General features: G+C 44.1%; 55 protein-coding genes and 2 pseudogenes (1 of these 57 only partly in view). 41 read left to right on the top strand and 16 right to left on the bottom strand.

Annotated features, from left to right (window positions below):
* Positions 1-200: 200 nt before the first annotated feature.
* The 17 genes from M0696_RS18675 to M0696_RS18595 all read left to right on the top strand — a co-directional run bounded on the left by M0696_RS18675 (position 201) and on the right by M0696_RS18595 (position 13,941).
* Positions 201-872: a vWA domain-containing protein gene (locus M0696_RS18675; protein WP_166847287.1), complete on the top strand. Its 672-nt coding sequence runs from the start codon at positions 201-203 to the stop codon at positions 870-872.
* Positions 873-967: 95 nt separating this feature from the next.
* Positions 968-1,129: a hypothetical protein gene (locus tag M0696_RS18670; RefSeq protein WP_019259723.1), complete on the top strand. Its 162-nt coding sequence runs from the start codon at positions 968-970 to the stop codon at positions 1,127-1,129.
* Between the two features lie 100 nt (positions 1,130-1,229).
* Positions 1,230-2,018, top strand: a complete 789-nt coding sequence (gene fdhD, locus M0696_RS18665; protein WP_248602269.1) for a formate dehydrogenase accessory sulfurtransferase FdhD — start codon at positions 1,230-1,232, stop codon at positions 2,016-2,018.
* A gap of 15 nt (positions 2,019-2,033) precedes the next feature.
* Positions 2,034-3,059: a GTP 3',8-cyclase MoaA gene (gene moaA, locus M0696_RS18660; RefSeq protein WP_248602268.1), complete on the top strand. Its 1,026-nt coding sequence runs from the start codon at positions 2,034-2,036 to the stop codon at positions 3,057-3,059.
* A 196-nt stretch (positions 3,060-3,255) separates the two neighbouring features.
* Positions 3,256-4,389 carry a response regulator aspartate phosphatase RapB gene (gene rapB / locus M0696_RS18655; RefSeq protein ID WP_222142198.1) on the top strand — a complete coding sequence of 378 codons (1,134 nt, stop codon included), beginning with the start codon at positions 3,256-3,258 and terminating at the stop codon, positions 4,387-4,389.
* A gap of 162 nt (positions 4,390-4,551) precedes the next feature.
* Positions 4,552-5,031: a hypothetical protein gene (locus M0696_RS18650; RefSeq protein WP_166847298.1), complete on the top strand. Its 480-nt coding sequence runs from the start codon at positions 4,552-4,554 to the stop codon at positions 5,029-5,031.
* Positions 5,032-5,103: 72 nt separating this feature from the next.
* The gene (gene csbD / locus M0696_RS18645; protein ID WP_166847301.1) at positions 5,104-5,292 is read left to right on the top strand and encodes a stress response protein CsbD; all 189 of its coding nucleotides are present in this window, start codon (positions 5,104-5,106) and stop codon (positions 5,290-5,292) included.
* Positions 5,293-5,507: 215 nt separating this feature from the next.
* Positions 5,508-6,764: an urea ABC transporter substrate-binding protein gene (urtA, locus tag M0696_RS18640; protein ID WP_166847304.1), complete on the top strand. Its 1,257-nt coding sequence runs from the start codon at positions 5,508-5,510 to the stop codon at positions 6,762-6,764.
* 32 nt (positions 6,765-6,796) lie between these two features.
* Positions 6,797-7,699, top strand: a complete 903-nt coding sequence (urtB, locus tag M0696_RS18635) for an urea ABC transporter permease subunit UrtB (protein WP_166847307.1) — start codon at positions 6,797-6,799, stop codon at positions 7,697-7,699.
* A gap of 11 nt (positions 7,700-7,710) precedes the next feature.
* Positions 7,711-8,781 (top strand): urea ABC transporter permease subunit UrtC, encoded by a 1,071-nt coding sequence (gene urtC, locus M0696_RS18630; protein ID WP_166847310.1) that lies wholly within the window; start codon positions 7,711-7,713, stop codon positions 8,779-8,781.
* Positions 8,756-9,505, top strand: coding sequence for an urea ABC transporter ATP-binding protein UrtD (gene urtD, locus M0696_RS18625; protein WP_166847313.1), 750 nt, complete (start codon positions 8,756-8,758; stop codon positions 9,503-9,505). The genes urtC and urtD overlap by 26 nt, the downstream gene beginning before the upstream one ends.
* Positions 9,502-10,203 (top strand): urea ABC transporter ATP-binding subunit UrtE, encoded by a 702-nt coding sequence (urtE, locus tag M0696_RS18620; RefSeq protein WP_248602267.1) that lies wholly within the window; start codon positions 9,502-9,504, stop codon positions 10,201-10,203. Before urtD ends, urtE begins: the two co-directional genes overlap by 4 nt.
* A 99-nt stretch (positions 10,204-10,302) precedes the next feature.
* Entirely contained in the window at positions 10,303-10,620 is a 318-nt protein-coding gene (gene ureA / locus M0696_RS18615; protein WP_003227724.1) for an urease subunit gamma, read from the top strand.
* On the top strand, positions 10,617-10,991 hold the full coding sequence (gene ureB, locus M0696_RS18610) for an urease subunit beta (protein WP_248602266.1): 375 nt from the start codon (positions 10,617-10,619) through the stop codon (positions 10,989-10,991). The genes ureA and ureB overlap by 4 nt, the downstream gene beginning before the upstream one ends.
* A complete protein-coding gene (gene ureC, locus M0696_RS18605; protein WP_222142195.1) occupies positions 10,988-12,697 on the top strand; it encodes an urease subunit alpha in 1,710 nt (569 codons plus the stop codon). The genes ureB and ureC overlap by 4 nt, the downstream gene beginning before the upstream one ends.
* Before the next feature lie 133 nt (positions 12,698-12,830).
* Positions 12,831-13,232, top strand: coding sequence for an Rrf2 family transcriptional regulator (locus M0696_RS18600; protein ID WP_166847328.1), 402 nt, complete (start codon positions 12,831-12,833; stop codon positions 13,230-13,232).
* A 67-nt stretch (positions 13,233-13,299) separates the two neighbouring features.
* Positions 13,300-13,941 carry an NAD(P)-dependent oxidoreductase gene (locus tag M0696_RS18595; protein ID WP_248602265.1) on the top strand — a complete coding sequence of 214 codons (642 nt, stop codon included), beginning with the start codon at positions 13,300-13,302 and terminating at the stop codon, positions 13,939-13,941.
* 34 nt (positions 13,942-13,975) lie between these two features.
* Here M0696_RS18595 and M0696_RS18590 read toward each other — a convergent pair whose 3' ends face one another.
* Positions 13,976-14,365, bottom strand: coding sequence for a DUF5362 family protein (locus M0696_RS18590; protein ID WP_014115475.1), 390 nt, complete (start codon positions 14,363-14,365; stop codon positions 13,976-13,978).
* A 144-nt stretch (positions 14,366-14,509) separates the two neighbouring features.
* Here M0696_RS18590 and M0696_RS18585 point away from each other — a divergent pair, with 144 nt between their 5' ends.
* A complete protein-coding gene (locus tag M0696_RS18585; RefSeq protein WP_222142193.1) occupies positions 14,510-15,283 on the top strand; it encodes a MerR family transcriptional regulator in 774 nt (257 codons plus the stop codon).
* 21 nt (positions 15,284-15,304) lie between these two features.
* Here M0696_RS18585 and cls read toward each other — a convergent pair whose 3' ends face one another.
* Positions 15,305-16,753, bottom strand: a complete 1,449-nt coding sequence (gene cls / locus M0696_RS18580; RefSeq protein WP_166847340.1) for a cardiolipin synthase — start codon at positions 16,751-16,753, stop codon at positions 15,305-15,307.
* Between the two features lie 243 nt (positions 16,754-16,996).
* Here cls and M0696_RS18575 point away from each other — a divergent pair, with 243 nt between their 5' ends.
* Complete coding sequence (locus M0696_RS18575) at positions 16,997-17,431, top strand: DUF5392 family protein (protein WP_014115472.1); 435 nt, start codon at positions 16,997-16,999, stop codon at positions 17,429-17,431.
* A 142-nt stretch (positions 17,432-17,573) separates the two neighbouring features.
* Here the strand turns inward: M0696_RS18575 and M0696_RS18570 are convergent, their stop codons facing one another.
* The 3 genes from M0696_RS18570 to M0696_RS18560 form a co-directional block, all read right to left on the bottom strand.
* Positions 17,574-19,364 carry an N-acetylneuraminate synthase family protein gene (locus M0696_RS18570; protein ID WP_248602264.1) on the bottom strand — a complete coding sequence of 597 codons (1,791 nt, stop codon included), beginning with the start codon at positions 19,362-19,364 and terminating at the stop codon, positions 17,574-17,576.
* A 261-nt stretch (positions 19,365-19,625) separates the two neighbouring features.
* A complete protein-coding gene (locus tag M0696_RS18565; RefSeq protein ID WP_166847345.1) occupies positions 19,626-20,144 on the bottom strand; it encodes a DUF5362 family protein in 519 nt (172 codons plus the stop codon).
* Positions 20,141-20,632, bottom strand: a complete 492-nt coding sequence (locus M0696_RS18560; protein ID WP_222142461.1) for a GNAT family N-acetyltransferase — start codon at positions 20,630-20,632, stop codon at positions 20,141-20,143. Before M0696_RS18560 ends, M0696_RS18565 begins: the two co-directional genes overlap by 4 nt.
* A 141-nt stretch (positions 20,633-20,773) precedes the next feature.
* On the opposite strand from M0696_RS18560, the gene spoIIQ reads away from it, so the two are divergent.
* Positions 20,774-21,646, top strand: a complete 873-nt coding sequence (gene spoIIQ / locus M0696_RS18555) for a stage II sporulation protein SpoIIQ (protein WP_166847364.1) — start codon at positions 20,774-20,776, stop codon at positions 21,644-21,646.
* Between the two features lie 110 nt (positions 21,647-21,756).
* On the top strand, positions 21,757-22,179 hold the full coding sequence (locus tag M0696_RS18550; protein WP_222142191.1) for a VanZ family protein: 423 nt from the start codon (positions 21,757-21,759) through the stop codon (positions 22,177-22,179).
* A 38-nt stretch (positions 22,180-22,217) separates the two neighbouring features.
* On the opposite strand, the gene M0696_RS18545 is transcribed toward M0696_RS18550, so the two are convergent.
* The 3 genes from M0696_RS18545 to amtB form a co-directional block, all read right to left on the bottom strand.
* A complete protein-coding gene (locus M0696_RS18545; protein ID WP_222142190.1) occupies positions 22,218-22,799 on the bottom strand; it encodes an undecaprenyl-diphosphatase in 582 nt (193 codons plus the stop codon).
* A 179-nt stretch (positions 22,800-22,978) separates the two neighbouring features.
* Positions 22,979-23,329 (bottom strand): P-II family nitrogen regulator, encoded by a 351-nt coding sequence (locus M0696_RS18540; RefSeq protein WP_222142189.1) that lies wholly within the window; start codon positions 23,327-23,329, stop codon positions 22,979-22,981.
* Between the two features lie 11 nt (positions 23,330-23,340).
* Entirely contained in the window at positions 23,341-24,555 is a 1,215-nt protein-coding gene (amtB, locus tag M0696_RS18535; protein WP_003235687.1) for an ammonium transporter AmtB, read from the bottom strand.
* Positions 24,556-24,830: 275 nt separating this feature from the next.
* Between amtB and M0696_RS18530 the strand changes: the two genes are divergently transcribed.
* The 5 genes and pseudogenes from M0696_RS18530 to M0696_RS18510 all read left to right on the top strand — a co-directional run bounded on the left by M0696_RS18530 (position 24,831) and on the right by M0696_RS18510 (position 30,568).
* Positions 24,831-25,292, top strand: a complete 462-nt coding sequence (locus M0696_RS18530; protein ID WP_248602263.1) for a hypothetical protein — start codon at positions 24,831-24,833, stop codon at positions 25,290-25,292.
* Between the two features lie 184 nt (positions 25,293-25,476).
* A pseudogene (locus M0696_RS18525) lies at positions 25,477-26,045 on the top strand (isochorismatase family protein).
* Entirely contained in the window at positions 26,045-27,403 is a 1,359-nt protein-coding gene (locus M0696_RS18520) for an MFS transporter (RefSeq protein ID WP_222142460.1), read from the top strand. Before M0696_RS18525 ends, M0696_RS18520 begins: the two are co-directional and overlap by 1 nt.
* 181 nt (positions 27,404-27,584) lie before the next feature.
* Positions 27,585-29,057 (top strand): allantoin permease, encoded by a 1,473-nt coding sequence (gene pucI / locus M0696_RS18515; RefSeq protein WP_248602262.1) that lies wholly within the window; start codon positions 27,585-27,587, stop codon positions 29,055-29,057.
* Positions 29,058-29,161: 104 nt separating this feature from the next.
* Entirely contained in the window at positions 29,162-30,568 is a 1,407-nt protein-coding gene (locus tag M0696_RS18510) for a right-handed parallel beta-helix repeat-containing protein (RefSeq protein WP_248602261.1), read from the top strand.
* Between the two features lie 94 nt (positions 30,569-30,662).
* Here the strand turns inward: M0696_RS18510 and M0696_RS18505 are convergent, their stop codons facing one another.
* Positions 30,663-31,853 carry an MFS transporter gene (locus tag M0696_RS18505; RefSeq protein WP_248602260.1) on the bottom strand — a complete coding sequence of 397 codons (1,191 nt, stop codon included), beginning with the start codon at positions 31,851-31,853 and terminating at the stop codon, positions 30,663-30,665.
* A 21-nt stretch (positions 31,854-31,874) separates the two neighbouring features.
* Positions 31,875-32,288 carry a MarR family winged helix-turn-helix transcriptional regulator gene (locus M0696_RS18500; protein WP_003235672.1) on the bottom strand — a complete coding sequence of 138 codons (414 nt, stop codon included), beginning with the start codon at positions 32,286-32,288 and terminating at the stop codon, positions 31,875-31,877.
* Positions 32,289-32,512: 224 nt separating this feature from the next.
* On the opposite strand from M0696_RS18500, the gene M0696_RS18495 reads away from it, so the two are divergent.
* From M0696_RS18495 to flhP, 5 genes are all read left to right on the top strand, one after another.
* On the top strand, positions 32,513-32,623 hold the full coding sequence (locus M0696_RS18495; RefSeq protein WP_010886628.1) for a protein usd: 111 nt from the start codon (positions 32,513-32,515) through the stop codon (positions 32,621-32,623).
* A 14-nt stretch (positions 32,624-32,637) separates the two neighbouring features.
* On the top strand, positions 32,638-32,919 hold the full coding sequence (gene spoIIID, locus M0696_RS18490; RefSeq protein WP_003221804.1) for a sporulation transcriptional regulator SpoIIID: 282 nt from the start codon (positions 32,638-32,640) through the stop codon (positions 32,917-32,919).
* Positions 32,920-33,097: 178 nt separating this feature from the next.
* The gene (gene mbl / locus M0696_RS18485; protein ID WP_003227776.1) at positions 33,098-34,099 is read left to right on the top strand and encodes a cell shape-determining protein Mbl; all 1,002 of its coding nucleotides are present in this window, start codon (positions 33,098-33,100) and stop codon (positions 34,097-34,099) included.
* A gap of 160 nt (positions 34,100-34,259) precedes the next feature.
* Positions 34,260-35,072 carry a flagellar hook-basal body complex protein FlhO gene (flhO, locus tag M0696_RS18480; RefSeq protein ID WP_248602259.1) on the top strand — a complete coding sequence of 271 codons (813 nt, stop codon included), beginning with the start codon at positions 34,260-34,262 and terminating at the stop codon, positions 35,070-35,072.
* A 32-nt stretch (positions 35,073-35,104) separates the two neighbouring features.
* Positions 35,105-35,914, top strand: a complete 810-nt coding sequence (gene flhP, locus M0696_RS18475) for a flagellar hook-basal body complex protein FlhP (protein ID WP_166847391.1) — start codon at positions 35,105-35,107, stop codon at positions 35,912-35,914.
* A 20-nt stretch (positions 35,915-35,934) separates the two neighbouring features.
* Here the strand turns inward: flhP and rapD are convergent, their stop codons facing one another.
* The gene (gene rapD / locus M0696_RS18470; RefSeq protein ID WP_166847394.1) at positions 35,935-36,999 is read right to left on the bottom strand and encodes an aspartate phosphatase RapD; all 1,065 of its coding nucleotides are present in this window, start codon (positions 36,997-36,999) and stop codon (positions 35,935-35,937) included.
* Positions 37,000-37,190: 191 nt separating this feature from the next.
* On the opposite strand from rapD, the gene fabZ reads away from it, so the two are divergent.
* A complete protein-coding gene (gene fabZ, locus M0696_RS18465) occupies positions 37,191-37,616 on the top strand; it encodes a 3-hydroxyacyl-ACP dehydratase FabZ (RefSeq protein ID WP_166847398.1) in 426 nt (141 codons plus the stop codon).
* A gap of 73 nt (positions 37,617-37,689) precedes the next feature.
* Positions 37,690-38,082, top strand: coding sequence for a large conductance mechanosensitive channel protein MscL (mscL, locus tag M0696_RS18460; protein WP_222142184.1), 393 nt, complete (start codon positions 37,690-37,692; stop codon positions 38,080-38,082).
* Positions 38,083-38,120: 38 nt separating this feature from the next.
* Here the strand turns inward: mscL and M0696_RS18455 are convergent, their stop codons facing one another.
* Positions 38,121-39,086 carry a histidine kinase gene (locus M0696_RS18455; protein WP_248602787.1) on the bottom strand — a complete coding sequence of 322 codons (966 nt, stop codon included), beginning with the start codon at positions 39,084-39,086 and terminating at the stop codon, positions 38,121-38,123.
* Positions 39,087-39,311: 225 nt separating this feature from the next.
* A pseudogene (locus tag M0696_RS21175) lies at positions 39,312-39,992 on the bottom strand (sensor histidine kinase); the annotation flags it as partial.
* A 1,386-nt stretch (positions 39,993-41,378) separates the two neighbouring features.
* Between M0696_RS21175 and M0696_RS18445 the strand changes: the two are divergent.
* The 3 genes from M0696_RS18445 to M0696_RS18435 all read left to right on the top strand — a co-directional run bounded on the left by M0696_RS18445 (position 41,379) and on the right by M0696_RS18435 (position 49,475).
* Positions 41,379-42,455, top strand: coding sequence for a response regulator (locus M0696_RS18445; protein ID WP_166847407.1), 1,077 nt, complete (start codon positions 41,379-41,381; stop codon positions 42,453-42,455).
* Between the two features lie 320 nt (positions 42,456-42,775).
* Positions 42,776-48,739: a SpaA isopeptide-forming pilin-related protein gene (locus tag M0696_RS18440; RefSeq protein ID WP_248602258.1), complete on the top strand. Its 5,964-nt coding sequence runs from the start codon at positions 42,776-42,778 to the stop codon at positions 48,737-48,739.
* Positions 48,740-48,836: 97 nt separating this feature from the next.
* Positions 48,837-49,475, top strand: a complete 639-nt coding sequence (locus M0696_RS18435) for a class A sortase (RefSeq protein WP_222142181.1) — start codon at positions 48,837-48,839, stop codon at positions 49,473-49,475.
* 136 nt (positions 49,476-49,611) lie between these two features.
* Here the strand turns inward: M0696_RS18435 and M0696_RS18430 are convergent, their stop codons facing one another.
* Positions 49,612-50,022 carry a YwpF-like family protein gene (locus M0696_RS18430; protein ID WP_248602257.1) on the bottom strand — a complete coding sequence of 137 codons (411 nt, stop codon included), beginning with the start codon at positions 50,020-50,022 and terminating at the stop codon, positions 49,612-49,614.
* A gap of 176 nt (positions 50,023-50,198) precedes the next feature.
* Between M0696_RS18430 and ywpG the strand changes: the two genes are divergently transcribed.
* The 4 genes from ywpG (at position 50,199) to M0696_RS18410 (ending at position 52,856) form a co-directional block, all read left to right on the top strand.
* Positions 50,199-50,582: a DynA interaction protein YwpG gene (gene ywpG, locus M0696_RS18425; protein ID WP_166847419.1), complete on the top strand. Its 384-nt coding sequence runs from the start codon at positions 50,199-50,201 to the stop codon at positions 50,580-50,582.
* A gap of 76 nt (positions 50,583-50,658) precedes the next feature.
* Positions 50,659-51,000: a single-stranded DNA-binding protein SsbB gene (gene ssbB, locus M0696_RS18420; protein ID WP_248602256.1), complete on the top strand. Its 342-nt coding sequence runs from the start codon at positions 50,659-50,661 to the stop codon at positions 50,998-51,000.
* Between the two features lie 216 nt (positions 51,001-51,216).
* The gene (gene glcR / locus M0696_RS18415; protein WP_248602255.1) at positions 51,217-51,993 is read left to right on the top strand and encodes a transcriptional regulator GlcR; all 777 of its coding nucleotides are present in this window, start codon (positions 51,217-51,219) and stop codon (positions 51,991-51,993) included.
* Positions 51,994-51,998: 5 nt separating this feature from the next.
* Entirely contained in the window at positions 51,999-52,856 is an 858-nt protein-coding gene (locus tag M0696_RS18410; RefSeq protein WP_248602254.1) for a Cof-type HAD-IIB family hydrolase, read from the top strand.
* Positions 52,857-52,984: 128 nt separating this feature from the next.
* Here the strand turns inward: M0696_RS18410 and M0696_RS18405 are convergent, their stop codons facing one another.
* The gene (locus tag M0696_RS18405; protein WP_248602253.1) at positions 52,985-55,753 is read right to left on the bottom strand and encodes a DEAD/DEAH box helicase; all 2,769 of its coding nucleotides are present in this window, start codon (positions 55,751-55,753) and stop codon (positions 52,985-52,987) included.
* Positions 55,740-57,350, bottom strand: a complete 1,611-nt coding sequence (locus tag M0696_RS18400) for an SWIM zinc finger family protein (RefSeq protein WP_222142179.1) — start codon at positions 57,348-57,350, stop codon at positions 55,740-55,742. The genes M0696_RS18405 and M0696_RS18400 overlap by 14 nt, the downstream gene beginning before the upstream one ends.
* A 203-nt stretch (positions 57,351-57,553) precedes the next feature.
* Between M0696_RS18400 and M0696_RS18395 the strand changes: the two genes are divergently transcribed.
* A protein-coding gene (locus M0696_RS18395; RefSeq protein WP_003221769.1) for a YwzD family small protein crosses the window boundary here: on the top strand, positions 57,554-57,671 show its 5' portion. The gene runs 26 nt beyond the window's last position; 118 of the gene's 144 nt are visible here — the first part of the coding sequence; it begins with the start codon at positions 57,554-57,556; its stop codon lies off the right edge, out of view.

Below are 57,671 nucleotides of genomic sequence, written 5' to 3'. Positions count from 1 at the left end.
AAAGAATGAATGATGTCACACTCTGTATATGCTTTCTGGGCGAAAAAGGCTAAATATCATCGGTATTTCAAGCGATTTTGAACAGAAAGCAAAAGCGGCACAAAAGGCAGCTTGCCCTATATCTTTTTGCATTATCATATTCTAGCATAAAGAAGAATCCAACTATAGTTGGAAAATATGATAAAGAAAGGAAGATAAACATGAAAAAATTGCTGGCTGCCGGTATCATTGGATTGCTGACTGTCTCCTTAGCCTCCCCGTCTTTTGCCGCTGAGAAACATGACACAAATGTAGCTGTGTTGTTTGATGGAAGCGGAAGTATGATTCAAAAAACAGGGGGAGAGCGCAAAATAGACATTGCCAAAAAATCAGTAAAGTCTTTTGCCGAGCTGCTTCCGAAGGATACAAATCTCATGCTTCGCGTTTTCGGACATGCTGGAAACAACAAATTGTCCGGCAAAGCTCTTTCATGCAGCACGACGGAAACCATTTACGGCCTTCATCCATATGAAGGATCGCTGTTTGACAATTCATTGAGTCAGATCAAGCCGACTGGCTGGACACCGATTGCCAAAGCACTTTCAGATACAAGAAAAGAATTTGAAGCATTTGACGCTGACGGGAAAAACGTGGTGTATTTAATCACTGACGGTGAAGAAACATGCGGCGGAGACCCTGCAGCGGAAATTGAAAAGCTTCGTGAATCGAATGTGGATACCATTGTAAACATCATTGGCTTCAACTTTGATATCAAAGGTAATGAAGAGATGAAACAAGCGGCTGTTGCTGGAGGCGGAGAATATATTTCAGCGAACAGTGCGGATGAGTTCGAACAGGCTTGGGAAAAAGAAGCACAAAAGTTTGCTGAGTAAAAAAACCAACCAGTTAGGCGCTCCCCCAGGCGCCTTTTTTAATTGGTTTAAAAACAGTTGGGGCGGGAATGATATCCTTAAAAGGGGTTGAACATATGAGATTATTAGGAATGATTTTTCTTATTGCCGCCGTGGCATTCATATTGCTCGGTGTTTTTCTAAAACTGGCAGCCTTCTTTTTTGTCAGCATGCTCACATTGATCGCAGCTATCGTGCTGTTTACGATCCTGAAAAAGAATCAGCATAATCAAACATAGAGCCCTTTTATAAGGGCTCTTTTTTATGTCTCAGAATTCGACAAAATCCGAGGAGTGTGAAAAAATATAAAGGCAGGAACATTGCGGAGGGGAAGAGACATTGAACGATAAAGTAACTGCGGTCAGGGATGTATGGCGCTATGAACAAGGGGAAATAAGCAAAATAAAAGACCGGATGGTGACGGAATACCCTTTGACAGTAATACTTAACGGAAGTGAATTTGTGACGCTCGTTTGTACGCCGGAGCATATCAAAGAGCTTGTCATCGGATTTCTCGCATCAGAGGGTGTTATACGATTTCAAATAGAGATTAAAAGGTTTACAATAGATGAAAGTCTCGGTTTTGTTTATGTCGACCTCGTTCATCCTGAGACATTGGATCAAAAGGATTATACGAAACGGGTGATCGGCTCATGCTGTGGAAAGGGCCGCCATTTTTATTTTCAGCAGGATGTTAAAACCGCCAAAACGGCTGTCAGCCAAATCAAGATATCGCCTGAAGCGTGTCTGGCGCTTATGAGAGACATGCAACAAGGGAGCGGAACGTTTCAGGACACGGGAGGCGTTCATAATGCGGCGCTTTGCGACACAGAGAAGCTGCTGTTGATGCGCACAGATATTGGCCGGCATAATGCACTTGATAAATTATACGGACACTGCCTTCTAAACGGGATGTCCGTCCGCGACAAACTGATTGTGTTCAGCGGCAGAATCTCATCAGAAGTCCTGTTGAAAGCGGCAAAAATCGGCGTGTCGATAGTCATTTCCAAATCGGCCCCGACGGAGCTTGCGATTCAAATGGCGGAAGAATTAAATATCACAGCGATCGGGTTTGTCAGAAACGGATCATTTAATGTATATACACACCCTGAGAGAATCGGGGGATAGGAAGGGGCTGTAGCTATGATTACAGAATCGCGTCAGATGTTGGATAAGAGGAACAGGCCGCTGAGAGACCTTCGCATTTCTGTTACAGACCGCTGCAACTTCCGATGCACGTACTGTATGCCCGCCGAATTATTCGGCCCGGATTATCCTTTTTTAAAGAAAGAGGAGCTGCTTTCGTTTGAGGAGCTGGAACGGCTTGCGACGCTGTTTGTCACAAGGTTCGGCGTTGAAAAAATCCGCTTAACCGGCGGAGAGCCTCTCATGAGAAAGGATATGCCGGAATTAATCAAAAAACTCGCCCGCATTCCGGGTGTCCGTGATATTGCGATGACGACAAACGGATCACTGCTGCCTGTTTATGCGGAGAGGCTCAAGGAAGCCGGGCTGAAACGGGTCACGATCAGCCTTGATTCCCTAGAGGATGAGCGTTTTAAAAAGATAAACGGACGCGGGGTTTCTGTCAGCAAGGTGCTGGAAGGCATTGAAGCGGCGAAGCAAGCGGGGCTCGGTGTTAAAATCAACATGGTTGTCCAAAAGGGTGTCAATGAAAAAGATATACTGCCTATGGCCCGTTATTTTAAAGAAAAAGGGCATATCCTGAGATTTATCGAATTTATGGACGTGGGCAACACTAATCAATGGGAAAAAAAGGACGTCATGACAAAGGCGGAAATCATTGGTTTGATCAATGAACACATGCCGGTTGAACCGTTAGCGCCGAATTATAAAGGTGAAGTGGCTTCCAGGTACCGCTACTTGGACGGATCTGGAGAAATCGGCGTTATATCATCTGTATCTGATGCGTTCTGCGGATCGTGCAACAGGGCTCGTCTCTCTGCGAGAGGGGAGCTGTTCACCTGCTTATTCGCTTCTAGCGGATTTGATCTCAGAGGGCCGGTTCGCCAGGAATTAAGCGATGACGAACTGTCAGAGATGATCGGCACCGTATGGAAAAATCGGATCGATCAGTATTCGGTCGATCGTACGCTATCAAAAGCATCAGGCAAAAAGAAAGTAGAAATGTCTTATATCGGCGGTTAATATGTAATAAAAAGCTTATCGGCACTGTCCGGTAGGCTTTTTTTTGATGAAAAGCATATGTGCAAAAAATACATACAAAAACCGAAATATATAAGGATAGGCATAAAGAAGGAATCATTGTGAGAAAATTTTAATTCCAAAGCCATACATTATGATAAAATATAACCAATTAGAAAATAGAAAGGGTTGGAGGGGCATGGCCGCGTACGAGATCCCGTCATCTCAAGTAGGAGTGAAAATCAATAAGTGGTATAAGCACATTTTAGCATTTCAAGTGGCTGATGCCGTTAAGCTGAAAGAAGAGATTGATCAAGACATAGAACAGATGGAAGAGGATCAGCTGCTTCTCCTGTATTATCAGCTGATCAGTTATCGGCACCAAATTATGCTGGATTATGTAAAGCCCGACCTGCACGAGGAATCTCAGCTTCAATATCGTGAATTGATCAAAACGCTGGAAAGCAATCAGGACAGCATCTCGGGATTATCTGAGTATTATTTTCACTTGTTCAGAGGAATGTACGAATTTGAACAGAACAATTACATCTCGGCTATATCCTTTTATCGGAAAGCTGAGAAGATGCTCGCGTTTGTAGAAGATGAAATTGAAAGAGCGGAATTTCACTTTAAAGTGGCGGAAGTCTTTTATATTATGAAGCAGACGCACTTTTCCATGAACCACGCCGTACAGGCGCTTGAGACATACAAGGCTAACGACTTTTACAGAGTCAGAAGAATTCAATGCCATTTCGTCATATCAGGAAACTACATTGACTACAGACATTATGAAAAAGCGCTTGAACATTTGGATGACGCGTATCGTCTGGCTTTATTGGAAGGACAGCCCCGTTTGACTGGATCAGCCCTTTATAACATCGGGAATTGCTATGATGACAAAGGAGAGCTGGATAAAGCCGCGGAATACTTTGAAAAAGCGCTTCCTGTCTTTGAAGAGCATCAGCTGGAACAGCTCCCAAAAGCGCTCTTTAGCCTGACTCGCGTTCTTTTCAAAAAGCAAGATGTCCAAGCTGCGATGCGATACTATGAAAAAGGAATTGCCATCGCCCAAAAACGAAACGACTACTTCAGTCTGGCAAAATACAAATTTCTGCAGGGCCTATATGTGGAATCTGTTAATTTGGATATGATTCAAGAAGTATTTGACTATATGGAAGAAAAAGCCCTTTACGTATATATTGAAGAATTCGCTTTGGATGCTGCCTCCTATTTCAGTCATCGCGAACACTACAAAGAAGCGGTGTATTTTTATGAAAAAGCGGTCAATATGAGAGAGATGATCCAAAGAAGCGACTGTTTATATCAAGTGTAAGACGAAACCATCTGCTGCCGGATGGTTTTTTATATACAAAAAAAGGTGAGCACTAGAACGTTTATTTTCGGACAGAACAGGAAAAATCGCTATATATGCTTTTGATCAAATTCTAAATAGCCGGGTTCAGACGGGTCAATGACAGGCGTGAGGGGGAATTCGATGTTCGGTTTCAATGATATGGTGAAGTTTCTATGGTCTTTCCTCATTGTTCTGCCGCTTGTACAGATCATACATGTTTCAGGGCACAGCTTCATGGCACTTATTTTTGGCGGAAAAGGATCGTTGGATATTGGGATGGGCAAAACGCTGTTCAAAATTGGGCCGATACGGATTAGAGCGATCTATTTCATAGATTCTTTTTGCAGGTTTGGTGAGCTGAAAACCGACAATCGGTTCTCACATGCACTCGTGTATGCCGGGGGCAGCCTGTTTAACCTGATAACGATTTTTACGGTCAATTTGCTGATTATACACAGTGTATTAAAACCGAATGTGTTTTTCTATCAGTTTGTCTATTTTTCTACGTATTATGTGTTTTTCGCCCTTCTGCCGGTTCGATATTCAGAGAAAAAGTCATCAGATGGGCTGGCGATTTACAAGGTGCTCCGCTACGGGGAGCGCTACGAAATCGATAAATAACATTCAAATGTTTACCGTCTCACAGAAAGGGAAGGTAACAAGTACACACATAAATGAAGGGAGAGAATCAACATGGGTAACGATGGTGTAAAAGATAAAATGAAAGGCGGCTTAAATAAAGCCAAAGGAGAAGCAAAGGATAAAGTCGGAGATATGACCGATAAAGCGGACATGCAGGCTGAAGGCAAAAAAGACAAGGCAAAAGGCGAGATCCAAAAGGATATCGGGAAAGCAAAGGATACATTCACAAATAAAGATTAATCATACAGAAAAGGCAGGAAACGATATGGTTCTTGCCTTTTTTTGTGCGCTATTTTGGATGTGATTAAATATAACAAAAAAAGTAATCGATTTGGTTAAGGTATCTAAATTTTTGAAATATTCTTTGAATTTATGACCCTCTTCTATATAATAATGACATGAGTTGTTAACTTTTATAACATCATATGGTTAAATCAGGGAAATGGAGGTTCTGAATGAAAAACAAAGGGGTTGTAATACAGGCTATTTTTCTGTTGTTTCTGATCATGGTGTTGATGACGGGATGTGCTGCGCCGAAGAAAGTGTCAGAAGCCAGCGGGAGTGCGAAAAAAACAGTTGATATCGACACAAGCGGGGATTCAGTGAAGGTCGGGATTCTTCACTCACTAAGCGGGACAATGGCCATCAGCGAAGTGTCCGTCCATGATGCAGAGTTAATGGCGATTCAAGAAATCAACCAAAAAGGCGGAGTTCTCGGCAAAAAGCTTGAACCCGTCGTGGAAGACGGCGCTTCAGACTGGCCTACATATGCCGAAAAAATGAGAAAACTGCTTCAGCAAGACAAAGCGGCTGCTGTTTTTGGCGGATGGACATCTGCAAGCCGCAAAGCCATGCTTCCGGTTGTGGAGCAAAACAACGGGCTGCTGTTTTATCCGGTGCAGTACGAAGGAATGGAGTCATCACCTCATATTTTTTATACCGGAGCAACGACGAATCAGCAAATTGTGCCGGCTGTCGATTGGCTGCTGAAGAATAAAGGGAAAATCTTCTTTCTGATCGGATCAGATTATGTGTTCCCGAGAACAGCCAACAAAATCATTAACGCGCAAGTGAAGGCGGCCGGGGGAGAAATTGCCGGTGAAGAGTATACGCCGCTCGGGCACACGAATTACAGTACACTCGTCAGCAAAATCAAAGAAAAACAGCCCGATGTCATTTTTAATACGTTAAACGGTGACAGCAATGTGGCGTTTTTCAAACAGCTGAAAGACGCGGGGATATCGGCTGATGATATGCCTGTCATGTCGGCAAGTGTCGCTGAGGAAGAAATTCGGGGGATCGGCCCTGATGTGCTAAAAGGACATTATGCGGTGTGGAATTACTTCCAGACAACCAATACGAACGAAAATCAAACATTCGTGAAGAACTATAAAAAAATGAACGGCGATAGCCGGGTGACGAGCGATCCGATTGAAGCTGGCTATAATGCGGTCTATCTCTGGGCGGCAGCTGTTGAAAAAGCCAAGTCCTTTGATGTCGATAAGGTGAAGAAAGCAGCTGACGGGATTGCATTTAAAGCCCCGGGCGGCACAGTGAAAATCGACGGAGGTACACAGCATCTTTACAAAACGGTCAGAATTGGGCAAATCACGGGGAGTGGACAGTTTAAAGAAGTATGGAACTCAGGTGATCCGGTAAAACCTGATCCGTATTTAAAAACGTACGACTGGGCAAAGGGGTTATCTAAATAAATCAAAGCCGTTTGGGGGGGAGGAGGCGGAGCATGTCTGTCGTCGTAACTCAATTATTTAACGGGATCAGTCTCGGTTCTATTTTGATTCTTATTGCGATTGGATTGGCCGTTACATTCGGTTTGATGAACATTATTAATATGGCGCACGGTGAGCTGATTATGGCAGGAGCCTACACGACATATGTCGTTCAGCAGCTGTTTTTAAGCTATTTGCCGGCTTCTCTGTTTTCTTACTATTTTTTAATCGCTATTATCATGGCATTTGTGGTTGCTGCGCTTATTGGGATTGTTATTGAAACGGTGATTGTCAGGCGATTATATGACCGTCCGCTCGACAGCCTTTTGGCGACGTGGGGAGTTAGCTTGATACTGCAGCAGGCAGCCAGATCGATTTTTGGCGCGCCGAATGTGGCCGTCAAGTCTCCTGAGTGGCTGACGGGAGGAGTAACGCTGTTTTCCGTTACCTTTCCGTATAAAAGGCTGTTTATTTTGGCACTCGTTCTTTTTACGCTGGCGCTGCTCGGATTGTATTTGTTTAAAACCTCTGCGGGGCGGCGAATGCAGGCTGTTACGCTGAACCGGAGCATGGCATCGTGTCTCGGCGTATCTGTGAGAAAAACAGATACATTGGCTTTCGCGCTCGGAAGCGGACTGGCCGGTATTGCGGGGAGCTCACTCACATTGCTTGGTTCGATCGGGCCTACTCTCGGTTCGTCATACCTTGTCGATGCCTTCATGATCGTCATATTAGGCGGAATCGGAAAATTAAAAGGCACCATTATCGGCGCGGTGACGGTCGGTTTGCTGAGCACATTCGTTGAGTATTCCACAAGCGCTACGATTGCTAAGGTAGTCGTGTTTGCATTTATTATTCTCTTTCTGCAATGGCGGCCTTCAGGTCTTGCGAGTGTCAGAACGAGATTACTTGATTAGGAGGGAACCGGATGAAGCGGTTTTCACAATTCAGTCCGTATCTTGTGATGCTTGCCCTTTTTATCTCCGCTCCGTTCTTTCTGCAGGAGTTTCGATTGGGGCTGTTGGCGAAGTTTTTATGCTTCGCGATTGTAGCGGTCGGCATTTGCCTGATTTGGGGATATACAGGCATTTTGAGTTTGGGGCATGGCGTCTATTTCGGATTGGGCGCTTACTGCATGGCCATGTACTTAAAAATAGAAGCCTCACCGTCAGGCATTCCTGATTTTATGGAGTGGACCGGCGTCAGTGAACTGCCGTGGATCTGGGCAATATTCAGGTATCCTTTTAGTGCGATTGCCGCAGCTGTTATTGTACCTGTTTTTTTGGCCTTTTTACTCGGTTACTTTACCTTTCGCAACAACATAAAGGGTGTTTATTTTTCGTTGATCTCTCAGGCTGTTGTGGTGGTTGTGGTCACATTGTTCATCGGCAGCCAGGAAATCACCGGCGGCACGAATGGCCTCACGAATTTCTATACCATTTTTCAATATGCTCTGGCCGATCCTGCAATGAAGCAGATTTTGTATTTTACGACTGTCTTTTTCCTCGGTGTTTCTGTCGTGTTGGCTTTGTTTCTGACGAGAAGCCGTTTTGGGCGGCTACTGCAGGCGGTGCGTGACGGAGAAAACAGGGTTCGTTTTTTCGGGTATCATTCCACTGTTTTTAAAGTGTTTATTTACTGTGTATCCGCTGCGATGGCGGGGATTGCCGGGATGCTGTTTGTGCTTCAGGATGGGATGATCTCGCCGGAAATGATGGGCATCATCCCTTCGGTGGAAATGGTGCTGTGGGTCGCGATCGGCGGCAGGCACTCCATTTTCGGGGCGGTGCTTGGCGCGCTGTTAACCAACGGCATGAAAAGCTATTTGAGTGAATATTACCCTGACATTTGGCTGTACTTCCTCGGCGCGCTGTTTATCATCGTTGTGCTCTATATGCCAAAAGGGATTGTCGGGCTGTTCGAGAAGGTGAGAACCCAGCTTTCTTCCTCAAAAAAGAAAGGAGCGGCTGCTTATGAAACCGATACTTACCTGCCGTGATGTGAAGGTTGAGTTTGATGGGTTTTGGGCTTTGCAGGGTGCTGATATCAATGTGCAGGAACGCGATATCCATTTTTTAATTGGGCCGAACGGCGCCGGAAAAACGACTTTGCTGGACATCATTTGCGGAAAAACGAAGCCGCATTCGGGTGAAGTGCTGTTTCAGGAAACAAATGAATTGACAAAGGCCCGGGAATATCAGATCGCCAAACTGGGGGTCGCCAGAAAGTTTCAGGCCCCAAGTGTTTTTACGCAGCTGACTGTGTTTGAAAATCTTGAGCTTGCCATGAAACAGAAAAAAACGATCCGTTCATTGCTGACAGCTCGTATGACAAAAGAGCAAAGTGACAGGATCATAGACATCCTGCGGCTGATTGGGTTAGATGACAAACAGGCCCTAACAGCAGGCAGCCTGTCACACGGACAGAAGCAATGGCTTGAAATCGGGATGCAGCTAGCCATGGAGCCAAAGCTTTTGCTGCTGGATGAGCCGATTGCCGGCATGACGGGGAAGGAGCGGGAAAAAACCGGAGCCCTGCTTGAAGAAATTGCAAAATCGTGCTCTGTTCTGATTGTCGAGCACGATATGGATTTTGTGCGCTCGTTTTCCAGGAAAGTCACGGTCATGCATGAAGGCAAAGTGCTCTGTGAAGGGTCGATGGATGACATCACGAGCAATGAAGAGGTGGAAGCGGTGTATTTAGGAAGGAGCGGTGTGTCATGATTGCCGTCAGGAATGTAACGTCCGGTTACAATCAATCGATGGTTTTGCACAGCCTCAGCATGGAGGTTCGCTCGGGGCAGATTGTCGCTGTATTAGGCCGAAACGGAGTCGGCAAATCCACCTTGTTGAAAACAATCACAGGCCTGCTCCCGGCAAAACAGGGAGATATTTGTTTTAATCAAACGTTTGTTCAAAACGAAAAGGCGGAAACACGGGCAAGAACGGGAATTGCGTACGTTCCGCAGGGAAGAGACATCTTTTCCTCCTTAACCGTTCGTGACAACCTGCTGCTTGGGGAAGAGCCGCTTCCGAAGAAGGAACGAACGGGGCAGATCAAGGAAGAGATTCTTCAGTGGTTTCCCGTTTTGCAAGAGATGCTTGACCGCAAAGGCGGCGATTTAAGCGGAGGCCAGCAGCAGCAGCTTGCAATTGCCAGAGCGCTGATGGGAAATCCAAAAATTATTTTACTTGATGAACCAATGGAAGGAATTCAGCCGTTAATTATCGAACTAATCAGACAAGTTATCGTAGAAATTTCCAGAAAAAAAGACATTTCCGTTGTTTTAGTCGAGCACAGTCTAGAAAACGCGTTAACATGTGCTGACTACCTTTATGTGATCGACAGGGGAACGGTTGTCGACCATGGAAAGGCCGATGAAGAAACGGCACGCCGCTTTGAAAGGCATCTTACCGTATGACCCGGTACTTGAAGAAAGGGAGGTGATGTCCCGCCTGCATGTTCCGCAAATTCGCAGTAACCGCATCCGCTTTATACGACAAAAGAAGGAGGACTACAGATGAAACTGACACCGGTTGAACAAGAGAAATTGCTCATTTTTGCAGCGGGGGAATTAGCCAAACAGCGAAAGGCGCGGGGCGTTCTGCTCAACTACCCTGAGGCTGCCGCTTATATCACCTGCTTTATCATGGAAGGCGCACGTGACGGAAAGGGAGTAGCAGAGCTGATGGAAGCCGGCCGCCATGTGTTAACAGAAAAAGATGTGATGGAGGGTGTTCCTGAGATGCTAGACAGCATTCAGGTGGAGGCCACATTTCCTGATGGAGTGAAGCTTGTTACGGTACATCAGCCAATTTCTGCGGAGGTGAAGTCATGAAGCCGGGAGCATTCCAAATTGCTGAGGGAACGATTACGATTAATGAAGGCCGTGAGACACGGGAGGTAGCGGTAAAAAACACCGGATCACGCTCCATTCAAGTCGGCTCGCATTTTCATTTTGCGGAAGCCAACGGGGCATTATCATTTGACCGTGAGCAGGCGATCGGCATGCGCCTTGATGTTCCATCAGGCACGTCGGTACGTTTTGAGCCAGCCGAGCAGAAAACAGTCACGCTTGTGGAAATCGGCGGACGAAAGACAATTAGAGGCCTGAACGGAATGGCCGACACGTTTATCGATGAACGCGGCAAAGAAAAAACGTTAGCCAACTTAAAACAAGCCGGCTGGATGGAGGGTGTAATCCGATGAAAATGTCACGGGAGGAATATGCGGAGCTGTTTGGCCCGACAACGGGCGATAAAATCAGATTGGGCGATACGAATTTATGGATCGAAGTCGAAAAGGATTTCACTGTATATGGTGAAGAAATGATCTTTGGCGGCGGAAAAACGATCCGCGACGGCATGGGCCAAAACGGCAGAATTACAGCCAAAGACGGCGCTTTGGATTTGGTCATCACAAACGTCGTCCTATTGGATTACACAGGCATTGTCAAAGCGGATGTCGGTGTGAAAGACGGCCGGATTGTTGGCGTCGGAAAAAGCGGAAACCCTGATATCATGGACGGAGTCGATCCGCATATGGTCATCGGCGCGGGTACAGAGGTGATTTCCGGTGAAGGCAAAATTTTAACAGCCGGAGGAGTGGACACTCACATTCATTTTATTTGTCCTCAGCAGATGGAAGTTGCGCTTTCTTCAGGTGTGACGACCCTTTTGGGAGGCGGAACAGGACCTGCTACAGGAAGCAAAGCGACAACATGTACGTCCGGCGCGTGGTATATGGCAAGGATGCTGGAAGCGGCCGAGGAGTTTCCGATTAATGTCGGCTTCTTAGGAAAAGGGAATGCATCCGATAAAGCGCCGCTGATTGAACAGGTGGAAGCAGGCGCCATCGGCCTTAAGCTTCATGAAGACTGGGGCACGACGCCAAGCGCCATCAAAACGTGTATGGAAGTTGTGGATGAGGCGGATATTCAAGTCGCCATCCATACCGATACGATTAACGAAGCGGGCTTTTTGGAAAACACGCTCGATGCGATCGGGGACCGGGTCATTCATACCTATCACATTGAAGGAGCAGGCGGCGGCCACGCCCCGGATATTATGAAGCTCGCCTCTTACGCAAACATTCTGCCGTCATCCACAACGCCAACCATTCCTTATACCGTTAATACGATGGATGAGCATCTTGACATGATGATGGTCTGCCACCATTTAGATGCGAAAGTGCCTGAAGATGTGGCGTTCAGCCATTCCAGAATCAGGGCAGCCACCATTGCGGCAGAGGACATTCTCCATGATATCGGTGCGATCAGCATGACATCATCGGATTCCCAAGCGATGGGGCGTGTTGGTGAAGTGATCATCCGAACATGGCAGGTAGCCGATAAAATGAAAAAGCAGCGCGGCACTCTTGCCGGAGAAAACGGAAACGACAATGTGCGTGCAAAACGCTACGTTGCCAAATATACAATTAATCCTGCGATTACTCACGGGCTCAGCCATGAAGTCGGATCGGTGGAAAAAGGAAAGCTCGCAGATCTCGTTTTGTGGGACCCGGTATTCTTCGGCGTAAAACCGGAACTGGTCTTAAAGGGCGGCATGATTGCACGTGCGCAAATGGGGGATCCGAACGCGTCCATCCCGACTCCTGAACCGGTGTTTATGCGCCAAATGTATGCGTCTTACGGAAAAGCCAATCGCTCAACATCCATTACATTTATGTCTCAGGCAAGCATTGAGCGGGGTGTGGCGGAAAGTTTAGGGTTGGAAAAAAGAATTTCTCCTGTCAAAAATATCAGAAAGCTGAGCAAGCTGGATATGAAATTGAACTCAGCTTTGCCGAAGATCGAGGTTGATCCAAAAACTTATCAAGTCTTCGCTGACGGAGAGGAATTGTCTTGCCAGCCTGTCGATTATGTTCCACTTGGACAAAGATATTTCTTATTCTGACAAGACGCGGCCGGAGTATATCCGGCCGTTCTATTGACTAAAAACGGTGCACAAGAACCCCGCATTTAGTGTATATTAGATGTTGACAAACGAATTAAATGTAACTATTATAGTTACAACGGTGGTGAAAAACATGATTAACAGCCGTCTTGCTGTTGCCATTCATATTTTATCTCTCATTTCGATGGATGAAAAAACATCTTCAGAAATCATTGCTGACAGCGTCAACACGAATCCGGTAGTCGTGCGAAGAATGATCAGCCTGCTGAAAAAAGCGGATATTCTCACATCACGCGCCGGGGTGCCGGGCGCAAGCCTCAAAAAAGATCCGGCTGATATTACTCTGTTAGATGTATATCGGGCTGTCCAAAAGCAAGAAGAACTTTTTGCAGTTCATGAAAATCCGAATCCGAAATGTCCGGTAGGGAGAAAAATTCAGAACGCACTGGATGAAACATTTGAAAGTGTGCAAAAAGCGATGGAAAATGAACTGGCAAGCAAGTCATTAAAAGATGTTATGAATCATCTCTTTTAATCAAAAGGGATGACTTCTCACCGCCGACATGTAACTAATATTGTTACAAATAAGGAGGAAATCAAAAATGAAAATTGGAATTATCGGCGCAAGCGGAAAAGCAGGAAACGAGATTTTGAAAGAAGCGAAAACAAGAGGCCATGAAGTGACTGCCATCGTCCGAAACGCTTCAAAAGTGCAGGAACAGGATATAGCGATTTTGGAGAAAGATGTGTTTGAACTGACTGCAGAAGACATTATGCCTTTCGATGCGGTTGTAAACGCGTTTGGAGCAGCGCCTGGCCAGGAACATCTTCATGTTGAGGCAGGCAGAGCGCTAATCAGCATCTTAAAGAATGCGAAAAACACAAGATTGCTTGTCGTCGGCGGAGCAGGAAGCCTGTTTGTTGATGAAGCCAAAACAACCCGTTTAATGGATACACCGGAATTCCCGAAAGAATATTTGCCGACTGCATCAAATCAAGGGGAGAACCTGAAAGATTTGCAGCAGACAGACTCCATTTCCTGGACGTTCCTCAGCCCTGCGGCATTTTTTGATCCGGCAGGAAAACGGACGGGTTCTTACCAAAAAGGAAAAGACAATGTCATCGTAAATGCAAAAGGCGACAGCTATATCAGCTATGCAGATTATGCCATTGCCGTATTGGATGAGCTTGAACAACCTGCACACAAAAATGAACGCTTCACAGTGGTAAGCGAAGCGGAATAATAAAAAACCCGGAGCTTCCTCCGGGTTTTTCTCATTAATAAGTGTTGTACGTATCATAATCGCTGAAAAGGCCGTCAGCAATTCCAAGCATTAAGAAGACGAAGAAGGCGATAATCGCAAGAATGGATACAGCAATGCTTACGATTAAATAAATCCCTTGCATCTTTACAAACTTCGCGTAATTCTCCAGCATTAAGTCCTCAGACTGTCCGCTATGGTGTTCAGCCATTTGCCCTGCTTCTTTAGCGGAACGCATCAAAAAGATTCCGGAAATAATTTGCAGTACGCCCGGCACGGCACCGATTAGAAAAAAGAACGCGCCTGAAAGCGCGGTAATTGCGCCCATAATAATAAATAAAATGCCTGTTGCTTTTCCCCATTTCGAAATGCTAATGAGGGTTTTGTTCATGGTTTCAGGATTCATGTACACTGGCTCCCCTTTACAAAAAAATACTCACTTTTCTTTTATACACTATTTGTGAGAAGTTTTGTATATAAAAAATAACATTTTGGGATTGACCCTGACGCAGCGTGATTGTTTACGATAGAAGAAGAGGAGGTGTTATTTATGAAATACCAAGTCAAACAAGTGGCGCACATAGCTGGTGTCAGCATTCGGACGCTTCATCACTATGATGATATTCAGCTTCTGAAACCTTCAGCGCTTACTGACGCAGGGTATCGTTTGTACAGTGATGCAGATCTGGAAAGACTCCAGCAGATTTTATTTTTTAGGGAAATTGGGTTTCGTCTGGATGATATTAGAGAGATGCTGGATCATCCGAATTTTGACCGGAAAGCGGCACTTCAGTCGCAAAAGGATATGTTGATGAAGAAAAAACAAAGAATGGAAGAGATGATTCAAACGGTTGACAGGACGCTTCAATCTATTGAGGGAGGGGAACATATGGATAAGCGGGATTTATTTGCCGGGTTAAGCATGAAAGACATTGAAGAGCACCAGCAGACATACGCTGATGAAGTCAGAAAGCTGTATGGAAGGGAAATTGCAGAAGAAACAGAGAAAAGGACATCTGCATACTCAGCGGACGATTGGCGCGCGATCATGGCTGAATTTGATTCGATTTACAGACAAATTGCGGCACGAATGATACACGGCCCCGATGATGCAGAGGTTCAGGCTGCTGTGGGGGCGTTTCGTGATCATATTTGCCAATATCATTACGATTGCACACTCGACATTTTCAGAGGACTTGGGGAAGTGTACATCACTGACGAACGATTTACTGATTCAATCAATCAATATGGTGAAGGCTTTGCCGCTTTTTTGCGTGAGGCGATCATCATTTACTGTGACCAACAGGAAAAACCCCGGCCGTAAAGGCTGGGGTTTTGGCACATCTTATAAAATCGGCGATAACAGGCGCGAGACGGATTCTTTAATTCGAATCCACAAGGAGCGCTGCAGGTATTCCTCATAGGTGTATTTTCTGGATACGAGCAAATCTTCTTTAAATGTAGAAACCAGTTTTTTCGCAATGGTGATATCGTAAATAAATGCATTAACCTCAAAATTCAGCCTGAAGCTTCGGACATCGATGTTCGCTGTGCCGACTGATGCAATTTCGTCATCAACCACGATGGTTTTCGCGTGAATAAAGCCATTATCGTAAATATAGACAGTGGCCCCGGCTTTCAGCAGATCTCCGATGTACGAAAGTGTCGCCCAGTATACAAAGGCATGATCAGGCTTGTTCGGGATCATAATGTTGACGTCAACGCCCGATAGGCATGCGATCCTCAAAGCATCCAGCAGGCTTGCGTCCGGGATAAAATAAGGCGTTTGAATCAAAATGGAACGCTTGGCATTCGAAATCATTTTAATGTATCCATTTTTAATTTGTTCCCATTCGGAATCTGGTCCGCTCGTGACAATCTGCATCCCGACGTTGCCTTTTGGGCCGTAATCAGGAAAGTGATTCGGAATATATGTCAGCGTATGGTGATGGGAAGCTTGATTCCAGTCAAGGATGAAACGGGTCTGGATGGCGTGCACGGCCGTTCCCTGCAGCCGGATATGCGTATCACGCCAATAACCGAATTTCGGATTAAGCCCGAGATACTCATCTCCAACGTTAAATCCTCCCACATAACCGGTCATACCGTCTATGATGACAAGCTTTCGATGGTTCCGATAATTCAGCCGCAAGTTAATCGGCCTGAGCTTTGAAGGGAAAAAGACCTCCACATGCCCGCCGGCCTCGCGGAGCTCTTTAAAAAACTTTTTTCTCAGCGTTCTGGACCCGAGTTCATCATAAAGCACCCTGACCTGAACACCTTCTTTCGCTTTTTGGATGAGAGCGTCCCGTAATTTTTTGCCTAATTCATCACCTTTATAAATATAATATTGTAAGTGGATATGATCCTTAGCCTTCGCAATGTCATTCAGCAGCCGCTGAAACTTATCCCGTCCGTCTGTAATCACGTCAACTGAATTATCCTCTGTAAACACAGCATGGTTATTCATGATAAGCATATAAATTAAATCTTTGTTATCAAAGGTCGCCCGATTGTTGAACCGGAATTGCTTGTTTTCTAAATCTTCAAGCTGATGCTTCAGCAGCTTTTCAATTCCAATCTTTTTCCGGTCTTCCCATTGAAACAAATGCTTACGCCTGAGATTATGGCCGAATAATAAGTATAAAATAAAGCCTAAAACGGGAATAAAGAAAAGAACAAGCAGCCACGCCCAAGATGCGCTGGCATCGCGCCGTTCTTTGAAAATGACAATGATGGCCAAAAGAATATTTAAAATGAAAAAAAGTGATAAAAGGATGGAAGAAATACTCACTTTGTAACCCCGCTCATTCATATTTATCAAGAAGATTGCCATTAGTATTCCATGATTAACAGCGATCTGATTCCCATTACAAATTATAACACTCACATTTTAAAAGAATAAAGAGCGGCGATCCAGATTCTTCGTGAAAAATACGGGCAGATTTCTTTAAAACCTGACTGCACCTGCGTTAAAATAAACACATATGATAACGTTCGTGAAGCCTTGCAACATCAAATAAAGGGGGAGGATTACATGAACTTTTACAGAGTTGAACAAATGCCGGGGTTCATTAAAACAGAAATGCAAAAAATTCAAAAGGCCGTACAGCCTTTCATGAAAAAAACCGTCATTTACCGTTTTCTTGCTATTCCGCTTGCTGCATTCTCTCTCTTTAATTTAGCTGCTTTTCTATTTCACGCTTCAGCTGATAGGGAGTCCTTGATCAGCGCAGGCATATTTGCCCTTTTGGCGGCGCTGGGGCTGGCATTTTTCAAAGAAGCAGGCTATCAGCATAAACAAATCCAAAAAACGGTTCACATTTATATGCTGAACAGGATCAAAAAGAGCGAAATCCTTTCAGAAGAGAGGAAAGACTCCTACACGCGACAGATTAAGGAAGAGCCGTTTGCGATGCGAAGTTTTGTGGAATTTTTGACTGAGGAAGACAGACGCAAGAAAATGTATTAAATAAGAACTGCACCCGGAATGTTGGGATTTGCCTGGCAATCGGGTGTTTTTTTAGGAGACAATCGGGATATGAACAGTCAAAATAAAAATGCACGGATTCGGTATGATTCCGAACTCATGCACCGTTTATTTTGGCGAGATATTACTTGTTCTCCGCTGGCAACCGTGTTGCTTTGTTGATTTCCTCCACTAGAGATGTCTGATCGATCCACTTGGTTGACACATCTTGATTTATTTTTGTAATGTGTTGGTTTTCTGATAAATAATCTCTTATCCGGCTGAAATAGAGCGGTTCGTTTTTGACATTCAGGTTTTGATATATTTGTTCAAACAGCTCTAAGTCTTTAGGTTCATCCAGTGTTAAACGCCATGATGGATAATGGAGTGCTTCTGGCAGGCTGACTTGATTGATGGAGAATAGGGAAGGGTTGTTTAAAAAATAAAAAGAAAGATATTCTGTATGGGTTAACGGTTTTGGCTGCTGTACAAGCCGCTGAAGGGCTTCAACAGTAATGATATTACCGGAAATTCCTGCTGAACTTGAAAGCTCCTGAGTATAATCTGCTCCTTTTTGCAAGTGCCGGTCAATTAAATATTGAAGTACTTCAGGTGAAACTGCTGGGCAATCACCTGTCACACGGATAATAATATCGGCTTTTGTTAAAGCTGCGGCTTCAAGCATTCTTTCTGCAACATTTTCGGGGGCGCCTCTCACGATTCTGACCTTACCGTTTAGAGTGAAACCTTCAAGCGGGTCGTCTTCAGGAAGATTTGACGTTGCCAACACAACTTCATGAACACCAGGGACAGCCAGGCAATTGATTAAACAGCGCTCAACAGAGGGGATTTCGTAAATAGGGAGTAGCGCTTTTTTCGGCAAACGAGTCGATTTTAGCCGGCATATCACTGCAATCGCAATTCTTGGACTTTTTATTTCGTTTGATGTAATTGGCTGGTTTAACGATAAATCAGCAGTTGCTACTTGAGGAAAAGAGTCCTCGGCTTGTAAAGGCATTAATGCATTCTTATTTCCGCATCTTTTGTAACTCGTTTTGCCCAGTGTAATGATTTCTCCTTTTTTTATATCACGGTTGGCTGTCACACGTAATGATGAATCATGCAAATACTTTCTTTCGGATTCATTTACTTCAGTTGAACCAGCTGCATTTTGGGCCTGCTGGAGCTTATCCGTCATCACTTTGAATTCGTTTGGCTCAAGTGAAGAGTAATAATCAAACCCTTTAGCTGCCCGATTTAGGGTAATATGTTTTTCAATAACAGCTGCCCCTGAGAAATATGCATAGACAGGAAGGTCGACCGCAAGCGGATGATCTGCGTCAATGTGATCCGCAAATCCAATTTGAACATTGTATCTATTTTTTAGGTGTTGAACTCGTTTTAGATTAATATCCTCTAATTTTGTCGGATACCCTTGAAATCCATGCATGAGAATGAGCTGATTTTTCATATGTTGTTTTACAAGCGACACCATCTGATCGATCTCATCTTCGTACCAACCCCCAACTCCAATGAGTACAGGCTTTTCGGTCATACCTATCGTTTTCATGATCTCTGTGGATTGAAGGATGGTTGTTGGAAGCTTTATGCCATCAATGTCATGCTGTAGGTGCAAAAAGAGCTCTGCCCCCCATGAATCGAAAATATCTACCCAAATTTCTAATCCAAGTCTTTTTCCATAAGCGACACAACTTTTCCATACATCTTCATTCAAAAACAGCTCGATATAAGACTCATAAGCAAAAAAACACGGTGTTGCAATACAGTCATACTTGAACCACTGAAATTTCACACCATCTGCTCCGCTTTCTGCAGCAGCCTTGATGAGTGTTTTGAGGTTCTCCTCTTTTCCTTGATGAGCGTTTGCAATTTCAGCAATGACTTTTACTTCTTCCGAAATGCTGTTACTTTCCAAATGCCCCGCTCCTTTATTTTTTATTGGGACAATCCTGCAGTGATCTGGCAGGTGTCACTTGACAAAGCTGTTTACAAAAAAAGACCAAGTCGTTTTATTAGATTGTATGCTTCCTTAAGAACTTGGTGTTTGCACCTGCCTGCTTTGTTTGGAAAATATCATCAAATTGAAGTGAAGTGTGAAAAATAGACAATAAAAAAAGGCATGGTTCCGTTTTATCTGGAACCCATGCCCGGTACTGTAGACAAAATTTCAATGCTTTTACTCAAACACTGGATCATCCTCATAATAATAAGAATCTGGATCCTCATACGTATTGGTGTTTTCAAAAGCGGCAATGCCGATAACCACCAGCATGAAAATAACCAAAATAATCCCGATCAGGCCTGTTAAGATGCTGGATGCTGCGTAAAACAGCTGCATTTTAATAAACGTTCCATAATTCTCAAGCATGCTTTCACCCGCGGTGCCGGAAAGATTTCCGTCGGCTTCCGCGGCTGCTTTTGCTGAACGCATCAGAAAGACGCCCGAAATAATGAGCAGTACGCCTGGAATGGCACCGATCACTGTCATCAAAGTAGACAGAGTGACAAGCGACCCCATAATGATCAGCAAAACACCTGAAATTTTGCCCCACTTGGCAATGTCTGATAGCGACTTGACAGCAGAGGCGCTCAGCTGGCGGCTCTCACTTGCTGCAGGTTCAATTTCCTGCTCAGCGGGGCTATTTTCTTCATTATGATTTTCAATCTCGTTTTCATCTTTATCCAGACTCATCATGACAGCTCTCTCCCTAAAATTTTTAAATCGTATCTTTTGCCGTCCATTTCGGCAATGCCGGGAAATAGTCCCCAATCTGTAAACCCGTGCTTTTCAAACAGCTTCAGGCTTGGTTTATTATGTCCGAAAATGAAGGCCATAAGTGAGCGGATTCCAAGATCCCGCGCAATGCGGAGCGCTTCCTGAAGCAAATACGATCCAACGCCTTTGCCGCGGCATGCTTCGTCAATGTATATGCTGACCTCCGCTGTTTTATTATAGGCGGGCCTTCCATAAAATGTTTCAAAGCTGATCCAGGCAGCGACGTTCCCGTTTTCGTCCTCGGCAACATAGAGGGGGCGTGTCTCTGTATGGCCCAAAAACCATTCCATCCGGTCTTCAGGAGTTACCGGTTCGGTATCGGCTGTTACCATTCGAGAAGCAATCGTTGAATTATAAATCGCAACAACAGCCTCCAAATCTTTATTTTCAGCAAGACGCAATGTCATGTTCATACGTTTTTGGCACTCCTCTCAAAAAAAATGACATATTTTCGTATCAGTCTGCGCAAACTACATCTAAAAAAAGTTTTTTGGATAGGTGTATATATTTTCAGAAAAGTGTTCAGAATGTTGCTGAGGTGATAAACAATGAGAGAGGAAGAAAAGAAAACTTCTCAAGTCAAAAAACTTCAGCAGTTTTTTCGTAAACGCTGGGTGTTCCCTGCAATTTACTTAGTCAGTGCGGCCGTCATTTTAACAGCTGTCCTTTGGTATCAATCTGTTTCAAATGATGATGTAAAGGATCAGTTGGCTGATAACGGCGGAAACTCCGCATATGACAACAACGACGATGCAGTTGAAGTAGGAAAGTCAATGGAAAATGTCGCAATGCCGGTTGTTGATTCTGAAAACGTTTCTGTTGTGAAAAAGTTCTATGAAACCGATGCCGCAAAAGAAGAGAAAGAAGCAGCACTCGTTACCTATAATAACACGTACAGCCTAAGCAAAGGAATTGACTTAGCTGAGAAAGACGGAAAAGATTTCGATGTTTCTGCTTCTCTAAGCGGTACGGTTGTAAAAGCTGAAAAAGATCCAGTGCTGGGATATGTTGTGGAAGTTGAGCATGCCGACGGATTATCGACTGTGTATCAATCTCTTTCTGAAGCAAGTGTTGAGCAAGGTGACAAGGTAAAACAAAACCAAGTGATCGGAAAGTCTGGCAAGAACCTTTACAGCGAAGACAGCGGAAACCACGTGCATTTTGAAATCCGTAAAGACGGAGTCGCAATGAACCCGCTGAACTTTATGGACAAGCCGGTTTCTTCTATTGAAAAAGCAGCAGCTGCTGAAGAAAAAGCTGCCACTGAAGAAACAGAAGAATCCATTCAGCAATCTTCCGAGAAAAAGGATGGATCAACTGAAAAAGGAACAGAAGAAAAATCCGGTGAGAAAACGGATGATTCAACTGACAAATCTGGTTCTAAAGAAAGCAGCACAACAGAAGACACTGAACAGTCTTAATGAAGAAAACGTCTATCCGTGTGATGGGCGTTTTTTTCTGTTACTTTTTGCTTTGTTTCACCGTCTATGTAGTTACATATAGGCACGTTCGCTATAAAGGAGGTTATGTCATGAACCGTCTATTGCTCGCGGGTTGGATCTTTTTTATTCTGCTCTCAGTTTGTACGGAAAGCTTCAGCGGCATGGTCGTATCGCAAACGGTGGCTTTTCATTTTCAGCCGCACCCTGATCTGTCTCAGTTTTTAGACATGGATTTTACTGAGCTTGCTGTACCTGTAGCGCTTATTCAAAAAATCGGGCATGCGTTTTCTTTCTTTGTGCTGACATATTTGCTGTGGAAACAGCGAGGTAGCATAAAAACAGCTGCAGCCGGATCATGCGCGTTTGCTTTTATCACAGAAGTTCTTCAGCTCTTCTTCAGCAGGAACGGATGTATTCGGGATGTGCTCATCGATACTGTTGGAATTGTATTGTTTTGTGGTTTATATATGTTGGCGAAGCGGAGAAAACATGAGATGTACGAAAAATATTAAGCCGGCAGTCTTGGATTCAGACGCCGGCTTTTGTCTTTCTAGAAATTTTGATCGGTTGTTTTTTTCGTCAGTTTACTGATGATGGCTTCATAGATTCTCACAATCAAATCGACGAATGGGCGAAGCAGATCTGAAAATCTAAAGAATAGGAACCCGATAATGATGGAGACAACGAGGCTGCCCAATACATCTACGGGATAGTGATGCCCTACCCAAATTCTCGAAAAGCCAGTCAAAAGCCCGAAAATGACAAGCGGCCAGCCGATTTTGCGGTTTCTGAAGAGCATCGCAATAGAAATCGCTAACGCACCTGTAGTATGGTCGCTTGGAAATGAAGCATCCGCATCATGCGGAATCAGCGTATGGACTGTGTGCGTAACGAACGGGCGCGGTTCGAAATAAACTTGAGTAATCAAAAAGTTGATCACAAGACCCGCAATTCCTGTAAGGCCCGCATAAAGCACATTTTTTCTGCTTTGCGTGTTCCCGAACAGCCAGATTGCCAATAGGATAAGGGCATAGGCGATAATGGCATATTCCGTTATGAAGACCATAACAGAATCGAGAATCGAATTGTGATGAGATAGTCCATGGATGGCTTTAAATAGTTCGTAATTCAAATAATCACCTTTTACATTTTTAATAATAGACTCATTATACTCATAAAAAGTTTCAAATCAAAAAAAGAGTTTGCCAAAATGCTTGACGCTTGAAGAGAATTCGAAGGGGGAACAGTGTTTCTGGGGGTTTTTTCTATGCGTAAAAAAAGAGATCCGGATTCCGAATCTCTTCAAGGCAATTACAGTGCTTCAGGTCCTTCCTCGCCGGTGCGGATATTAATTGTATTGCTGATTTCATAGACGAATATTTTACCGTCACCCGGTGATCCCGTTTTCAGAATCCTTTTAGCGGTCTCAGTCACTTGATCAACAGGAACCTTGCTGACCACGATTTCAATTTTTAAACGTTCATATACATTGCTTTCTATTTTTACCCCTCGATAAAGCTCCGTGTGTGCTTTTTGAAGGCCGCAGCCGTGAACATTAGAGAAGGTCAGAGAGGTGACTCCGATTTTTCCCAGTTCCTGCTTCAGCTTTTCAAAATTTGCCGGACGCGTTACAATTTCCACCTTGAACATTTGACCGCTCATAGCGTCACTCCTCACATAGAATCTTGATATGCTTTTTCCCCGTGCATTGTTAAGTCAAGCCCAAGTGATTCTTCTTCTTCCGTTGCGCGAAGGGGAAGGAAGAGGCCTACAATTTTAATAATAACGAAAGTGACAATAAATACAAAAACATAAGTGGCGGCAATGGCTACAATTTGTTTCCAGATTAAGCTTGCATCCCCGTAGAATAAGCCGTCCGCACCCGCTGAATTAACAGAGGTTGTCGCGAATAATCCTGTTGCGATTCCGCCCCAAGTACCGCCGATGCCGTGCAGGCCAAAGGCATCGAGCGCATCATCGTATCCGAATTTCTTTTTAAGCGAGAATACGCCCCAGAAACAAACCGCTCCGCCAATGATGCCAATAATAATGGAAGAGAACGGTGTGACAAATCCGGCAGCCGGCGTAATCGCCACAAGCCCGGCGATTGCGCCAGATACCGCTCCGAGCATCGTCGGTTTTTTGTTAATGATCCATTCTACCAAGATCCAGCCGGCAATCCCGGCTGCTGCGGCAGTGTTTGTGTTGATGAAGGCGTACATGGCCACACCATCTAAGGTCAGGGCGCTGCCGACGTTAAAACCGAACCAGCCGAACCAAATCAAAGCCCCTCCTAAGAAGGTGTAAATGAGGTTGTGCGGAGAAGATGCTGTGCCGTCTTTCCGTTTGCCGAGCACAATAGCGAGAACAAGGCCGGCCACACCGGAGGAAATATGAACGACGTTGCCGCCGGCGAAATCAAGCGCGCCAAGCTGGCCGATCCAGCCGCCGCCCCATACCCAGTGCGCAACCGGCGTGTAAACCAAAGAAGCCCATAAAACCGAGAATAAAAGAAAAGCGCCGAATCGCATCCGCTCTGCGAAAGCCCCGGAGATAATGGCTGTAGTCAGAACGGCGAACGTCATTTGGAACATCATAAATAATGAGTGGGGAATGGTATCGCTGTAATCCCCGGGATCAAATCCGACCCCTTTCAGACCAGCCCACTCCAATCCGCCAATAATTGAATTGCCTGGTGCGAAGGCAAGTGTGTATCCGAACAGCACCCAAACGATGGAAACGATGGCAATGGAAGAGAAACTGTGCATTGCAGTGCTCAGCACATTTTTGCTTTTTACCATTCCTCCATAAAACAACGCTAATCCCGGGGTCATCAGCCACACGAGTAAAGCGCAAAAGAACATAAAAACTGTATCGCCCATTTGCATGTCTCATTCCTCCGTATCTTTCAGAATTATTATATTTCTTCATTATAGAGAAAAAAGAATGATAAAACATTCTCGTGTGAGATTTCCTCACATGGTTTTTTAGGGAATGATATCGAGGGATGTAATGAATGGAAAATGGCGTTTTTACGATATGAGACTTTATATCTATAAAAGGAGCCGTCCGTATGAGCAGAAATGAGGATTTACATTTATTAGAATGTTTTATACTGTATTAAGTGTACTAACTCAAATAATACACTAAGGGGAGATTCGTTATGAATAAAAGGGGCAGGCTGAGGAGAGCGGTAAGTAAATCGATTCCGGCGACGTTCCGATTGTTTTTAGCCTTTAATTTTTTCGTGTACGGCCTGGCGAAAGTGGTGATAGGCCAGTTTGGCGAGGTGACGCCTGAAATCGAGGCAGCTGCTGGGAAGGGGTTTACCATTGCGTGGACATTTTTCGGTTATTCTCATGTTTATGAACTGTTTATAGGTTTCGGTGAAATCCTTGCAGCTGTCTTATTACTGATTCCGCGAACATCTGCATTAGGGGCAGTTGTTTTTATGCCGATTATTGTGAACATCGTCTTGATTAACTATTGTTTTAATATTGGCGTGCAGGATCTTAGCACGATATTAATGGTCATGTGTCTCATCCTTCTTTGGGTGGATCGCCGCAAATTCATGGGCATTTTCAGACAGGAGCCGTTAAACGGCGGGCATGTGATGAAGCGATGACACCCCTTATGATTACAGTGCTTGCCGGTCTGTTCGTATGCACGACCTGTTACTATTACATAAAAGAAAAGTCATGAGAAAAGCGCTCCTTCTGAGAGTTTCACAAGCTAAATAAAAGAACTTAAGCAGAGTGAAGAGTAAAATATGCAATGGGAGAAACACTAACAGCATCAGGAGGAGACGTATGATGAATACACTCAACTTTGATTTTCAAAAAACAGCATTGGTTATCATTGATTTACAGAAGGGAATTGTGCCGATTGATCAAAGCGGACAGGTTGTCCCAAATGCGAAAAAACTCGTAGATGAATTTCGGAAACATAACGGGTTTATCAGCTTTGTGAATGTAGCCTTCCATGACGGAGCGGATGCGCTGAAGCCGCAAACAGATGAGCCTGCGCAGGGAGGTTCAGGAGAAATGCCGGCGGACTGGGCTGAATTGTGCCGGAAATCGGAGTGCAGGATGGAGATTATACTGTGACAAAACGGCAGTGGGGTGCTTTTTTCGGAACGGATTTAGATTTGCAGCTGAGACGCCGCGGCATTGACACGATTGTATTGTGCGGCATCGCGACGAATATTGGGGTGGAAAGCACAGCGCGCGAGGCATTCCAGCTTGGCTATCAGCAGATTTTTATTACAGATGCCATGTCCACGTTCAGCGAGGAAGAGCATGAAGCCACACTGCGATTTATTTTCCCGAGAATCGGTAAATCGCGGACAACGGAAGAATTTCTTAGACAAGTGAAATGATGATATCGAAAAAAAGCCGTGCTGTTTTTTTAACAGCGGTGGCTTCAGGGACGATGCTGAATCCGCTGAACTCGTCTATGATTTCTCTTGCGCTCCATAGTATTCAGCATGAATTTCATCTGTCGTTTACAACGGTTTCCTGGCTGATTTCCTCGTTTTATCTGGCGAGTGCCGTGGCTCAGCCCGTTACGGGAAAACTCGGTGATTTGATCGGGCGGAAACGCTTGTTTTTATTCGGGCTCATTCTTGTTGCGGTTTCTGCCATCGGGGCACCGTTTGCGCCAACGTTTATGACATTATTGGTCATGAGGCTGTTTCAATCGGTAGGGAGCAGTGCGATTTATCCATCGGGAGTCGGGCTGATTCGGAGTCATATTCATGAGCGGCAGGCATCAGCCTTGGCTGTGCTCTCTATTTTTGCGTCTGCCATGACGGCGCTCGGACCGACTGTCGGCGGTTTTTTGATTGTGTGGGGCGGATGGCCGGCGATCTTTATCGTCAATTTGCCGTTTATTATCCTCAGCTTCTTATTGGGCATGTATATGTTCCCGAAAGACCAGGAAAAAGGGGCAGGAGTCAAAACAATCATTCGGCAGCTCGACATTCTTGGCGTTGTTTTATTTGCCGGAGGAATCATTTTGCTTCTATCTTTTCTTCTTTCGTTTAGCACGTCGCCACATCCGGTTGAAGGTGTGCTTGGCGTGCTACTGCTCGGAGGATTTGTCTGGCATGAGCTGAAAACAGATAAGCCATTCATTGATGTCCGTCTGTTTAAAACACAACGAAACCTGTCAGCCGTTTATGTTCAGTTTATTTTACTGAATGTTTTCTTCTATTGTTTATTTTTTGGGCTGCCGAGTTATTTTCAGGATGAAATGCATCTCTCTGTTCAAACGAGCGGTCTGTTTATGCTGTTTATGTCTGGAATGAGCATCGTAGTGTCACCTATTACGGGCAAATGGATCGACCGATCAGGCGTCGTCAAGCCGATCTTTGCAGGTGCGCTTCTGATGACGGCCGGAGCCGTGCTCCTAACCATTTTTTTTATCAACGCACAGGTTATCGGGAAAGGCATTATCCTGTCAATCTTGGGTATAGGCTACGGACTTGGAAATGTCGCGCTGCAGGCAGCGATGCTGAAAACGAGCCCTTCCAACATGGTAGGAACGACTTCGGGTCTGTTTCAAACCTGCCGTTACTTAGGATCGATTTTGTCTTCGGTGATCCTTGGTCTTCTTTTTGGAAAAGAAATCACGGCAGCTCATTTTGATATGATGGGAATCATCATGATCATAGCGGGCGGAGCAAGCCTGTTAATGGCTGTGAGATTTGCTGCATTAATGAAAACTGCATCATGAGAAAAGAGGCAGGCGCTGAGTCTGTCTCTTTTTCTTGTTTAGGGTGTTCAAATAGAAATAGGAAAATTGTATAACATAGCCAATGTTATTGTCTGATTTTTCAGTTATATTAAGTGACATCAAATGTCAGAAAACTGAACATATGACGGAAAAACAGACAATATTGAAAGGGGAGCCGGCTATGAAATTAAAAGAGAGCCAGCATCAATCCAACAGACTGAGCAATGAAGATCTGCTGCCGTTAGGACAGGAGAAACGGACATGGAAAGCAATGAACTTTGCCTCCATTTGGATGGGATGTATACATAATATACCGACTTACGCAACGGTGGGCGGATTAATTGCGATCGGACTTTCTCCTTGGCAGGTGCTTGCGATCATTATTACGGCATCGCTTATCTTGTTTGGCGCTCTGGCCTTAAACGGCCATGCGGGGACAAAATACGGGCTGCCGTTTCCAGTGATCATCCGTGCTTCTTACGGAATATACGGCGCGAATATCCCCGCGCTTCTAAGGGCGTTTACAGCAATCATGTGGCTTGGCATTCAGACCTTTGCAGGAAGTACGGCGCTGAACATCTTGCTTTTGAATATGTGGCCGGGCTGGGGGGGGATTGGCGGTGAGTGGAACATCCTCGGCATTCACTTGTCTGGTTTGCTTTCTTTTGTATTCTTTTGGGCTATTCATTTACTCGTATTGCATCACGGCATGGAATCGATTAAACGCTTTGAGGTATGGGCAGGTCCTTTAGTGTATCTGGTATTTGGCGGCATGGTGTGGTGGGCCGTTGATATTGCTGGGGGATTGGGGCCGATCTATTCTCAGCCAGGAAAGTTCCATACGTTTTCAGAGACGTTCTGGCCGTTTGCTGCCGGAGTTACGGGCATCATTGGCATCTGGGCGACATTAATCTTAAATATACCTGATTTCACACGGTTTGCTGAAACACAAAAAGAGCAAATCAAAGGGCAATTTTACGGTTTGCCGGGAACCTTCGCGCTGTTCGCGTTCGCCAGTATTACGGTGACCTCCGGCTCGCAGGTCGCGTTCGGAGAACCGATTTGGGATGTTGTCGATATTTTGGCGAGGTTTGATAACCCATACGTTATTGTATTGTCCGTGATTACGCTCTGCATCGCCACGATCTCTGTAAATGTCGCGGCGAACATCGTATCACCCGCTTATGATATAGCGAATGCCCTGCCGAAATATATTAATTTCAAACGCGGCAGTTTTATCACTGCGTTGCTCGCTTTATTTACGGTTCCGTGGAAGCTGATGGAGAGTGCGACAAGCGTATATGCGTTTCTCGGCTTAATAGGCGGCATGCTTGGTCCGGTGGCAGGCGTGATGATGGCTGATTACTTTATCATTCGCAAACGTGAGCTCTCGATAGATGACTTGTATTCCGAAACAGGGCGGTATGTGTATTGTAAAGGCTATAATTACCGTGCGTTCGCAGCCACGATTTTGGGTGCGATCATCTCGCTGATTGGCATGTATGTTCCTGCATTGAAGGGCTTGTACGATATTTCCTGGTTTGTAGGTGTGCTGATTTCATTTCTTTTCTATATTGTTCTGATGCGTGTGCATCCGCCGGCATCATCGGCGATTGAAACGTTTGAATCTGGGCAGGTTCGCCAAGCTGAATAAGACCTATTACACGGTATATTTTCATATTTTTGAAATGGTTTTCCATAAATAGAACATTTATAATTGTTTTAGAAATCTATCCTAAAACGAAATGGGAATCGAATATGAGAAAATTGTACTTTCTTCTGTTGGCAGGTGTTTTAACGTCTGTTATCCTCGCTTTCGTTTTTGATAAGACAAGAGCGAATGAGGAAGGGTCCGGAGATTACCTATATGTTTCGCCAAATGGCAGTGATCAAAATGAAGGGACAAAAGACAAGCCGTTTCGTACACTGGCACATGCTTCAGAGGAGGCTGCCGCCGGCACAACTGTCATGATTCGGGAAGGCACGTATCATGAAACACTTTTTGTAGAGCACAGCGGGGCGGACGGAAAGCCTATCACATTCCGAAACTATGAAAATGAAAAAGTCGTGATTAGCGGCGAATCCATTGCGGGCGCAGAATATGAAACACCGCTCATTCATATTCACGATAAACACGACATTGCCATCAGCGGTTTAACGATTCAAGATCTTTCTGTTTCATCTGAGGAAGCAACTGCTATGGGGATTTATGTGTCAGGCTCCAGCAGTCATATTGGCATTAAGAATAATCATATCCGCGATATTAAGACAACAGCAGATGAAGGAAATGCCCACGGAATCGCAGTCTATGGGACTGGCAGCATGAAAGATATTCAAATCGAGGACAATACGGTTGAGAATCTGACGCTTGGAGCGAGTGAGGCGGTTGTGCTGAACGGAAATATTGACGGCTTCACCATTGCGGGCAATGTGGTCCGCAACAATAACAACATCGGGATTGATCTTATCGGTTATGAGGGAACCGCAGACAAAAACGATTATGTGCGAAACGGTGTCGTAGAAAACAATACAATTTATCAAAACTCGACTTACGGAAACCCAGCTTATGGAGATGATTACTCAGCGGGCGGGATATATGTTGATGGCGGACACAGTATCGATATTAAGAAAAACACAGTTTACGATAACGATATTGGGATTGAAGCAACGTCTGAACACAAAGGGAAATATGCAACTGCTATTCAGATAACAGACAACAAAGTGTACAACAATGCATACACCGGTATTTCAATCGGAGGATATGACAAAAAGCGGGGCGGCACCAGCAATTCTCTGATTGCCCGCAACATTATGTACCGGAATGACACAAAGGGGCTGTATGGCGGACAACTGCTGCTGCAGTACGATGCGAAAAACAACACAATTGAAAAGAATATATTGACGGCCAGTGATTCCAGATTATTTATCGGAAACGATTTTACAGAAAATGAAGGGAATACGGTCAATCATAACGTGTACCATAAGGAAGCGGATCAAGACGGCATATGGATGTGGAAAAAGAATGAATACGATTCATTTTCATCGTATCGAAAAGCAACCAATAACGATCAGCGATCCATTTATGCCGATCCGATGTATCGTGATGAAGAGTCCTATGACTTTACGTTAGATCCAGATTCACCTGCACGGCCGGTCATTGAATAATATGCCATAAGCGGCGTTCTCTTCCGTTCAACGGAGCGGATGCCGCTTTTTATATGCAAAAAAAGACTGCCGGCAAATCCCGGCAGTCTGAGCGTTATTCTGCAATAGACACTTTTCCTTCAGCCTCAACAGGTTTTTTCTGGCTCCATGCGTAGAGAAGCAGAGCAATCAGAACGAACAGCCCCGCTGATAAATAAATGGCAGAGAAGCCGGCAGATGCTACAAACAATCCAAAAACATACGATCCTACAGCAATTCCGCTGTCAAAGAAGGTAAAGAACGTTGCCGTTGCAAAACCTGAGCGGTGCGCGGGAGATTTCTGGATCGCCAATGTTTGCATGCAAGGAACGATTGATCCGTATCCGAGACCGATAACCGCTCCTGAAAGAAGGAGCATTAAGCCGCTGTGTGTGAAGGACAGCATGCAGAGCCCCACTGAGAAAATCAAGATAGATGGGTAAATGACAATTCCCGGTCCGACTTTGTCGAACAATTTCCCTGTGAACGGGCGTGCAACCATCATTGTCACCGCAAAGCAAACAAAGAAATATCCGCTGATATTCGAAAGATCAACTGATTTGGCGAATACAGACAAATACGCTGTGACAGTTGAATAACAGAAAGAAATAAATAAACCGACCGTCGCAATCTTAAGTGCGCCTTTTTCAAACATATCCGAGAACGAAAAACGGAATACAGTCGTGCCGCTGTTTTGGTTTTGGGGCACCTTTATCAAGAACGAAACAAGCAAGCCTGCAACCATAAACAGCGCAAAGGCTGTAAAGAATACAGAGAAGCTTACGACCTTCATCAAGTTCAATCCAAGGAAAGGCCCGATTGCCATGGCGAGGTTCATAGACATGGCAAAGTATCCAAGCCCTTCACCGCGGCGTTTGGCCGGAATAATATCCGCTGCAATTGCACCTGTAACAGTCGTTAAAATGCTGAACCAAATTCCTTGGAAGAACCGCAAGCCAAGCAGCAGGTAAAAGTTATGAATCGGCATATACAGAAAAGAAGAAAGGGCGAATAACGCCATTGAGACAATTGCCATTCTTTTCTTCCCGAAACGCTCAACGATGGCTCCGGAGAAAGGCCGTGTAATGATCGCTGACAGAAGGAACAGGCTGATTAAAAGCCCGCCTTGTGATTCTGTGCCGCCAAGCTCTTGAAGCGTATAGATCGGCAGTACAGTTAAAAATGTATAAAAGAACACAAACACAAATAAATTGACAAGCAGGACCATAATAAAATCCTTGGTCCATATCGTATCCGTTTTTTTCAAATGTATGTCACTTCCTTATTTTCATTGTTGTAAAAACATGCGAAATAAATGAGAAAAAGCTTCCTTATCTTCATCCCGGAAATCTGCAAGCAGTTCTTCCTCGAATTTCAGCATTTTCACATTGATTTCTTCGTATTTTTTCTCGGCTTCTTTTGTGAGGACAACAAGTTTTTCCCGTTTGTCTTCACCTTGCCGTCTCTGTACCCAACCGTTTTCCTCCAGACGTTTGATCGTCCGTGTCACAGTCGGCGCTTCCACATTTAAATAGGACCAAATCTCTTTTTGAGTCATTGGTCCGATCGTACGCAAACAATATAAAACTGACCATTGAGATGAATAAAGGCCGAATGGCTCCAGCTGTTCATTGGCTTTCTTGGCAATCAGGCGGGCGCTTTGGTTGATTTGATGAATGAGGTGTCTGTTGACGTAGGTCATTTCGTTCTCCTTCTAAAAAACTTACCTAAGTAACTAATTGCTTTTTTCATTTTACAGGAGCGGTGAATGGATGTAAAGATAAAAATTTAGTGACGCGAAATAGTTGGCTAAAGCCGAAAAAGTTCGTTTCACCCCTTGTCCTTATTGAGTTTTTAGCATATTCCCACCAGAATGCTAATACACTGTTACAAACCTAACAAAGAGAGTGTTTGAGGTGAGGGATCGTGGGCATATTTCACAAACTTACTTTTAAAACCATACAACGAAGAAGCGGCATAATGAATGACTCTTTACAGAATACGGATCTCATTTCACACTTCTCACATCCATTTTAGGGAGGTCGAGTGGTGTGCACGATTACATCAAAGAGCGAACAATCAAGATAGGGAAGTACATCGTGGAGACAAAGAAAACCGTTCGTGTCATTGCGAAGGAATTTGGTGTTTCCAAAAGTACAGTACACAAGGATTTAACAGAGCGTCTGCCTGAAATTAACCCTGACTTGGCAAACGAAGTGAAAGAAATACTCGATTATCATAAATCCATCAGGCATTTAAGAGGAGGAGAAGCGACAAAACTCAAATATAAAAAAGATGAAATTCTCGAAGGAGAGCCTGTTCAGCAATCGTAATTACCAGCTGTTATCAGTTGGCATTGTCTTCTTGAAATCGTTCATAAAACATCCGCAAAAATTTGTAAAGAACTTAATGCGCTTCCAACTTTTTTTCTATATTTTATGATAATATATATAATTAGGGCACAATGTGGATATTTACTGTGAAACAGATTTTCAAGGAGGATATAAATAGATGTTTGCAAGGGATATTGGTATTGACCTCGGTACTGCAAATGTACTGATCCATGTTAAAGGTAAAGGAATAGTTCTGAATGAACCTTCCGTAGTTGCACTTGATAAAAACAGCGGCAAAGTGCTGGCGGTTGGCGAAGAGGCAAGACGAATGGTTGGACGTACACCTGGGAATATTGTTGCGATTCGCCCGCTGAAAGACGGAGTTATTGCTGACTTTGAAGTAACAGAAGCAATGCTGAAACATTTTATTAACAAGCTGAATGTAAAAGGCTTGTTCTCAAAACCGCGCATGCTCATTTGCTGCCCGACGAATATTACATCAGTTGAGCAAAAAGCAATCAAAGAAGCCGCAGAAAAAAGCGGCGGTAAACATGTGTACCTGGAAGAAGAACCTAAAGTTGCCGCTATCGGCGCGGGTATGGAAATATTCCAGCCAAGCGGTAACATGGTTGTAGACATCGGAGGCGGGACGACGGATATCGCGGTTATTTCAATGGGCGATATTGTCACCTCCTCTTCTATTAAAATGGCTGGGGACAAGTTTGACATGGAAATCTTAAATTACATCAAACGCGAGTACAAGCTGCTGATTGGCGAACGTACTGCAGAAGATATTAAGATTAAAGTCGCAACGGTTTTCCCAGACGCACGTCACGAAGAAATTTCCATTCGCGGACGGGACATGGTTTCCGGTCTTCCAAGAACAATTACAGTAAACAGTAAAGAAGTTGAAGAAGCCCTTCGTGAATCTGTCGCTGTTATTGTGCAGGCTGCGAAACAAGTGCTTGAAAGAACACCGCCTGAACTTTCTGCTGATATTATTGACCGCGGCGTTATTATTACCGGCGGAGGCGCGCTCTTAAACGGCCTCGACCAGCTGCTTGCTGAAGAGCTGAAGGTACCGGTGCTCGTCGCTGAAAATCCTATGGATTGCGTAGCCATCGGCACAGGTGTCATGCTTGATAATATGGACAAGCTTCCTAAACGCAAACTAAGCTGATTTCACAAACCTCATTCTGAAAAAGAATGGGGTTTTTTTATGAAAAAGCCTTCACGAATGGATGAGATATGACGATAATAGGATAAAATACTGATTTTTATTATAGAACGAACGTTCCTATATGACAACTGAAAAAAATGCCATTTTAGAGGTGGGAAATTTGTTAAAAGGATTATATACAGCAACATCCGCAATGATTGCCCAGCAGCGGAGAACGGAAATGCTTTCAAATAACATTGCAAACGCAAATACATCGGGATATAAAGCAGATCAAGGCTCTATGCGCGCGTTCCCTGAGATGCTGCTCAGCAGAATAGAATCAAAATCTCCGGCCGGAACATCAAGGACGGAAATCGGTTCCGTAAATACCGGTGTGTATATGCAGGAGCTTAAGCCTCTTTTCACACAGGGAAGCCTGAAATCCACAGATCAGCCTACAGACATCACATTGGTCGAAAATCAAGTTCCGGTTAATACGGAAACCAATGAAAACGCGGCTCTTTTTTACCCGGTTCAGACAGCGGATGGAATCCGTTATTCAAAAAGCAGCACTTTTTCACTAAATGAGAATAATCAGCTGACGATCAACGGACGCCCTATTTTATCGACGGATGGCCAGCCGATCACTGTTGATAATGAAAGTTTCTCTGTGTCTGAAAACGGTTCTGTGACAACGAACGGACGGACAGCCGGCCAGATTGATGTCAGAATGGCGGAGGATGTCCGCAATCTGAAACGGGACGGCAATGATCTGTACAGCACGGCGGACGGCAATGATCTGCCAAGCGCAGCCGGTAATAACCAGGTATCCTATTCATTAAAACAAGGCGTCTCTGAGCTTTCAAACGTAGATGTGACAAGCGCCTATACGGAAATGACTGAAGCGTACAGATCGTTTGAGGCCAATCAGAAGGTTATTCAGGCTTATGATAAAAGTATGGATAAAGCAGCCAATGAAATCGGAAAAATCTAAGATAACGGAAGAAAAAACGGGGGACATCAACTATGCTCAGGTCAATGCTAACGGCATCAACAACCTTAAACCAGCTGCAGCAGCAGATTGACACAATCAGCAGCAACCTATCAAACAGCAATACAACCGGCTATAAAGCAAAAGATACGAATTTTTCTGAGCTAGTCAGACAGCAATTCGATCAGGTTGATGAAAAAAATGAGGAAGTGGCAAAAGCCCGAAAAACGCCGCCCGGCTTGCACCTTGGCGTCGGAGCGATGATGAATTCACGCCTTGTATCTGATCAAGGAAGTATTCAGAAGACGGATCGCGATCTGGATATCGCGTTTACGTCTCCATACCAATATCTTCAGGTTAACGTGAATGGAAACCGCCAGTACACGAGAGATGGAGCGCTGTATGTAACACCTTCAGCTGCGAATGCCAACCAGCTTCAGCTCGTTACTGGAGATGGGAATCCGGTGCTTGATGAAAACGGCAATACAGTGAACATCGACAGTTCAATGAAAAATATCACCATCAATAAAAACGGCACGTTAACCGCATCTGACGGAAACGCGGTCCAGCGGTTTAATCTCGGAGTTGTCCAAGTGAATAACCCTCAAGAGCTGAAATCGGAAGGGAATAACCTTTTCTCTATTGATAATGCGGCAGCTTTTGAAGAGCTGAATGGCGCTAATAGACAAAACATCGGCATGGAGCAGGGCTCGCTTGAGATGTCTAATGTCGATATTTCAGAACAAATGACAGATTTGATCACCTCCCAGCGTTCATATCAGCTGAACAGCAGAACGATTACAATGGGAGACCAAATGCTCGGTATAATCAATTCAGTCAGATAATTAGAAATGGGCGTTTTCAATCAGCCGCGCATGATAAAAAAAGCGGCTTTTTCGAAATCGTCCTTTTTTTTGTAGTATTCCGTGATATCTTCTAAAAGCACTTCCAAATCCACCCACGCTTCAATTTTTTCTAATTCAAGCACATATTCAAGCAGCTGATCATAGGGGTCTTCAACTGATGTATAGAGTGCTTCGAGCGTTTTTAATTTTAGATAAATGGTTTGAATGTCTACCTTTTCAGATAATTCTTTCCCTTTTTGCAGGACGGATTTGGCTTCCGTGACCTTCCCTGTTTTAAAAAGCGCTCTGACAGATTCGTATACACAATGCAGGTACGAGACGGGAGAATTCGTTTCAAACTCTTGATTCCTTAATACTTTTTTAAAGTAAAGAAGCGCTTCCTGGTCTTTTTTTTCGGTTGCCTTTAAAAAGCCAAGGTTATAATAAGCGTGGCATAGCAGGTTTTCGTCATGTAATTGCTGGGTTTTCCTAATGATTTCTTTGAAAAGCTGTTCAGCTTTTTCAAAGCGTTCTTGATCAATATAATTAACGGCGAGCAAAAGCTTACAGGTGATCACCTTTTTGATATAGCCGAATTGGTGTAGATAGATATGTAATGCTTTTTTGACGTATTGGATGGAAAGCGGCGGTGATTTCATTAAGTAATAGGCGCCAGCGGTTTGATAATATAAATCAGCGGCTTCAAACGTATTTTGAATGGCGGCCAGGTACTGTTCAGCTTTTTTAAAATGATTCACTGCATGTTTCGGAGCTGTTTTTACCATTTCATATAATCCTGAGAAAAAATACAGATAATATTTCAATTCGTCATCCATTTTGTCTTCCAGGCTGTATAGATCATCGAACAATGAATCAAGTCCGTTCTGGTTTTCAAATAGCAGCTGATGGCGGGCTTGAAACAATTGATAACGCATCCAAAGTTTTGTGTTCTTTTTGATCTTCGGAAGGTGCTGGTCAATTTTCTCTTTCAGTGTGCAAACGTGATTCATTTTGCGTTTGCTCATTGAGGAATACCACTCGTCTAACATGTTTTGCATCTTTTTTTCAATAAACTTCGAAATCATTTTCCTACCTCTTTGCTATTGGTAAAATCTATAATTATCATATCATAACTTTTGACGGCTCTCATTGACAGTTGGTTACATTTTAGCGCGGTTGAAAAAGAGATTAATTCATAATATACTTTTCAAATGTACAGATTGGATCTTTGATGATTGCTATACATACTAATGCAGATGAAGGAGATGTCAAGAGAATGCTTGATACTCAGCAAATTAAAGAAATTATCCCTCACCGTTATCCGTTTTTGCTTGTAGACCGGATTACGGAAGTTGAAGAGGGAAAACGGGCAAAAGGCTATAAAAATGTAACCGCAAATGAGGAGTTCTTTAACGGACATTTTCCTCAGTATCCGGTAATGCCCGGCGTATTAATTGTAGAAGCGCTTGCTCAAGTCGGTGCTGTTGCGATGCTGATTAAAGAAGAAAACCGCGGCAGACTGGCGTTCTTTGCGGGCATTGATAATTGCCGATTTAAAAAACAAGTCAAGCCTGGTGATCAGCTTCACCTTGAAGTTGAAATCACTCGTGCGCGCGGCACAATCGGGCGCGGAAAAGGCGTTGCCACAGTTGATGGCGAAGTCGCTTGCGAAGTCGAACTGACTTTTGCCCTCGGGGAATAAATGAAAAAAGGCAGATGGGCAGCGGCACATTTGTCTTTTTTTCTTTCAAAACATGAGAAAAGCAGGTGATTGTATGTGGAATGAATTTAAGGCTTTTGCCATGCGCGGGAATATCGTTGACCTCGCGATTGGTGTTGTAATAGGCGGCGCGTTTGGAAAGATCGTCACATCTCTAGTCAATGATATCATCATGCCTTTGGTGGGCTTGCTGCTGGGAGGGCTTGATTTTTCAGGCCTGTCGTTTACGTTTGGCGATGCTGTAGTGAAGTACGGCAGCTTTATACAGACGATTGTAAACTTCTTAATTATATCGTTCTCCATTTTTATTGTCATTCGGACTTTGAATGGATTGAGACGCAAAAAAGAAGCAGAAGAAGAGGCGGCGGAGGAAGCGATGGATGCGCAAGAGGAGCTGCTGAAAGAAATCAGAGATCTTCTGAAGCAGCAGACAAAGTCGCCGGAATAAAAAAGACTGCCGTTTTGAAACGGCGGCCTTTTTTATTTTCAATTCCTTTCACTTAATGCCGCGGGGCTTTCCGTTGTTTCAGCGAGATGAATGAGCATTGAAACAGAGGTGCCGGCATCCGGAGTGCTGCTAATCTTCAATTCACTTCCGCAAAAATGTTTCAGCCGCTGGTTGATATTTTTCAATCCGACGCTGCGATCGAAATCCGCAGATAAGAGATCTTCTCGTTTTTCCGGAGCTATGCCGGCACCGTTATCTTCTACTTTGATGTAATACTCATTCTCGCTTTGTTTTTTAGCTGTCAGCTTGACCCATCCTCCGCCTCTTTTCTTGCTGACGCCGTGAAGAACGGCATTTTCCACCAAGGGCTGAATCATTAAAGGAGGAAGGATAAAGTCAATGTCTTCTTCTATATCAAAAATGATGTCCAGCCGATCGCCGAAGCGTGTCTTTTCTATGGAAAGATAGGAACTGATAATAGAAAGCTCATGTTTGAATGAACTGATGGCAGATGTATTTTGGAAATCAAAACTCATTCTTAAATAGTTGGTAAATTCCTCTGTTACCTCCCGCGCTTTTTCAATATCCAAATGGCTGAGAGAAATGATCGTGTTTAATACATTGTAAAGAAAATGAGGTTTGATTTGCGATTGGAGAAATGCCATTTCCATTCTTGTGGCTTGATTTGCTGTATGTTTCATCATAATCAGGTTTTTGATACGCGCCATAAATTCAGAGTAATGATAAGGTTTTTGCAAAATGTCATTCGCTCCGGCATGAAAAGCCTTGTATTTGTCATGGCCGATAATGGCTGCTGTAATCATCAGAACGGGGAGATCAACCATGCTGAATCGTTCACGAATTTTCGTACAGACTTCGAAACCAGTCATATCCGGCATCATTAAGTCCAAAATAACCAAATCAAGCTTCGTGCAAGAGATGACTTTTAATGCTTCCTTTCCGTTTTTCACTGCGATTACATTGTAGGGCACACCTTCAAGCATATCGCCTAAAATTTTCAAACTGTCGATGTTATCGTCGACAATCAGAATAGTTGGCGCGTCAATTTTCTCAGAGTAATAAGGCGTGCTTAAAGAGATATTTGACATATCCATCCCGGATTGTAATTCAGGAAGGTCCTTCTTTGTTTCCGGCACAGATTCATTTTGAGCAGTTGGCAATGTGAAATGGAATGCCGAACCTTTTCCCTCTTCCGATTCAACCCAAATTTCCCCGTTTTGGAGCTGAACCAGCTGTTTGACAATGCTTAGGCCAAGACCGGCTCCGTCGTCTCTATTCGTTTCTGCTTGCTGAAAAGATTCAAAGATGGTTTGGCGATCGGCTTCGGAAATGCCGCTTCCGGTATCCGTTACTGTCACCTTAATCATGTTATCGTTCAGTTTTGAAGCAGAGAGTGTGATTTGGCCCTCCGTTGTATACTTGATTGCATTGTCTACTAGATTGGTTACAATTTGCCGAAAGCGATTTTCATCTGTGAGTGCCAAAGGGAGGCCGGGTGGAATATGGTTCATAATGTTCAAGTTTTTATGTCTGGACAAGAGATTGTAAAAATTCATTTCCGAACAGATTAAAGTGTAAATATCAACAGGAACGGGGTGAATCTGAAGCATGCCTTGCTTTATTTTTTCTAAATCCAGAATGTCATTCACGAGATTGGAAAGCCTGTAGCCCATGCGGATGACAAGCTGCATATTTTCTTTCTCTTGTTCTATTGTTCTTTTTCCTTTGCCGGCCAGCAGCGTCTGGCATATATTAATAATGCTGTTCAGCGGCGTTTTGAATTCATGCGATGTTTTGGCAATAAACTCATCCTTTAGCCGGTCAATTCGAAGCAATTTCCATGACAGCACTTCATTTTCGCGGAAAGCGCCGGCAAATTGCTGTGCCATCAAAAGAACGATCGCCAGTAAAGCGATGACTGTTGGCAGTGAGTAGATCGAATTAAAGGAAAAAGCCGACTTCCCACTGTAAGCTGAAATGGTTGTTAAAATAACAAAAGCACTCATTGAAATAGATGCGATTGTAAGATACAGGCTTCCTTCCATTTTGCGGATCGCGGCAATTGTGAAAATATATGTGATATAAACCAGGGTCGAAACGGCTAGCACAGAATGTAATATGTATGAAGCATGGCCGATAAAACCCACAGTTGAAAAATCTGTGATCAGGACCAGCACAGAAGAAACAGTGGCTATGAGAATAAAACGTTTTGAAACAATCTTCCGATAAGCAAAATAGAGATAGAGAAAAACCGCTATACTGACAAACACTGTAGAGATTGCCCTCATTGAATTTAGCAATGAAAATGAAATTGACGGATAGAGGAGAAATATAATCCGCTCTTTTCCGATCATAACAATAATGAACGAAAACAGGAGACACATAACTGAAAAAAACAACAAATGTTTATCCTTTTTTCTTTGCAGGAAAAAGCCCAGAAAATATAATCCTGTAATGAAAAATGCCGTAATCATGACCGAATCATTCAGGAAGGAAATTTTGTTTTCCCGCAATATTTGGTCCTGAGTTCCAAAGGTAATCGGCTTTGCGATTCCCCACCCCGGCGTTTTTTCGAAGTTCGAAAATTGTACGACAAGTTCATTATCACCCTTATGAAGCGTAAAAAAGCTCGTATAGGGTCTATTTTGCGCTGTAAAATCAGGTTTATTTGTAGGGCTGCCGCTTTGTCCAATAAGTTGTCCGTTAAAATAGATGCGATTTGCGCTGTAAATAAACGACGTGCTTATCCCGAAAACCTGATTGTCTTGCTTTGATCTGATCGTCAGCTTGTACGTTCCGTAATCCACGTTGATACCTTGCTTGGCCACCTTCACATTGCTGGGGACATCAACGAAGAGGGAATCTTTTCCTTTCACAGAAGCAATCTCTTCTGGCGACAGTATCTGATTTGGATATAATGTCCACGTTCCGTTCAGTTGAACATTCCCATCCTTCTGAAAATCCCAGTTCTCCAAGTCCATGACTCCACGCTTTGCTGCAGGAAGTGTTGATCCAGAAAAATGGTCAACGGCTATAAAAGCCAAAAAGAATGCGGCATAACCGAAAATAATTGAAACGAAAATGAGTTTTTCTTTCATATCAGTGCTCCTTTATCCATAGGATCATTCTAAATTTCTATTTTTTATAAATATTGTAAGTGTAAACTTTCAAAAACTATAGATAGAAAGAAAAAGAATCCAGATAAAGGGACAATTTGGCATGATATAATAGAAGTTATTTACTATCTCGATTTTTCATATAGGGTGTGATGTTTTGTGAAAGCGTTAATTGTTGATGATGAGCACCTGGCCTTGCTTCACTTTAAAAATATGCTTGAACGGACAAAAGCATTTCAATCTATTATGGCGTATCAAGATCCGATTGAAGCCCTGGAACATCCAGAGATTCCTGCTGTAGATGCAGTGTTTCTTGATATTGAAATGCCGGGGGTAAACGGCATTGAGCTTGCTGAAGCGATTCAATCGATGAATGAAAACATCCAAGTCGTTTTCATCACGGCATATAATGAGTTCGCTATCAAAGCGTTTGAGCTGAATGCCATTGATTATTTGCTGAAGCCTGTAAATTATAAGCGGCTCGAGACAACTGTTGAACGAATCAGAACGAATAACATGCTCAGAGCATCTGCAGAAAATACCGAGGCGCATTTTTTCATCCAATGTTCTGGAAACCTGCAGTTTTATCAAACCTTAAAGGGTGTCAAAACAAACATTCCAGTCAAGTGGAGAACGTCGAAAGCACGCGAAATATACTCATTTTTACTTCACAACCTAGGCCGTGTGGTCAGTAAAGACATGCTAATCGATCTTTTTTGGGCCGATTATGATGTAACAAAAGCAAGCACCCAGCTCTACTCAACCATTTATCAGATACGGAAATTACTCAGCCAGATTCCTTTCAGCCAAACAATCGAGAAGACCGATACAGGATATATTCTTCGGCTTTCAGGCGCAAAAATCGATGTTGCTGAATGGGAAAAGTCACTAAAAGAGGCTCCTCCGCTCAACACAGCTACATTACATCTGCACATGGATATATTCATGGCCTATCAAAATCATTACTTGTTAGAGCATGGTTATTTGTGGGCAGAACCGGAAAAGACACGTCTCGCCCAGCTTTGGCTTGGAAAGGCTTATGAACTGATCGATTTCCTCATTCGTGAAATGAACGATCACCAAGCGTTGGATATTTGCCTGCAGGCCGAGAAAATTGAGCCTTGCGATCATAAAATTATGCAATACAAGCTACAGCTATTCAACAAAAACGGGAGGGTAGAAGAGGCGATAAAAGAATATCAGCGTTACAAACAAATGAAAGATCAGATTAATTGAAGAAGCAAAAAAACTTATCCAAACCAGTGTGTGTCGATTGCCTATCGATGCACACTGTTTTTTTTGTACAAGCCACTTAAAGAGAAGGCTCTCGTCATATGTCTCCGCTTGAAACTTCAAATCTCCAATTCATTCATTTTTTAGTTGTACAGAATCTGTATAGTTCCATTTCATACAATGTAGTTTGGTTCGGATGGCAAATCTTAGTTTTTACATTCATTCGGCATTAACAGTTCATTTTGGGGGATGAGACATGACTTTATGGTCTCGCGGATCAATCGGCAAGTGAAAAAATAGATATGAAAGGGAGGAATGAAAAGTTGAGAACAAGGAGTTTTCCCTTAGGGCTGAAAAAAAGCGGGCGAATCGTTATGATCATAAGCCTGGCCATCTTTTTCTTCTTCAGCCAGATCGCAAGCTATACTCTTACAGCACAGGCTGTTGACGTAACGTCAAGTGACAGCCAATTCTTCGATTCGGTGACGGTCAAGGAGGGCAATGACAAGATTGTTGACGGGTCAAAAGGAAATGAACCGGCATTAACGCCGGGGGATGAAGTGACACTGACATATGAATGGTCATTAAAAAAAGATAAAGACGCAGAAAGCGAACAAGATATCAATGTGGAGATACCTAAAAGCTTTACATTTGATAAAGGTGCAGAAGGTGAGATCAAATCTGCTGATCAGGTCATCGGCACCTATCAAGTGCCAGCGGGCAGCAGCACTCTGACGGTGAAATTAAAAAGTACAACCGCGGATTCCCCTGATGCCAAGGGAGCCATTACACTGTCAGCTACGTTTACCGCAGATGTGAAAGACGATGAACATACAGTAGCAGCCCTTTTTCAACTGGGGGGAGGCAAAACCCAGCAGGTGATCATCCCTGTTAAGAAAGATGAGACACCAGATGCCGAGGCGGAAGAGCCAAAAAACGACTCTTCTGAAACTGCGGGTGATCAGGAAGGGACAGATGACAAATCTATACCTTCAGTCAGCAAGGAGCAAAAAGAGGAAGAACAACAGCCATCAGCCGACTCTAAGAGCAGCGACTCCTCTAAGAGTGATGATTCCAAAAAAGTGTCATCCTCAAGTCAATCAGCTTCCAAAAGCTTGCACACTGAAGAAAAACAAATCACCCAACATATTTTAACCGGCGTGACACTGACGGATGAAAACGGGGAGCCATATGACAAGAGCAATCGCGCCAGCACAAAAGCTCCGGTGAAAATTTCAATTGATTGGGCCATTCCTGACGATTTAGGAAAAACAATCAATGCCGGCGATACGTATGAATTTGATTTGCCTAAAGAATTTATTATGCATAATGACATTGTGAACCTGCCATTAAGAGCCGGAGACACCACATACGGGACATTTTCTATTGATACGAACGGACATGTGGTGATGACATTTAACGGCGAGGTAAAAGAAACTTCTAATGTCAAAGGCACATTGGTTATCAATACGCAGTTCAACGAGAAAAAAATAACGGGTTCGACAACACAAAAGATTCCATTCCCTGTGAATTCCGATACTCCTGAGACAACGGTTTATTTTAAACCGAATGTGAGTAAAACCATTGATAAATCAGGTGCTCTGGATAAAGGCATCAACCCCGGCAAAGTAACATGGACGGTCGATGTCAATAAAAAATTAGATCAAGTCAAGAATGCTAAACTCACAGAAAGCCTCCCGGATGGCTTAATCTACCGTTCAGTTAAAGTGTATGAACTCAATGTGAACATTGATGGTTCTGTAAGCAGAGGAAATGAAGTTTCTTCCGGCTATAGCGTTGATTCAAAAGGAAATGTCACATTTAACGGGACAATTGATTCAGCCTACCGCCTTGTGTACGAAACCGACATTGACAATAGCGCAAAGCCGAGCCAGGGCGGAAATGTGACGCTGACGAACAAGGCAGCATTCAGTGGAGACAATCTGGAACAAATTTCTGCAGAAGCCACTGTTACGGCCAAATATGGAAAAATGATCGCAAAATCATCTACCGGCTATAATGGAGAATCTCAAACATTCAGCTGGGCTATTGCATATAACTACGGTGAGAAACAGATCGACCAATCCAAGGCCAGCATTAAGGATTCTTTTGGAACTGGCGATTTGCAACTCGTGAAAGACTCTTTGAAGGTTGTTCCTATTATGTTTGGGCAGAACGGCAGCGAACAGGCGGGAACACCTTTAAAGGAAGGCGAGGACTACACACTCACCGATAATGGAAACGGCTTTGAAGTCAAATTTAACAAAACGGTTACCGGCGCTTACAAAATCACATATCAAACAAAGGTTAAGAGCGGAGTGATCATTGATAAATCTACAACATACACCAACAGCGCGGTGACTGGGACAGGGGATTCAAAAGAAGCTTCTGGAATCGCCATTCAACAGAACCTCATCAAAGGGTATTCAAACGTAGATTATGAGAAGAAGACGGTTGATTGGACGATTACAGTTAATAAAAATAAATACTTGATGAACAATTGGACTTTGGATGATCAATTTGAAAGCGGCGGAATGGTTCTGCTTGATGAATCGTTCAAGCTTCAAGACATAACGAACAACAAAACATTGCAGAAAGACAAAGACTACACGTTAACAAAAAAACCGGATCATAAAGGCTTTACTTTGGCATTGATCGGGAATTATGCAAAAACAGACAGTCAATTTAAGATCACTTATACGACAACATTCAATGCCGATTATTCTAACGAAAGCGTTAAGAATACAGCTCAGTCGACATGGACTGATCAATACGGCAATGACCGCACGAATAAGGTATCAAGCGGTTTTACGCCGAATCATCAGACTACAAACAATGGATTCAAAAACGGGTCATACAACGCAGTTTCAAAGGAAATCACGTGGAAAATCGGCGTCAATTATAATGGTGAGCCGACGAAAAACCCTTATATCAAAGATGCCATAACAGATCCTCAGCAATTTGTGCCGGGTTCCGTTGTGGTAAAGAGCTATACGATCAATAAAAATGGCTCCATCACAGAAGGAGACGCTCTTGACCCTTCCAAGTATGAGGTCGAAGAGCCTTCAGCGAACAATGAACGCACTCTGACTGTACACCTTAAAACGGGCGATTCTGTGCCATACTTGATTGAGTTTAAGACATCGCTCAAAGGAAAGGTCATTGATCAGAATCAGTACACTAACAAAGCGACCTACCATAATGACGGTTATGCAGATCGCACCTTGACGGGATCTGTCTCCGTTGTGAACGGAGGAAACCTGATTTTCAAAGGCGGAAAGCAAAATGGAAACTATATCGATTGGAACATTAACGTCAACTCCAGCCAATCAACGCTGGATGATGTAAAAGTTACTGACACGCCGGATGAAAATCAAATACTAGATGCAGATTCTTTTAAAGTATATCAAGCAAAATATGATGAAAACGGTGTGGTCAAAGACAGTAGCGGAAATCTGACCGCGGGCGATGTCGAGCTTCAAAAAGACAAAGATTACACGTTAGATATCAAAACAAACAATACAACAGGTGAACAATCGTTTATCCTGACATTCATAGGCAGCTATAAGCAAATTGACCGTGCCTATGTGATCAAATACCGGTCTCTGATTAACATAGCCGGAACGAACGGCCACGTTAAAAATAAGGTGTCCATTTCAGGAACAAATGTGAAGGAGCAGACTCAGGAAAACAGCAGCTCAATCTTTGTTGCCATTTCAAGCGGCGACGGTTCTGGATCCGGTGAAAAAGGCAGCCTGACGATCTTTAAAACAGGTGAGGACGATAAAGCTCTAGAGGGCGCAGACTTTCAATTATGGTCTGAAGACGCCAAGCAGCTTCTGCGTACAGGTACGACAGATGCTGGCGGGAAGCTTACATTCGGAAATATCCGCTACGGTTCTTACGTATTAAAAGAAGTAAAAGCGCCTGACGGATATACCATCAGCGATGCTTATGCAAAAGGAGTCTCTGTTAAGATAGACAGCAATTCCTCTAAGACAGGAGCGCTGTACAAAGTCGTAAATCAACAGAACCAGGTGACGCTTATCAAACAAGACGAACAAAATAAACCTTTAGCTGGTGCTGTTTTCAAGCTGGAGAAAAAGTTAAATGACGGCACCTATACTCTCATACGAACAGACATAAAATCAGATAAAAACGGAAAAGTGGAAATGAACGGCTTGCCGGCGGGCTACTATCGCTTGACAGAGACACAAGCTCCTGCAGGCTTTATCGTAAATACAAAAGCGATTCACTTCTCAATCGCAAAGAATGAAAAGAATCAAGTGTCTGACGTTAATTTAGGAAAAATGACCAACTACCAAGGAAAAGTCTCTTTGACGAAGGAAAATCCTGAGGGCCAGAAACTTGAAGGCGCAGTATTCAACATTGTCGATCAGGATGGAAATACCATTCAAGAGGGGCTGACCTCGAATAAGGACGGAAAAATAGAGGCTTCGGGCCTTGCACCGGGACGCTATGCTTTTGTTGAAACGAAAGCGCCAGCCGGCTATGTGCTGAACACGGAGAAAAAAGAATTTACAATTTCAGAATCAGCAGCAGGAAAGCCTGAAGCGACAGATGCCGGGATTGCCGTGAACGATAAAGGCTCTGTTGAGCTGACGAAGGAAGATGGAGATGGCCAGAAGCTTGAAGGAGCCGTCTTTAGGATTATCGATCAGGATGGAAATACGGTTCAAGAAGAGCTATCATCAGATAAAAACGGGAAAGTTACAGTTTCAGGCCTTGCGCCGGGACACTATGCCTTTGTTGAAACGAAAGCACCAACCGGCTATGTGTTAAACACGGAGAAAAAAGAGTTTACGATTTCTGATTCCGCAGCAGGAAAACCGTTGCCGGTGGATGCTGGGATCGCAATTAACCATAAAGGCTCTGCTCAGTTGACGAAGGAAAATGCTGAGGGCCAAAAACTTGAAGGGGCAGTCTTTAAAATCATTGACCAAGAAGGAAATACGGTTCAAGAAGAGCTGACTTCCGATAAAGACGGGAACATCACAGCTTCAGGCCTTGCGCCTGGCCGCTACGCCTTTGTTGAAACAAAAGCGCCAGCTGGTTATGTGTTAAACACAGAGAAAAAAGAGTTTACCATTTCTGAATCAGCAGCAGGAAAGCCAGAACCTGCTGAAGCCGGGATTATCGTGAATGATAAAGGATCGGTTCAGCTGACGAAGGAAGATCAAGATGGAAAAGGCTTAGCCGGCGCAGTGTTTAAAATTACTGACAGCAATGGGGAAACAGTGAGAGATGATCTAGTCTCAAAAGAAGACGGCAAAATTGAAGTTGACGGGTTAGCACCGGGAAGCTATCAATTTGTTGAAAAACAGGCGCCAGATGGATATCTTTTATCCGAAAAAACAGTGTCATTCACCATTAAAGCTGAATATAGCGGCAAACCTGAACAAGTGAAAGTGACAGCGGTTAATACCAAGAACCTTGTTGTTCTCACCAAAGTGGATCAGTATGATAAAAATAAAGTTCTGCAGGGCGCGGAGTTCGATCTGACAGATGCCAACGGAAAAGTGCTGAAATCCGGCTTGACTACCGATGACAAAGGACAGATCATGGTGCACGGCCTCAAAGCTGGCGAATATCAGTTTGTCGAAACAAAAGCGCCTAAGGATTATCATTTGGATCAAACACCTATATCATTCAAGATCACAAATACTGACACGAAGCCAGTCAAAATCACCGCGGAAAACATATTGGCACCAGGTGACGTGAAAGTGACCAAAGTGGATCAAGACGATAAAGCGAAAGTTTTGGAGGGCGCTGAATTCAAGTTATTGGACGCAAGCGGCAATCCCGTAAAAACTGACGGCTATGGTAAAGAACTGTCTGAACTCTGGAAAACAGATAAACAGGGGCAGTTCACAGTAAAAGGCCTTGCGCCGGGAAGCTATCAATTGATTGAAACAAAGGCACCAGAAGGTTACAAACTGGATGAAACACCGATTGAATTCACAATAGAAAAAGGACAGCCAAAAGCTGTCGAGATCGTGGTTTCTAATCAGAAAGTAAAAACGCCAACGCCTGACAAACATGACAAACCTGATAAACCAGTGCCGGGTGGAGACGTGAAGGATGACGGAGATCACTCGAAAACCAATGGTACAGATGACAGCTCGAATGGCCAGTCGAACACAGACAAAACCCTTCCGAAAACCGGAGATACAGACAGCATGCTGACAGCCATGATTGGTATTCTGCTGCTTATGGCAGGCGGAGGCTTAGCTGTTGCCTCAAGAAAGAAGCAAAGAAAGGGATAAATAGGGAAGCACCTGATCATTAAAGAATCGATCAGGTGCTTTTTTAAAAATGACACAGCGCAATTTAGAATGAAACATAAGAAAGGAACTTTTTTGCATGTACAAGAAAATGATCATTACGATGTTCATTCTTTTAGGACTGCTGCTTATCTGTTCTCCTTTTTTGAAAGGAGGAATCATAGCCTATCTTAGCAAAAGCCAGAATGGGTCGGCATTAACTGTGGAGCAGCTGAAAAAAAATAATGAGAAAGATGCTGCTTTTGAATTTGACTCAATCGAGCCGCCTGATTTGATAGAAGCAATAAAGGCTGGATTTGATCACGATCAGAAATCGATCATCGGACGGATAACCATTAAAAGTGTCGATCTGGAGCTTCCGATCCTAAAAGGCACTACCAACGAAAATCTTCTGATCGGAGCCGCAACAATGAGGCCGAATCAGAAAATGGGCGAGGGGAATTATCCGTTGGCAGGCCATCATTTGAAGCAAGAGAGTCTGCTTTTTGGACCTCTTGAAAACATAAAAACAGGTGCTCAAATAGTCATTACTGACTTTAAAAAAGACTATATTTATTCTGTGTCATCTAAAGAAATCATATCGGAAATGGATGCAAAGGTGATTGAGGAGACAAACGAAAAGGAAATTACGTTAATCACATGTGACAAGGCAGCCGAAACCGAAGGGCGCCTTGTTGTTAAAGGGAAATTGGTTGATTCTTTTGGCCATACAAATTAAATATGCAAGAGTGAAAGCACGAAAAGCTGCCGTTTTAAAACGGCAGCCTTTTTAATGTAGAACATATTTATTCAAAATGTCTTTTATGACGCTCTTCGCTTCTGTACCGGTTTCGGGGGACCATGTACCCTCATTTTTATATTTTTTGCTTAAATGCCTCAATGAGTTTTGTTCCTGTATAGCCCTCTTTTACAAGAGACTCCAGAATGGTCTCAGTGCCTTGCTGTTTTCTTGTGACCATTTGTCCGTAGATTAAAACCTGCATGCTTTCCTCCAGCTTGACGATATTTTTTACTGCCGCTGTCAGCTGGGCGGGGCGATTGCTTTTTTTCGTGATCGTTACAAATACTTTGGCTTCAGTTTTGCTGTTTTGAAGCTGTTCAAAAAAAGACAGGTGTTCTTTCGCTACAAGCGCTTCAATCAGCCAGTGATTTTCACCGTCTTCTTTATTTATAATCAGTCCGTCAATAAGGGGAAACTGTTCAATTGATTTTTCTTCCTTGTCCACTCGTTCCACATTTAAGTCAACCAGTTTAAAGGTCTTCATTTCTTTTCTCACCCCGATTACTTCCAAAGATTTCTTGCCTTTCATTATAACATAAACGTTTTAGAGGAAAAAATGCTGCAATGCTGGGGATGAAGGATTTAGTAATGGTGAAACATTTAATAATTTCTATTTTTTCATTATACTGTAACTGACTATGGATTACGGAGAGATGTGGTATGAATCAATTTCGTTTAAAAGAAATTTATATTGACGGCACTCCTTCTGAAAACCGTTTGGTTTCAAAGGAAGTAACATATATGTTAAGCCGCAAAGAAGTGTTTGAGGTTCATCTGAACAAAAAAGGAAGGATAAGCTTTTTATACGAAACGCAAGACGGCATGGAGCAGTATAAAATTGAGCTGTCTATGCCGGAAAAAAAACTGAGCTTTCAGTGGTTTGCATGGGATGGCTCTTCCTATGTGTGTATGAATACGCAAAATTGGTTGACAAAGCAAATATTTTTCAGGTTTTTAAAAAGTACATATTTCTTTAAAGGGAAAAAACAAAAGATGTTTTTAGCTGAAGGAAAAATGAAAACAAAAGACAAAAACAGAGGCTGAAAGTCATTTTTAAGCGTTTTTCTTTTCTCATTGCATCATCTACAATACATTTAACCGCAAGGAGAGGAGGAATCGCATGTTCAATCAGGTCATGCTTGTCGGACGTCTTACAAAAGATCCTGAGCTTCGCTACACTTCCTCCGGGGCGGCAGTCGCACACGTAACGCTCGCGGTAAACCGCAGCTTCAAAAATGCTTCAGGTGAAATCGAGGCCGATTACGTCAATTGCACGCTTTGGAGAAAAACAGCTGAAAACACGGCGTTGTATTGCCAAAAAGGTTCTCTCGTCGGCGTAAGCGGACGGATTCAGACAAGAAGCTATGAAAACGCAGGCGGCGTTATCGTCTATGTAACGGAAGTATTGGCTGATACTGTTCGTTTTATGGACCCTAAACCCCGGGAAAAAGCTGCCGATTGACATCCCCCTGATCCTCCCGTTTTCTATCCATTCACGATTATCCGGATCTCCGCATCATCCCCACAAAATTGACCAGTCGACCAGACTGGTTTTTCTTTTTAGGAAAAATTGGTCCTTTTGATGCATTTTTGCTTAAATTCACTTAATAATGTTGAATGTGATTCGGTGAAAACTTATAATTACTTAAAGATGATTGAAAAGTAAAGGAATGAGGGCGTGTACCAAGAGGAAAGATTAGTAGCGATTTTGGATTTTTTAAAACAGCATAACCGAATTACAACGGAGCAGATCTGTACGCTCCTACAGGTATCAAGGGATACAGCCAGACGGGATCTTGTGAAGCTGGAAGAACAGAATGCCATCATCCGTACAAGAGGCGGTGCCATTTTGCCGACTGTGCATCAGAAAATCCAAAGTTATTCCGGCCGCCTGAAAACAGTGTCCGAGGAAAAAAACAAGATCGGCAGGCTTGCCGCATCGGTCATTCATGATGGTGACCGGGTGATTTTGGATGCTTCTACAACCGTTCAGGCATGTGCGAAGCACTTGAATGCGAATGATTGTACGGTGATCACCAACTCGATTAATCTCGCGGAAGTGCTGTCCGATAAAGAGGGAATTGAAATCTATCTGCTTGGAGGCAAGCTGGAAAAGGAGCACCGGTTTCTGTACGGCGCCTCTGTGATTGAAAAGCTCTCAAGCTATCACGTCGATAAAGCGCTGATCGGTGTGGTCGGCATTTCCGAACATGGCATTACAATTGCGCATGAGGAAGATGGCTTGGTAAAGCGAAAAATGATTCAGCAGGCAAAGCAGGTGATCGCGCTTGCAGATCATTCGAAGCTGGGGAGCACCAGTTTTTATCAGTATGCGGAGCTGAGTGAAATCGATCTCTTGATCACAGACAGGCTGCCGAATCAGGCGTTTTGTGACTTGCTTGACCGTAATGGTGTGGAACTTCTCGTGACAGAGCAGGATGAAGGAAAGGACTGACAAACGTGAAATTGATTGCGATTGACTTAGATGGAACCTTACTCAACAGCAGGCATCAGGTAAGCTTGGAAAATGAAAACGCGCTGCGGCAGGCGCAGCGGGACGGTATTGAAGTGGTGGTGTCAACTGGGCGCGCTCATTTTGACGTCGAATCAATCTTTAAGCCGCTTGGGATCAAAACGTGGGTCATCAGCGCAAACGGCGCCGTCATTCACGATCCTGACGGCAGGCTTTATCATCAGGAAACCATTGATAAACAGCGGGCATATGACATTCTTTCATGGCTTGAGTCGGAAAACTATTATTACGAGGTATTCACAGAATCAGCCATTTATACGTCGCAAAACGGAAAGGAGCTTCTTGATGTTGAGCTGGACCGATTCAGAAGCGCGAATCCGAAAGCGGATCTTTCTGTCCTTATGCAGGCGGCCGAGGTGCAATACAGCCAATCAGGCTTCTCTTACATTGACTCGTTTCACGAGCTGTTTGAGGCTGATCAGCAGATCGACTTTTATAATATTCTCGGCTTTTCCTTCTTCAAAGAGAAGCTTGAGGCAGGCTGGAACAGATATGAGCATGCTGAAGATTTGACGCTTGTCAGTTCGGCTGAGCATAACTTTGAGCTTTCTGCCCGCAAAGCTTCCAAGGGGCAGGCGCTGGAGAGGCTTGCGGAACGGCTGAATATTCCCATAGAAGAAACAGCGGCTGTTGGTGACAGCTTAAATGACAAATCGATGCTGGAGGCGGCGGGAAAAGGTGTAGCGATGGGCAATGCGCGAGAAGATATCAAAGCGATGGCCGACGCTGTAACCTTGACCAATGACGAACACGGCGTCGCACATATGATTAAAAATTTGCTGTAGGTTTATATGCTGCATCAAAAGTGCATCCTGTTGATAACCGGCGTAACGGATTCATTGGAAATTCGGCGTGACGGCTATGAACGGAAAAAAGCTGGCTCATACAAAGAGCCAGCTTTTTTAGGTCATGATCATCGCGCTGAGGCGCTTAATGTAAACAATTCTTCGAGTTCCTGCGTGGAAAGCTCGGTAATCCAGTTTTCACTTTGGATTATTTGGTCGTTCAGGGTTTGTTTCGATTCGAGCATAACATCGATTTTTTCTTCGATTGTTCCCGTTGTAATCATTTTATGAACGTGGACAAAGCGCTCCTGGCCAATGCGGTATGCCCGGTCAGTCGCCTGGTTTTCAACGGCCGGATTCCACCATCTGTCATAATGGATGACGTGATTGGCGGCGGTCAAATTAAGTCCGGTGCCTCCAGCTTTGAGTGAAAGAATGAGTGTCGGGTATTCTTTCTTCTGAAATCTTTCAACGAGTGAATCCCGCTCTTGCTTGGAGAGGCTCCCGTTTAAAAATTGCACAGGTTCACCGAACGATTTTTCAAGCAGCCTTTTCATCATGTTCCCCATCTGAATATATTGCGTGAAAATAAGGCAGCTTTCGTTTTGCGCGCGGATCGCTGTCATGAGTTCCAGCAATTTTTCGAGCTTGACTGATCTGCCGGCCAGCAGCTCGGTTTGATCCTCTTTTAAATAGAGTGCGGGATGATCGCATATTTGCTTGAGCCGTCCGAGCATGCTGAGAATCAGCGCTTTTCGCTGCATGCCGGTCAGTGACGTCATATGGTCAAATGTATCTTTGACAAGCTGCTCATAAAGTGATGCCTGTTCGGCTGAAAGCGGGATAAATTCTTTTTCCTCCAGCTTCTCAGGAAGATTAAGCGCGACCTCCTCATCCCGCTTCGTCCGCCGCAGAAGGAACGGGCGGATTAATTGCTGAAGCTGTCCGATGATCTTTTCGTCCCGGTCTTTTTCAATCGGCAGCACATAGCGTTTGTGGAAGCCGGTCAGACTGCCAAGGTAGCCTTTATTCATGAAGTCAAAAATGGACCACAGTTCAGTTAAGCGATTTTCCATTGGCGTGCCGCTCAGCGCGATATGGTGAAGCCCTTTCAGCTTTCTGATTGCACGTGATTGCTTCGTATGCGCGTTTTTAATATTTTGCGCTTCATCCAGGCAAATTGTGTTCCATGTCACAGAAGACAGCTCTTCCGAATCGGCATGCGATAATCCGTATGAAGTGAGTACCACATCTGCGTTTTCGTAATGTGCGGCGAAATCATCACCTTTTGGACGGCGCGGCCCATAATGGAGCGAGACAGACAAATCAGGAGCAAAGGTTTGAAGCTCCCGCTGCCAGTTGCCGAGTACGGATGTAGGCGCGATAATCAAATTCGGCGTTTTTTGCCGGCCGCTTTCCTTCACGTGTAAGAAATAGGCGATCATTTGAATCGTTTTCCCAAGACCCATATCGTCAGCCAGACAGGCGCCAAAACCGCTTTCCCGCAGAAACAGCAGCCAGTTCATGCCGTATTTCTGATAAGGGCGGAGCGTCCCTTGGAAAGAAGGGCTGACTTCGTGCTCCGGCAGGTTTTCCGCGGCCGTAAGCTTCCGAATCAGTGACCTGAGCTGTTTGGAAAGATCAAATTGAATGCCGGCAAAAGCGGATGTATCAATCAGATCTGAATCTTCTAGCCCGCCTTCCCCCTGATCCATTAGTTCGCGCGCCAGAATATCGGACATGTGGAGTCCTTCTGATTCCGCTTTTTCCATCAGGCGTTTCATCTGTTTGATAAACTGCGGATCTATTTTTACCCATTGCCCGCGAATATTAACGAGGCGCCTGTTGCTGGCGACAAGCTCATTAAATTCAGCCTCTGTCAGCTCAATTCCATTTGTCGCAAACCGCCAGTTGAAATCAAGCAGCGCATTCATGCCGACAAATGACTCTCCGCGCGGGGCGGACGACACCTTTGCCTTCAGCATCATGCTGCTGTCTCTGACGATTTGCCACCAGGACGGCAGGAGAATTTCAACGCCCATATCGACAAGCGTCTCACTCGCTTCTGACAGGAAGATCCAGGCTTCTTCCTCAGAGATCAGCGTTGTTCCGGAGTCAAATGACAGCCACGGAACCGTTCTGTGAAAGCGGTCCTGCTCACGCGCGATTTTATCACTGTACGCCTGCCACGATTTTTTGAGGCTCTTCAGCCCATCAAAGAATTCAACAGCACCGCTCTTTTTATCGCGCAAAAACATCTCGATTTTCCAATCGTCTCCGTCGAAGTCTGGCTCATTTAAGCGCAGACCGACTGTAAATGGAGATTGATCGTCAATCCAGCCGATCCCTTCAAGAAAATCCTCTTCATCGAGGAAATGTCCGCGGAATGTCGTGACCGCAGGCGATTTCTCCTTAATGTGTTCCCATTTCTCCCGCAGGTCATCGTCGTATTGGATGTAATCCTGCACTGCAGCGGAAAACCAATCCGCAGTAAAACCATCTAGTATATTGTCGCGGTCCTTCCAGCGGAAAACACCGTTTGTCCATGCTTCATAGTCAGGCAGAAAATCGCCGTCTGCGATAAATTCATAGATGGTCGATGCCGCCTCGATCAGCGGCTCCGTTTCTTCTGTAAGCTGCACGGAGCTGAATGAGTTGAACGAGTTTTTGCCGAGAAGCTCTACAGTCATCCATGGAGAAAGCAGAACGGCGGTTGTCCCGATAAAGCTGACATCCTCAAGAAAGGTTCCGTAAAATGAGGATTCGTGCCATTGGAACAAATGCCTTTTCATATGGCTGTAGGGAAGGGGCTGCTCATTCTCATCAAAGGCTGAGAGCGTAAATGACCCATCTTCCATTTGTTCGACGTGGATGAGAATTTCTTTAAGACTCGCCATCAATCAACTTTCCTTTCTGCAGTTCTTCTTGAAGTGCGCGCAGGCGCTTGTAATGCGAGCTCAGCTGCTGAATATACCGCTCCCATACCTTCAGTTTTTTTGCTTTTCTGTACAGGGTGCGCAGTTTTTTCAAATACCGGGCGGCTTCCTTGTACGAGCTGCGGTTCTTCTGATCGATAAAAAAGGCCACTTCTCTGTGGTAAGCCGGGATTAGCGCCTCTGGATCGCTCGCTGCAATTTCCTTCAGCATCATTTTATCCATTTCATAGATGGAAAAGCCGACAAGGCTGTGAATTTCGATCCACTCGGCGTACCGTTTTTTCTCATATAAATGATGGCTGTATTCTGTGAACGTATACGGCAGACAGCCCGCAGCATAGCGTTCAAACAGCGCTTGGTCATTGGTTTGCTTTACATAGGCATTCAGCAGAAGGAACAGCTCGCTGATCACGTCGCGAATCTCTTTAAACGGCTTATCCAGTTTCGTATAATCCATCGCAATCGGTTCAATCCGCTGATACCATGTTTTCAGCCGTTTCCAATCCTTCTTGGCAGTGATTTCACTCAGCCACTGAAACGTATACGGCAGCGCTTCCGGCGGGAATTGATCAGCTTCCGCAAAAATAACGTCATCATTTTTCTGCAGGAATTCCAAATGCAGGCGCCCGAATTGCAATTCAGGGGAAAAACGCCGTCCGGCTTCTTTTTTCAAAATCTCCTGTTCGCGCGCCACCCATTTTGGCCGCGACAGCAGGGCGCTCCAAATTTCACCGAAGATGCGGATGCGTTCATATTGAAAAATATCTTCTTTCAACAGCAAATTTCGGATAACTTCCGGTGTTTTTTCCAAAAATGGATCAAGTGCAAATGACAGCGCGTATGTCTTTAATTTATCAATAGAGCTGTAGATTGTATCCATCAGCTGTTCAACGTACGGATTGAGGGAATAAAAGTCTTGCTCGGGGTTCAGCTTGCCCGCTTCAATCAATGTGAACATCCGAAGCCATACCGCAATCGCGGAATGAATCTGGTACAGGCTTTTCAGCTCTGGCTTGTTCGGCGTGTGCTTTTTTAAAGCAGACAGGTAGCCGTAATAGAGGCCCTGCATGTTTTGGCTGCCTTCCGGCGTGCGCGCCTGCCAGAGAGAAAACTCTGAATCAAAAAAAGCAAGCCAGCTTGAAAGCGATTCTTCATTAGGCAGCACCTTTTCCTGAAACTGGCGGCGGACGAGCTCTTTGCTTTCCTCAATCTTTTCCCTCTCCAGCCAATACTCTGTAAAAGTACCCACTCGCTCGAACATTGCATATACATATAAAAAAACAGCCAGCATATGGCGGCAGATTCTTCCGGACGGACATGAACAGCCGCTTTTGACTATAACAAACAAGTTCAATGTGACCCGCACAGGCACAACATCCTGCACAAAAGCCGTAACTTCCGTCGGACTCACTGCTTGTAAACGATAGACTGAATCCTGCCGATATAAAATAAGGGCTTTTTTGATCAGCTGAACATTTTCCTCATTGTAAGGAAGAAGTTCTTTCAACTGTTCAGCAGATGCCAGCACATCGTCTTTGGAAATCATATTCTGAAGCATGATTATCGCTCCTAACCGAGTCACGTAATAAAAAGATCCAATTTCTCTATTATATCGCAACACATCGGCCTGAAAAAGTTTTTCCTAAAAAAGGACATAAAAAATGGGATGTGTCGAATGATGTATTAGAGATTGCAAATTGATAACCGGCATCATATAATAATCGTGTTTTCAACTTAATGGAAGCTGAAAGGAACAAAAAGATGAGTGAAAAGAAATTGAATCAAGAGGAATTTCTGAAAATTTTGATGCATGCACATGAAATTGGTGAGCGGTCATCTGAGATGACGACGAAGGAAATGCTTGAAAATTTGATTTCTC

Origin of the sequence: Bacillus rugosus, assembly GCF_023238245.1 — a bacterium.
Taxonomy (GTDB): domain Bacteria; phylum Bacillota; class Bacilli; order Bacillales; family Bacillaceae; genus Bacillus; species Bacillus rugosus.
The sequence above is the reverse complement of the archived record's forward strand: the minus strand, read 5'-3'. Positions and strand labels throughout refer to the sequence as shown.

What these genes read in the sequence shown, in the direction of transcription:
- spoIIQ (WP_166847364.1), top strand. Translation starts at nt 20,774, where the DNA reads ATGAGAGAGGAAGAAAAGAAAACTTCTCAAGTCAAAAAACTTCAGCAG.
- M0696_RS18585 (WP_222142193.1), top strand. Translation starts at nt 14,510, where the DNA reads ATGAAATACCAAGTCAAACAAGTGGCGCACATAGCTGGTGTCAGCATT.
- M0696_RS18675 (WP_166847287.1), top strand. Translation starts at nt 201, where the DNA reads ATGAAAAAATTGCTGGCTGCCGGTATCATTGGATTGCTGACTGTCTCC.
- ureC (WP_222142195.1), top strand. Translation starts at nt 10,988, where the DNA reads ATGAAAATGTCACGGGAGGAATATGCGGAGCTGTTTGGCCCGACAACG.
- urtC (WP_166847310.1), top strand. Translation starts at nt 7,711, where the DNA reads ATGAAGCGGTTTTCACAATTCAGTCCGTATCTTGTGATGCTTGCCCTT.
- M0696_RS18670 (WP_019259723.1), top strand. Translation starts at nt 968, where the DNA reads ATGAGATTATTAGGAATGATTTTTCTTATTGCCGCCGTGGCATTCATA.
- M0696_RS18400 (WP_222142179.1), bottom strand. Translation starts at nt 57,350, where the DNA reads ATGCTTCAGAATATGATTTCCAAAGACGATGTGCTGGCATCTGCTGAA.
- M0696_RS18405 (WP_248602253.1), bottom strand. Translation starts at nt 55,753, where the DNA reads ATGGCGAGTCTTAAAGAAATTCTCATCCACGTCGAACAAATGGAAGAT.
- ssbB (WP_248602256.1), top strand. Translation starts at nt 50,659, where the DNA reads ATGTTCAATCAGGTCATGCTTGTCGGACGTCTTACAAAAGATCCTGAG.
- amtB (WP_003235687.1), bottom strand. Translation starts at nt 24,555, where the DNA reads ATGCAAATGGGCGATACAGTTTTTATGTTCTTTTGCGCTTTACTCGTG.
- M0696_RS18550 (WP_222142191.1), top strand. Translation starts at nt 21,757, where the DNA reads ATGAACCGTCTATTGCTCGCGGGTTGGATCTTTTTTATTCTGCTCTCA.
- rapD (WP_166847394.1), bottom strand. Translation starts at nt 36,999, where the DNA reads ATGATTTCGAAGTTTATTGAAAAAAAGATGCAAAACATGTTAGACGAG.
- moaA (WP_248602268.1), top strand. Translation starts at nt 2,034, where the DNA reads ATGATTACAGAATCGCGTCAGATGTTGGATAAGAGGAACAGGCCGCTG.
- csbD (WP_166847301.1), top strand. Translation starts at nt 5,104, where the DNA reads ATGGGTAACGATGGTGTAAAAGATAAAATGAAAGGCGGCTTAAATAAA.
- M0696_RS18430 (WP_248602257.1), bottom strand. Translation starts at nt 50,022, where the DNA reads ATGAAGACCTTTAAACTGGTTGACTTAAATGTGGAACGAGTGGACAAG.
- M0696_RS18565 (WP_166847345.1), bottom strand. Translation starts at nt 20,144, where the DNA reads ATGATGAGTCTGGATAAAGATGAAAACGAGATTGAAAATCATAATGAA.
- M0696_RS18540 (WP_222142189.1), bottom strand. Translation starts at nt 23,329, where the DNA reads ATGAGCGGTCAAATGTTCAAGGTGGAAATTGTAACGCGTCCGGCAAAT.
- mscL (WP_222142184.1), top strand. Translation starts at nt 37,690, where the DNA reads ATGTGGAATGAATTTAAGGCTTTTGCCATGCGCGGGAATATCGTTGAC.
- M0696_RS18600 (WP_166847328.1), top strand. Translation starts at nt 12,831, where the DNA reads ATGATTAACAGCCGTCTTGCTGTTGCCATTCATATTTTATCTCTCATT.
- urtA (WP_166847304.1), top strand. Translation starts at nt 5,508, where the DNA reads ATGAAAAACAAAGGGGTTGTAATACAGGCTATTTTTCTGTTGTTTCTG.
- M0696_RS18500 (WP_003235672.1), bottom strand. Translation starts at nt 32,288, where the DNA reads ATGACCTACGTCAACAGACACCTCATTCATCAAATCAACCAAAGCGCC.
- M0696_RS18590 (WP_014115475.1), bottom strand. Translation starts at nt 14,365, where the DNA reads ATGAATCCTGAAACCATGAACAAAACCCTCATTAGCATTTCGAAATGG.
- M0696_RS18650 (WP_166847298.1), top strand. Translation starts at nt 4,552, where the DNA reads ATGTTCGGTTTCAATGATATGGTGAAGTTTCTATGGTCTTTCCTCATT.
- M0696_RS18520 (WP_222142460.1), top strand. Translation starts at nt 26,045, where the DNA reads ATGATATCGAAAAAAAGCCGTGCTGTTTTTTTAACAGCGGTGGCTTCA.
- urtE (WP_248602267.1), top strand. Translation starts at nt 9,502, where the DNA reads ATGATTGCCGTCAGGAATGTAACGTCCGGTTACAATCAATCGATGGTT.
- ywpG (WP_166847419.1), top strand. Translation starts at nt 50,199, where the DNA reads ATGAATCAATTTCGTTTAAAAGAAATTTATATTGACGGCACTCCTTCT.
- ureB (WP_248602266.1), top strand. Translation starts at nt 10,617, where the DNA reads ATGAAGCCGGGAGCATTCCAAATTGCTGAGGGAACGATTACGATTAAT.
- M0696_RS18455 (WP_248602787.1), bottom strand. Translation starts at nt 39,086, where the DNA reads ATGCTTGAAGGTGTGCCCTACAATGTAATCGCAGTGAAAAACGGAAAG.
- M0696_RS18575 (WP_014115472.1), top strand. Translation starts at nt 16,997, where the DNA reads ATGAACTTTTACAGAGTTGAACAAATGCCGGGGTTCATTAAAACAGAA.
- pucI (WP_248602262.1), top strand. Translation starts at nt 27,585, where the DNA reads ATGAAATTAAAAGAGAGCCAGCATCAATCCAACAGACTGAGCAATGAA.
- M0696_RS18435 (WP_222142181.1), top strand. Translation starts at nt 48,837, where the DNA reads ATGTACAAGAAAATGATCATTACGATGTTCATTCTTTTAGGACTGCTG.
- M0696_RS18560 (WP_222142461.1), bottom strand. Translation starts at nt 20,632, where the DNA reads ATGACATTGCGTCTTGCTGAAAATAAAGATTTGGAGGCTGTTGTTGCG.
- rapB (WP_222142198.1), top strand. Translation starts at nt 3,256, where the DNA reads ATGGCCGCGTACGAGATCCCGTCATCTCAAGTAGGAGTGAAAATCAAT.
- M0696_RS18510 (WP_248602261.1), top strand. Translation starts at nt 29,162, where the DNA reads ATGAGAAAATTGTACTTTCTTCTGTTGGCAGGTGTTTTAACGTCTGTT.
- M0696_RS18595 (WP_248602265.1), top strand. Translation starts at nt 13,300, where the DNA reads ATGAAAATTGGAATTATCGGCGCAAGCGGAAAAGCAGGAAACGAGATT.
- ureA (WP_003227724.1), top strand. Translation starts at nt 10,303, where the DNA reads ATGAAACTGACACCGGTTGAACAAGAGAAATTGCTCATTTTTGCAGCG.
- flhP (WP_166847391.1), top strand. Translation starts at nt 35,105, where the DNA reads ATGCTCAGGTCAATGCTAACGGCATCAACAACCTTAAACCAGCTGCAG.
- mbl (WP_003227776.1), top strand. Translation starts at nt 33,098, where the DNA reads ATGTTTGCAAGGGATATTGGTATTGACCTCGGTACTGCAAATGTACTG.
- fabZ (WP_166847398.1), top strand. Translation starts at nt 37,191, where the DNA reads ATGCTTGATACTCAGCAAATTAAAGAAATTATCCCTCACCGTTATCCG.
- M0696_RS18530 (WP_248602263.1), top strand. Translation starts at nt 24,831, where the DNA reads ATGAATAAAAGGGGCAGGCTGAGGAGAGCGGTAAGTAAATCGATTCCG.
- urtB (WP_166847307.1), top strand. Translation starts at nt 6,797, where the DNA reads ATGTCTGTCGTCGTAACTCAATTATTTAACGGGATCAGTCTCGGTTCT.
- urtD (WP_166847313.1), top strand. Translation starts at nt 8,756, where the DNA reads ATGAAACCGATACTTACCTGCCGTGATGTGAAGGTTGAGTTTGATGGG.